The organism is Microbacterium sp. CFBP9034 (genome assembly GCF_034045255.1).
Taxonomy (GTDB): Bacteria; Actinomycetota; Actinomycetes; order Actinomycetales; family Microbacteriaceae; genus Microbacterium.
In genome coordinates this window covers 1,738,084-1,793,412 of sequence record NZ_JAXCWC010000001.1, presented here as the reverse complement: position 1 = coordinate 1,793,412, position 55,329 = coordinate 1,738,084, and the positions used below count along the sequence as shown (strand labels likewise).

Annotated in this window: 55 protein-coding genes and 2 tRNA genes (2 of these 57 cut by a window edge); 15 read left to right on the top strand and 42 right to left on the bottom strand. The window is 70.5% G+C overall.

Annotation, left to right across the window (positions count from 1 at the left end; genetic code table 11):
* From murA to SOM19_RS08150, 4 genes are all read right to left on the bottom strand, one after another.
* Nucleotides 1–728, bottom strand: the 5' portion of a protein-coding gene (gene murA / locus SOM19_RS08165) for a UDP-N-acetylglucosamine 1-carboxyvinyltransferase (RefSeq protein ID WP_320486037.1). Its footprint begins 643 nt before the window's first position; 728 of the gene's 1,371 nt are visible here — the first part of the coding sequence; the start codon lies at nt 726–728; its stop codon lies off the left edge, out of view.
* A 75-nt stretch (nt 729–803) separates the two neighbouring features.
* Nucleotides 804–1,400: a 3-isopropylmalate dehydratase small subunit gene (gene leuD / locus SOM19_RS08160; protein WP_320486036.1), complete on the bottom strand. Its 597-nt coding sequence runs from the start codon at nt 1,398–1,400 to the stop codon at nt 804–806.
* Nucleotide 1,401: 1 nt separating this feature from the next.
* A complete protein-coding gene (gene leuC, locus SOM19_RS08155) occupies nt 1,402–2,880 on the bottom strand; it encodes a 3-isopropylmalate dehydratase large subunit (RefSeq protein WP_320486035.1) in 1,479 nt (492 codons plus the stop codon).
* A gap of 195 nt (nt 2,881–3,075) precedes the next feature.
* Nucleotides 3,076–4,149: a TerC family protein gene (locus SOM19_RS08150; protein ID WP_320486034.1), complete on the bottom strand. Its 1,074-nt coding sequence runs from the start codon at nt 4,147–4,149 to the stop codon at nt 3,076–3,078.
* 282 nt (nt 4,150–4,431) lie between these two features.
* On the opposite strand from SOM19_RS08150, the gene SOM19_RS08145 reads away from it, so the two are divergent.
* From SOM19_RS08145 to SOM19_RS08135, 3 genes are read left to right on the top strand one after another with little or no spacing between them, the layout of a single operon-like run.
* The gene (locus SOM19_RS08145; RefSeq protein ID WP_320486033.1) at nt 4,432–4,989 is read left to right on the top strand and encodes an RNA polymerase sigma factor; all 558 of its coding nucleotides are present in this window, start codon (nt 4,432–4,434) and stop codon (nt 4,987–4,989) included.
* Nucleotides 4,986–6,131 carry a DUF4349 domain-containing protein gene (locus tag SOM19_RS08140; protein WP_320486032.1) on the top strand — a complete coding sequence of 382 codons (1,146 nt, stop codon included), beginning with the start codon at nt 4,986–4,988 and terminating at the stop codon, nt 6,129–6,131. The genes SOM19_RS08145 and SOM19_RS08140 overlap by 4 nt, the downstream gene beginning before the upstream one ends.
* A 37-nt stretch (nt 6,132–6,168) precedes the next feature.
* Nucleotides 6,169–6,639, top strand: coding sequence for a CinA family protein (locus SOM19_RS08135; RefSeq protein WP_320486031.1), 471 nt, complete (start codon nt 6,169–6,171; stop codon nt 6,637–6,639).
* A 28-nt stretch (nt 6,640–6,667) separates the two neighbouring features.
* Here the strand turns inward: SOM19_RS08135 and SOM19_RS08130 are convergent, their stop codons facing one another.
* The 3 genes from SOM19_RS08130 to SOM19_RS08120 form a co-directional block, all read right to left on the bottom strand.
* On the bottom strand, nt 6,668–8,194 hold the full coding sequence (locus SOM19_RS08130) for an FAD-dependent oxidoreductase (protein WP_320486030.1): 1,527 nt from the start codon (nt 8,192–8,194) through the stop codon (nt 6,668–6,670).
* Nucleotides 8,195–8,204: 10 nt separating this feature from the next.
* Nucleotides 8,205–9,173 (bottom strand): TIGR03557 family F420-dependent LLM class oxidoreductase, encoded by a 969-nt coding sequence (locus SOM19_RS08125; RefSeq protein ID WP_320486029.1) that lies wholly within the window; start codon nt 9,171–9,173, stop codon nt 8,205–8,207.
* A gap of 312 nt (nt 9,174–9,485) precedes the next feature.
* Nucleotides 9,486–9,561 (bottom strand) — tRNA-Glu (locus SOM19_RS08120).
* 107 nt (nt 9,562–9,668) lie between these two features.
* Here SOM19_RS08120 and SOM19_RS08115 point away from each other — a divergent pair.
* Nucleotides 9,669–10,307, top strand: a complete 639-nt coding sequence (locus SOM19_RS08115; RefSeq protein WP_320486028.1) for an MBL fold metallo-hydrolase — start codon at nt 9,669–9,671, stop codon at nt 10,305–10,307.
* Nucleotides 10,308–10,389: 82 nt separating this feature from the next.
* Here the strand turns inward: SOM19_RS08115 and SOM19_RS08110 are convergent, their stop codons facing one another.
* The 4 genes from SOM19_RS08110 to SOM19_RS08095 are packed head-to-tail and all read right to left on the bottom strand — an operon-like array spanning nt 10,390 to nt 14,506.
* Nucleotides 10,390–10,659, bottom strand: a complete 270-nt coding sequence (locus SOM19_RS08110; RefSeq protein ID WP_320486027.1) for an HPr family phosphocarrier protein — start codon at nt 10,657–10,659, stop codon at nt 10,390–10,392.
* A 32-nt stretch (nt 10,660–10,691) separates the two neighbouring features.
* A complete protein-coding gene (locus SOM19_RS08105) occupies nt 10,692–12,746 on the bottom strand; it encodes a PTS fructose transporter subunit IIABC (RefSeq protein WP_320486026.1) in 2,055 nt (684 codons plus the stop codon).
* 30 nt (nt 12,747–12,776) lie between these two features.
* Nucleotides 12,777–13,730: a 1-phosphofructokinase gene (gene pfkB / locus SOM19_RS08100; RefSeq protein WP_320486025.1), complete on the bottom strand. Its 954-nt coding sequence runs from the start codon at nt 13,728–13,730 to the stop codon at nt 12,777–12,779.
* Nucleotides 13,727–14,506 (bottom strand): DeoR/GlpR family DNA-binding transcription regulator, encoded by a 780-nt coding sequence (locus SOM19_RS08095; protein WP_320486024.1) that lies wholly within the window; start codon nt 14,504–14,506, stop codon nt 13,727–13,729. Before SOM19_RS08095 ends, pfkB begins: the two co-directional genes overlap by 4 nt.
* 88 nt (nt 14,507–14,594) lie before the next feature.
* Between SOM19_RS08095 and SOM19_RS08090 the strand changes: the two genes are divergently transcribed.
* Entirely contained in the window at nt 14,595–15,524 is a 930-nt protein-coding gene (locus SOM19_RS08090; RefSeq protein ID WP_320486023.1) for a phosphotransferase, read from the top strand.
* Here SOM19_RS08090 and SOM19_RS08085 read toward each other — a convergent pair.
* From SOM19_RS08085 to SOM19_RS08065, 5 genes are all read right to left on the bottom strand, one after another.
* Nucleotides 15,464–16,312, bottom strand: a complete 849-nt coding sequence (locus SOM19_RS08085) for a hypothetical protein (protein ID WP_320486022.1) — start codon at nt 16,310–16,312, stop codon at nt 15,464–15,466. The genes SOM19_RS08090 and SOM19_RS08085 overlap by 61 nt on opposite strands.
* Before the next feature lie 98 nt (nt 16,313–16,410).
* Entirely contained in the window at nt 16,411–17,247 is an 837-nt protein-coding gene (locus tag SOM19_RS08080; protein ID WP_320486021.1) for a hypothetical protein, read from the bottom strand.
* A gap of 75 nt (nt 17,248–17,322) precedes the next feature.
* Nucleotides 17,323–17,397: transfer RNA gene (locus SOM19_RS08075), tRNA-Gln, on the bottom strand.
* Nucleotides 17,398–17,495: 98 nt separating this feature from the next.
* A complete protein-coding gene (gltX, locus tag SOM19_RS08070) occupies nt 17,496–19,013 on the bottom strand; it encodes a glutamate--tRNA ligase (RefSeq protein WP_320486020.1) in 1,518 nt (505 codons plus the stop codon).
* Between the two features lie 11 nt (nt 19,014–19,024).
* A complete protein-coding gene (locus SOM19_RS08065; protein WP_320486019.1) occupies nt 19,025–19,993 on the bottom strand; it encodes a LysR family transcriptional regulator in 969 nt (322 codons plus the stop codon).
* A gap of 105 nt (nt 19,994–20,098) precedes the next feature.
* Here SOM19_RS08065 and SOM19_RS08060 point away from each other — a divergent pair, with 105 nt between their 5' ends.
* Nucleotides 20,099–21,163 (top strand): aminotransferase class V-fold PLP-dependent enzyme, encoded by a 1,065-nt coding sequence (locus SOM19_RS08060; RefSeq protein WP_320486018.1) that lies wholly within the window; start codon nt 20,099–20,101, stop codon nt 21,161–21,163.
* Between the two features lie 9 nt (nt 21,164–21,172).
* Here the strand turns inward: SOM19_RS08060 and SOM19_RS08055 are convergent, their stop codons facing one another.
* From SOM19_RS08055 to SOM19_RS08030, 6 genes are all read right to left on the bottom strand, one after another.
* Nucleotides 21,173–21,970 carry a class I SAM-dependent methyltransferase gene (locus SOM19_RS08055; protein WP_320486017.1) on the bottom strand — a complete coding sequence of 266 codons (798 nt, stop codon included), beginning with the start codon at nt 21,968–21,970 and terminating at the stop codon, nt 21,173–21,175.
* Nucleotides 21,963–23,261 (bottom strand): MFS transporter, encoded by a 1,299-nt coding sequence (locus tag SOM19_RS08050; RefSeq protein WP_320486016.1) that lies wholly within the window; start codon nt 23,259–23,261, stop codon nt 21,963–21,965. The genes SOM19_RS08055 and SOM19_RS08050 overlap by 8 nt, the downstream gene beginning before the upstream one ends.
* A 3-nt stretch (nt 23,262–23,264) precedes the next feature.
* Nucleotides 23,265–24,032, bottom strand: a complete 768-nt coding sequence (locus SOM19_RS08045; protein WP_320486015.1) for a fumarylacetoacetate hydrolase family protein — start codon at nt 24,030–24,032, stop codon at nt 23,265–23,267.
* A 40-nt stretch (nt 24,033–24,072) separates the two neighbouring features.
* Nucleotides 24,073–25,179: a branched-chain amino acid aminotransferase gene (locus SOM19_RS08040; RefSeq protein WP_320486014.1), complete on the bottom strand. Its 1,107-nt coding sequence runs from the start codon at nt 25,177–25,179 to the stop codon at nt 24,073–24,075.
* A 79-nt stretch (nt 25,180–25,258) separates the two neighbouring features.
* Entirely contained in the window at nt 25,259–26,326 is a 1,068-nt protein-coding gene (locus tag SOM19_RS08035; RefSeq protein WP_320486013.1) for a 3-isopropylmalate dehydrogenase, read from the bottom strand.
* Nucleotides 26,327–26,363: 37 nt separating this feature from the next.
* Nucleotides 26,364–27,908, bottom strand: coding sequence for an MFS transporter (locus SOM19_RS08030; RefSeq protein WP_320486012.1), 1,545 nt, complete (start codon nt 27,906–27,908; stop codon nt 26,364–26,366).
* 75 nt (nt 27,909–27,983) lie between these two features.
* On the opposite strand from SOM19_RS08030, the gene SOM19_RS08025 reads away from it, so the two are divergent.
* Nucleotides 27,984–28,529, top strand: coding sequence for a TetR/AcrR family transcriptional regulator (locus tag SOM19_RS08025; protein ID WP_320486011.1), 546 nt, complete (start codon nt 27,984–27,986; stop codon nt 28,527–28,529).
* Nucleotides 28,530–28,538: 9 nt separating this feature from the next.
* On the opposite strand, the gene SOM19_RS08020 is transcribed toward SOM19_RS08025, so the two are convergent.
* The 4 genes from SOM19_RS08020 to SOM19_RS08005 all read right to left on the bottom strand — a co-directional run bounded on the left by SOM19_RS08020 (nt 28,539) and on the right by SOM19_RS08005 (nt 31,658).
* A complete protein-coding gene (locus tag SOM19_RS08020) occupies nt 28,539–29,000 on the bottom strand; it encodes a DUF2867 domain-containing protein (RefSeq protein WP_320486010.1) in 462 nt (153 codons plus the stop codon).
* Nucleotides 29,001–29,010: 10 nt separating this feature from the next.
* Complete coding sequence (gene serA / locus SOM19_RS08015; protein ID WP_320486009.1) at nt 29,011–30,615, bottom strand: phosphoglycerate dehydrogenase; 1,605 nt, start codon at nt 30,613–30,615, stop codon at nt 29,011–29,013.
* A gap of 138 nt (nt 30,616–30,753) precedes the next feature.
* Nucleotides 30,754–31,119, bottom strand: a complete 366-nt coding sequence (locus SOM19_RS08010) for a bacitracin resistance protein (protein ID WP_320486008.1) — start codon at nt 31,117–31,119, stop codon at nt 30,754–30,756.
* Nucleotides 31,116–31,658: a DNA polymerase III subunit gamma/tau gene (locus SOM19_RS08005; protein ID WP_320486007.1), complete on the bottom strand. Its 543-nt coding sequence runs from the start codon at nt 31,656–31,658 to the stop codon at nt 31,116–31,118. Before SOM19_RS08005 ends, SOM19_RS08010 begins: the two co-directional genes overlap by 4 nt.
* Nucleotides 31,659–31,791: 133 nt before the next feature.
* On the opposite strand from SOM19_RS08005, the gene SOM19_RS08000 reads away from it, so the two are divergent.
* Nucleotides 31,792–32,394 carry a hypothetical protein gene (locus tag SOM19_RS08000; protein ID WP_320486006.1) on the top strand — a complete coding sequence of 201 codons (603 nt, stop codon included), beginning with the start codon at nt 31,792–31,794 and terminating at the stop codon, nt 32,392–32,394.
* On the opposite strand, the gene SOM19_RS07995 is transcribed toward SOM19_RS08000, so the two are convergent.
* Nucleotides 32,378–32,512, bottom strand: a complete 135-nt coding sequence (locus SOM19_RS07995; protein ID WP_320486005.1) for a hypothetical protein — start codon at nt 32,510–32,512, stop codon at nt 32,378–32,380. The genes SOM19_RS08000 and SOM19_RS07995 overlap by 17 nt on opposite strands.
* Here SOM19_RS07995 and SOM19_RS07990 point away from each other — a divergent pair.
* From SOM19_RS07990 to SOM19_RS07975, 4 genes are read left to right on the top strand one after another with little or no spacing between them, the layout of a single operon-like run.
* A complete protein-coding gene (locus SOM19_RS07990; protein WP_320486004.1) occupies nt 32,511–33,275 on the top strand; it encodes a hypothetical protein in 765 nt (254 codons plus the stop codon). The two genes, SOM19_RS07995 and SOM19_RS07990, sit on opposite strands and share 2 nt — an antisense overlap.
* A 40-nt stretch (nt 33,276–33,315) precedes the next feature.
* Nucleotides 33,316–33,870 (top strand): hypothetical protein, encoded by a 555-nt coding sequence (locus SOM19_RS07985; RefSeq protein ID WP_320486003.1) that lies wholly within the window; start codon nt 33,316–33,318, stop codon nt 33,868–33,870.
* Nucleotides 33,871–33,900: 30 nt separating this feature from the next.
* Complete coding sequence (locus SOM19_RS07980; RefSeq protein WP_320486002.1) at nt 33,901–34,428, top strand: signal peptidase I; 528 nt, start codon at nt 33,901–33,903, stop codon at nt 34,426–34,428.
* A complete protein-coding gene (locus SOM19_RS07975) occupies nt 34,425–35,033 on the top strand; it encodes a hypothetical protein (RefSeq protein ID WP_320486001.1) in 609 nt (202 codons plus the stop codon). The genes SOM19_RS07980 and SOM19_RS07975 overlap by 4 nt, the downstream gene beginning before the upstream one ends.
* Nucleotides 35,034–35,071: 38 nt before the next feature.
* On the opposite strand, the gene SOM19_RS07970 is transcribed toward SOM19_RS07975, so the two are convergent.
* A complete protein-coding gene (locus SOM19_RS07970; RefSeq protein ID WP_320486000.1) occupies nt 35,072–35,464 on the bottom strand; it encodes a hypothetical protein in 393 nt (130 codons plus the stop codon).
* Between the two features lie 164 nt (nt 35,465–35,628).
* Here SOM19_RS07970 and SOM19_RS07965 point away from each other — a divergent pair, with 164 nt between their 5' ends.
* Nucleotides 35,629–39,825 (top strand): nSTAND1 domain-containing NTPase, encoded by a 4,197-nt coding sequence (locus SOM19_RS07965; protein ID WP_320485999.1) that lies wholly within the window; start codon nt 35,629–35,631, stop codon nt 39,823–39,825.
* A gap of 149 nt (nt 39,826–39,974) precedes the next feature.
* Here the strand turns inward: SOM19_RS07965 and ilvC are convergent, their stop codons facing one another.
* The 6 genes from ilvC to SOM19_RS07935 form a co-directional block, all read right to left on the bottom strand.
* Nucleotides 39,975–41,000, bottom strand: a complete 1,026-nt coding sequence (ilvC, locus tag SOM19_RS07960; RefSeq protein ID WP_320485998.1) for a ketol-acid reductoisomerase — start codon at nt 40,998–41,000, stop codon at nt 39,975–39,977.
* Nucleotides 41,001–41,071: 71 nt separating this feature from the next.
* Nucleotides 41,072–41,581, bottom strand: coding sequence for an acetolactate synthase small subunit (ilvN, locus tag SOM19_RS07955; RefSeq protein WP_320485997.1), 510 nt, complete (start codon nt 41,579–41,581; stop codon nt 41,072–41,074).
* A gap of 3 nt (nt 41,582–41,584) precedes the next feature.
* A complete protein-coding gene (locus SOM19_RS07950; protein WP_320485996.1) occupies nt 41,585–43,387 on the bottom strand; it encodes an acetolactate synthase large subunit in 1,803 nt (600 codons plus the stop codon).
* Nucleotides 43,388–43,431: 44 nt separating this feature from the next.
* On the bottom strand, nt 43,432–45,138 hold the full coding sequence (gene ilvD / locus SOM19_RS07945) for a dihydroxy-acid dehydratase (protein WP_320485995.1): 1,707 nt from the start codon (nt 45,136–45,138) through the stop codon (nt 43,432–43,434).
* Nucleotides 45,139–45,147: 9 nt separating this feature from the next.
* Nucleotides 45,148–45,942: a trehalose-phosphatase gene (gene otsB / locus SOM19_RS07940; RefSeq protein WP_320485994.1), complete on the bottom strand. Its 795-nt coding sequence runs from the start codon at nt 45,940–45,942 to the stop codon at nt 45,148–45,150.
* The gene (locus SOM19_RS07935; protein WP_320485993.1) at nt 45,939–47,372 is read right to left on the bottom strand and encodes an alpha,alpha-trehalose-phosphate synthase (UDP-forming); all 1,434 of its coding nucleotides are present in this window, start codon (nt 47,370–47,372) and stop codon (nt 45,939–45,941) included. The genes otsB and SOM19_RS07935 overlap by 4 nt, the downstream gene beginning before the upstream one ends.
* Nucleotides 47,373–47,508: 136 nt before the next feature.
* On the opposite strand from SOM19_RS07935, the gene SOM19_RS07930 reads away from it, so the two are divergent.
* Nucleotides 47,509–47,763 carry a hypothetical protein gene (locus SOM19_RS07930; protein ID WP_320485992.1) on the top strand — a complete coding sequence of 85 codons (255 nt, stop codon included), beginning with the start codon at nt 47,509–47,511 and terminating at the stop codon, nt 47,761–47,763.
* A 6-nt stretch (nt 47,764–47,769) separates the two neighbouring features.
* Here SOM19_RS07930 and SOM19_RS07925 read toward each other — a convergent pair whose 3' ends face one another.
* Genes SOM19_RS07925 through SOM19_RS07910 form a run of 4 tightly spaced genes read right to left on the bottom strand, consistent with a single transcriptional unit; the run spans nt 47,770 to nt 50,885 of the window.
* Nucleotides 47,770–48,210 (bottom strand): GNAT family N-acetyltransferase, encoded by a 441-nt coding sequence (locus SOM19_RS07925; RefSeq protein WP_320485991.1) that lies wholly within the window; start codon nt 48,208–48,210, stop codon nt 47,770–47,772.
* 38 nt (nt 48,211–48,248) lie between these two features.
* Nucleotides 48,249–49,433, bottom strand: coding sequence for an acetyl-CoA C-acetyltransferase (locus tag SOM19_RS07920; protein ID WP_320485990.1), 1,185 nt, complete (start codon nt 49,431–49,433; stop codon nt 48,249–48,251).
* Nucleotides 49,430–50,083, bottom strand: coding sequence for a CoA transferase subunit B (locus SOM19_RS07915; protein WP_320485989.1), 654 nt, complete (start codon nt 50,081–50,083; stop codon nt 49,430–49,432). The genes SOM19_RS07920 and SOM19_RS07915 overlap by 4 nt, the downstream gene beginning before the upstream one ends.
* A gap of 1 nt (nt 50,084) precedes the next feature.
* Nucleotides 50,085–50,885, bottom strand: a complete 801-nt coding sequence (locus tag SOM19_RS07910; RefSeq protein ID WP_320485988.1) for a CoA transferase subunit A — start codon at nt 50,883–50,885, stop codon at nt 50,085–50,087.
* A 103-nt stretch (nt 50,886–50,988) separates the two neighbouring features.
* On the opposite strand from SOM19_RS07910, the gene SOM19_RS07905 reads away from it, so the two are divergent.
* The gene (locus SOM19_RS07905) at nt 50,989–51,783 is read left to right on the top strand and encodes an IclR family transcriptional regulator (RefSeq protein WP_320485987.1); all 795 of its coding nucleotides are present in this window, start codon (nt 50,989–50,991) and stop codon (nt 51,781–51,783) included.
* A 234-nt stretch (nt 51,784–52,017) separates the two neighbouring features.
* Here the strand turns inward: SOM19_RS07905 and SOM19_RS07900 are convergent, their stop codons facing one another.
* The 4 genes in view from SOM19_RS07900 to SOM19_RS07885 are tightly spaced (each overlapping or abutting the next) and all read right to left on the bottom strand, a layout consistent with a single transcriptional unit that may run on beyond the window.
* Complete coding sequence (locus SOM19_RS07900) at nt 52,018–52,938, bottom strand: alpha/beta hydrolase (protein WP_320485986.1); 921 nt, start codon at nt 52,936–52,938, stop codon at nt 52,018–52,020.
* On the bottom strand, nt 52,923–53,675 hold the full coding sequence (locus SOM19_RS07895; protein WP_320485985.1) for a 3-hydroxybutyrate dehydrogenase: 753 nt from the start codon (nt 53,673–53,675) through the stop codon (nt 52,923–52,925). The genes SOM19_RS07900 and SOM19_RS07895 overlap by 16 nt, the downstream gene beginning before the upstream one ends.
* Nucleotides 53,675–54,358, bottom strand: coding sequence for a TetR/AcrR family transcriptional regulator (locus SOM19_RS07890; protein WP_320485984.1), 684 nt, complete (start codon nt 54,356–54,358; stop codon nt 53,675–53,677). Before SOM19_RS07890 ends, SOM19_RS07895 begins: the two co-directional genes overlap by 1 nt.
* Nucleotides 54,355–55,329, bottom strand: partial view of a class I adenylate-forming enzyme family protein gene (locus SOM19_RS07885; RefSeq protein WP_320485983.1) — the 3' portion only. Its footprint extends 615 nt past the window's final position; only the last 975 of its 1,590 coding nucleotides appear in the window; its start codon lies off the right edge, out of view; its stop codon occupies nt 54,355–54,357. The genes SOM19_RS07890 and SOM19_RS07885 overlap by 4 nt, the downstream gene beginning before the upstream one ends.

Here is a 55,329-nt window from a genome sequence, read left to right as displayed (position 1 = left end):
TCGACGCCCTCGATGAGGATCACTCGGTTGGGCTCGTACGAGATGATCGCGCCCATCTTCTGCAGAACGGCGATGAGATCCATGATCTCGGGCTCGATGGCCGCGTTGCGCAGCTCCGTGACGCCCTTCGCCTTCACCGCGGTCAGCAGCACCTGCTCGGTGGCTCCGACGCTCGGGTACGGCAGCTCGATCGAGGCGCCGTGCAGGCCGTTGGGGGCGGTGATGCGGATGCCCTCGTAGCTCTTGTCGACGACGGCACCGAACGCACGCAGCGCGTCCATGTGGAAGTTGATCGGCCGGTCGCCGATGCGGCAGCCGCCGAGATCGGGGATGAGCGCCTCGCCGAGCAGGTGCAGCAGCGGCCCGCAGAACAGGATCGGGATGCGCGATGCCCCCGCGTGCGCGTCGATCTCCTCGAAGTGGGCCGACACGGCGCCGCTCGGATCGAGGTGGAGCGTGCCCTCCTCCTCGCCGTCGACCACGCGGACGCCGTGGACTTCCAGCAGCGAGCGCACGACCTGGACGTCGCTGATGTCGGGGACATCGCGCAGGATGCTCGTGGTCTCGCCCAGCAGCGCCGCCACCATCGCCTTGGTCACGAGGTTCTTCGCGCCCTTGACCTCGACGCGGCCGGTGAGCGGACGGCCTCCGCGGATCGCGAGGACTTCGCCCACCGGTTCCTTCTCTCGTGCCTTGGCGCTCGGCGTATCGCTGAGAACGGACTTCATCCGGTGGACCTCACTTGTGTGTTCGAGGGCAGGCAGGGGGCGGATCAGGCGCCGGGGTAAGGCGCATGTCCAGGCTTACGGAATAGGGAGCGTCCGCGGCCGCCATGCCTCACGGCGAGCCTCGAACTGCGCGATCTTGTCTTCGTTGCGCAGCGTGAGCCCGATGTCGTCGAGCCCTTCGAGAAGCCGCCACCTAGTGTAATCATCGATCTCGAAAGGGACCCGAAGGTCACCGATGGTCGCGAGTCGCGCGTCGAGGTCCACGGTCATCCGGATGCCGGGCTCGGCCTCGATGGCGGCCCAGATCGCCTCGAGATCGGCGTCGGAGATGACGCCGGTGACGAGGCCCTGCTTGCCGGAGTTGCCGCGGAAGATGTCGGCGAACTTGGGGCTCAGAACGACCTTGAATCCGAAGTCGCGCAGCGCCCACACCGCGTGCTCGCGGCTCGAGCCGGTGCCGAAGTCGGGGCCGGCGACGAGGACGCTCGCCCCGGCGTAGCGGGGCTGGTTGAGGACGAACCCGGGGTCCTGGCGCCAGTTCGCGAACAGCGCGTCCTCGAAGCCAGTCTTGGTGACGCGCTTGAGGTAGACGGCGGGGATGATCTGGTCGGTGTCGACCGCGGAGCGCTTCAGCGGGGCGGCGATGCCGGTGTGGGTCGTGAACTTGTCCATGTCAGGCCTCCGCTCCTGCCGTGGCGGGGGCATCGACGGCGATCGGCTCCAGGTCGGAGGGGCTGGACAGCGTGCCCCGGACGGCGGTGGCCGCGGCGACGAGCGGCGACACCAGGTGCGTGCGACCGCCCTTGCCCTGGCGGCCTTCGAAGTTGCGGTTGCTCGTCGAGGCGCACCGCTCCCCCGGCGCCAGTTGGTCAGGATTCATGCCCAGGCACATCGAGCAGCCGGCGAAGCGCCATTCCGCGCCGAACGCGAGGAAGACCTGGTCGAGCCCTTCGGCCTCGGCCTCGAGCCGAACGCGTGCGGACCCGGGGACCACCATGACCCGCACGCCCTCGGCCTTGGTGCGGCCTTGGATGACTGACGCGAAGGCGCGCAGGTCCTCGATGCGGCTGTTGGTGCACGAGCCCATGAACACCGCATCGACGGGAACCGCCTTCAGCGGTGTGCCGGCCTCGAGGTCCATGTACTCCAGCGCCCGCTCGGCGGCGGCGCGCTCATTCGGGTCGGTGAAGTCGGCGGGGCTCGGAACGACGTCCGACAGGGAGACGCCCTGGCCGGGGTTCGTTCCCCACGTCACGAAGGGCTCGAGCTCCGCGGCATCCAGGAACACCTCGGCGTCGTAGACGGCGCCCTCATCGCTCGGGAGCGTGCGCCAGTAGGCGACGGCGTCGTCCCAGTCCTGGCCCCGAGGCGCGTGGTCGCGGCCCTTGACGTAGGCGAACGTCGTCTCGTCGGGGGCGACCATGCCGGCGCGCGCACCGGCCTCGATCGACATGTTGCACATCGTCATGCGGCCCTCCATCGAGAGGGCCCGGACGGCGCTGCCGCGGAACTCGAGCACGTAGCCCTGTCCGCCGTTGGCGCCGAGCTTCGCGATGATGGCGAGCACGATGTCCTTGGCGGTCACACCGGGCTTCAGCTCACCCTCGACCGTGATCGCCATCGTCTTGAACGGCTTGAGCGGCAGCGTCTGCGTCGCGAGCACGTGCTCGACCTCGCTCGTGCCGATCCCGAAGGCCATGGCGCCGAATGCGCCGTGCGTGCTGGTGTGGCTGTCGCCGCACACGACCGTGATGCCGGGCATCGTGAGCCCCAGCTGCGGGCCGACGACGTGGACGATCCCCTGCTCCTTGTCGCCCAGCGAATGCAGGCGCACCCCGAACTCCTCGGCGTTGCGGCGCAGCGTCATGATCTGCGTGCGGCTGGTGAGGTCGGCGATCGGCTTGTCGATGTCGAGCGTCGGCGTGTTGTGGTCCTCGGTCGCGATCGTCAGGTCGAGACGGCGGACGGGGCGTCCCTCGGCGCGGAGGCCGTCGAAGGCCTGCGGGCTCGTGACCTCGTGCACGAGGTGCAGGTCGATGTAGATCAGATCGGGCTGGCCGTCCTCGCCCTTGACGACGAGGTGGTCGTCCCACAGCTTCTCCGCGAGAGTGCGCGGACGATCGGGGATGCCGGATGCGTCGGGAATGCTCATTGCTCTGTTCTCCTCGGAAGGGGGATCAAGCCCGCGACGAAACTCCGCGACGAGAGAGGCCTGGGAACTAGGACTCGTCGCGGCCGCTAAGGAGAAGTCGAGCGATCCGCACGGGCCTAGATTACCACCGGGTCCACGACCACCGGGCCCGCACGACGTCTCATGACGTCGTGACGGGCCCGGCCGAGGGTGCGATCAGTGGCCGCTGGGGCGCGAGGGCCCGTCCACCGTGGGCGGCGTGCCCTTCTCGTCCGCGACGACGGCGGCCGCGGCATCCGCAGTCTCCGCCTTCTTCTCGCGGGAGGAGGCGATGAGGCTCGCGATGGTGGCGACGGCCATGGCGACGATGATGACGCCGAGCGACATCCACGTCGAGATCTCCGGAGCCCACTCGATGGGCTCGCCGCCGTTGATGAAGGGCAGCTCGTTGACGTGCATCGCGTGGAACACCAGCTTGAATCCGATGAACGCGAGGATGAACGCGATGCCGTAGTGCAGGTAGCGGAGGCGGTCCAGCAGGTCGCCCAGCAGGAAGTACAGCTGGCGCAGACCCATGAGGGCGAAGATGTTCGCGGTGAAGACGATGAACGGGCTCTGCGTGATGCCGAAGATCGCCGGGATCGAGTCGATCGCGAAGAGCAGGTCGGTCACGCCGATCGCGACGAAGACGATGATCATCGGCGTCCACATCTTCTTCCCGTCCACGACGGTGCGGATCTTGGCGCCGTCGTAGTGGTCGCTGATGTCGATCGTGCGACGCAGGAGCCGGACGATGAAGTTCTCGCGCTTGACGTCCTCGTCGTGGTCGCCGCCCGGGAAGGCCTGCCGCCACGCGGTGAAGACGAGGAATGCCCCGAAGATGTAGAACACCCAGCTGAACTGCTCGATGATCGCGGCGCCGGCCAGGATGAACAGCCCGCGCAGGATGAGGGCGATGATGATGCCCACCATCAGGACTTCCTGCTGGTAGCGGCGGGGCACGGCGAACTGGCTCATGATCAGCACGAACACGAACAGGTTGTCGATCGACAGGCTGTACTCGGTGAGCCAGCCGGCGACGAACTGCCCCGCGAACTCCGGGCCGGCGATGATCCACATGATGCCGGCGAAGATCAGTGCGAGCGTGACGTAGAACACCACCCAGAGCGTCGACTCACGGGTGGAGGGGATGTGCGGGCGCTTGAGGATCAGCAGCAGATCGCCGAGCAGGATGAGGGTCAGGATGACCAGTGATCCGATTTCGAACCACAGCGGGAGGACCAGGTCCATGGAGGGCCTTTCGAAGGGGCGTTCAGAGGGTCGGTGGGAACCGAAAGTCTCTCCCCGCGGACCTGTCGGCCGCGGCGCGCACCCGGGGTCGCTCTGTCGGGACCCGTGATGACGGATGCGCGCTGTCGGGATACTCCCTCTCGCCCGACCAGGATACAGGCTGGCCGAACCGCATCTGCCGCCGCGAGACGAACGGCCCCCGGGCGACACTGAGAGGGTGAGAGACAATGGTGCTCCGCGACGACGCCTCCACCGGCGCCGGCGCAGGGCTGAAGGACGGGAATGTCACCACACATCGAGCGGGACGACGCCGCGCTCGTGGCGCAGGCCGCGAGCGGCAGCGAGCACGCGTTCCGTGAGCTCTACCGCGCGTACGTGCGTCCCGTCTACTGGATCGCGCACGGACTGGTCGGGAATGCGGCCGACGCGGAGGACGTGACGCAGGAGACCTTCCTGGTCGCGTGGCGCAAGCTCCCGGGCTTCGAGCTCGCGGGCGACTCGCTTCTCCCGTGGCTCGCCACCGTGTGCCGCTTCCAGGCGGCGAACCGCATCCGGAGGCAGAAGCGCGACCGCGAGCACACCGCTGCGGCCGCCGACGACGCCCTCCCGGCCGCGGTGGATGTCGAGCAGCAGGTGATCGACGGCGAACTGGCCGAGCGGATCCTGCAGGAGGTCGCGGGCCTGAGCGCCCTCGACCGCGACATCTTCCGGCTGTGCACGGCGCAGGGCTACGGCTATCAGGCCGCCGCCGACGAACTCGGCGTGGCGCACGGCGTGGTCAGAAATCGTCTCTCCCGCATCCGCACGCGACTGCGGACCGTTGTGAAGGAGAGCACATGAGCACCGAAGAGCGCATCGACGGGGCGGTCCCGACGCCGCTTCCGGAGCTCGCCCCCGAGCGCATCGACGAGATCGAGACCGCGCTGTTCGCCGACATCGCCAAGGACCGGCACACGAGGAGCGCACGCCGCGGCCGGTGGTGGATCGGCGGCGCCGCGGCGGCCGCGGTGATCGTGGTCGCTGCCGTGATCGCCCCGAGCGTGGGAACGATCGTCGGCGGCGCAGGCGGATCGAGCGACTCCGCCGTGGCGCCCGACGGACCCGCGGTGGCTCCGGAGAGCGACGGCGACCTCGGCGAGACCTTCACCGGTGCGGACGAGAGCGCCGGGCGCGGCGAGAGCGATGCCGGCGCGGCGGAGCTGACCGACGACGCCACCCGCGACATCATCACGAGCGCCTCCGCCACCCTCGAGGTCGACGACGTCCCCGTCGCGGCCGAGACCATCGCCGCGGCCGCGGAGGCGCGCGACGGGTACGTCGAGTCGATGAGCATCGGCCGGTCGGGTGAGGCGATCCCCGTCGACCCCGACACCGGCATCGCCTACGACTCGATGACCTACCCGTACACGCCCGACGGCGCGTGGATCACGGTCCGGGTGCCCGCCGATGAGCTCACCGGCATGGTGCGCGAGCTGTCGGCGCTGGGCCAGGTCACCGCGTCGTCGGTGAACCGCCAGGACGTCACCGAGCAGACCGTGGATCTGCGCGCGCGCATCGAGACGGCCGAGGCATCCGTCGACCGCCTCACGGAGCTGATGGGAGAGGCGACGAGCGTCGCCGACCTGATCGCCGCGGAGTCGGCGCTCGCCGAGCGCCAGGCCACTCTCGAGGCGTACCAGGCGCAGCTCGAGTCGCTCGAGACGATGGTGGCGATGTCGAGCCTCACCGTCACGCTCGTGCCGGAGACGGTCACCGTCGAGGCCGATCCCGCAGGGTTCGCCGATGGCTGGAACGCCGGCTGGAACGGGCTCGTCGCGACGCTCAACGGCATCGTGGTCGCGCTCGGGTTCCTCATTCCGTGGATCCTCGTGGCGGGGCTCGCCGCGCTCGTCGTGTGGGGCATCGTCCGGTTCGTGCGGCGTCGACGTGCCGCGAGGCGAGCGGATGCCGCGGCTCGGGCATCGGTCGACACTCCGGAGTGAGTCCCGCGTCGCGTGCGGCTGTCGCGAGAATAGGGCGATGACGGACCTGAGTCAGCAGCTGTCGGAGGCGGCTCGCCGCCGGGGGCTGCGCATCGCGGTGGCGGAGTCCCTGACGTGCGGCCTGGTGGCCGCCGGAGCCGGCAAGGGCGGGCAGGCGGAAGAGTGGTTCGGCGGCGGAGTCGTCGCGTACCAGTCGCGCACGAAGGAGTCGGTGCTCGGCGTCGACGCGGGCATCGACCCGACGTCGGCACGGTGCGCCGAGCAGCTCGCGCGCGGAGTCCGAACGCTGCTCGACGCGGACGTCGCCCTCTCGACGACGGGCGTGGGCGGTCCCGATGCCGAGGAAGGCCATCCTCCGGGCACGGTGTTCCTGGGCTGGGCCACGGCCGAGCGCACCGGTCACCGCGAGCTCGCCCTCGAGGGCGACCCCGAGCAGATCCTGGCGCAGACCGTCGACGCCGCGCTGGGCCTGCTCATCGAGGTCGTCGAGGGCGGCGTCGAGGCCTGACGGGGGGAGGCTGCTCCCCCCGACCCGTTCAGCCGTCCCTCGAGTCGCGATGCCGCTCGAGGGCATCCACGGCCGGGCCTTCGAGCACCTCACCCGTCGGAGTGAAGCGCGAGCCGTGCAGCGGGCAGTCCCAGGTGCACTCGGCGTCGTTCCACGTCAGGATGCCGCCCAGATGCGTGCAGACGCCCGACACGCGCCGGGTCGCGCCGCCCACCGTCGACTCGGCCACGGGCGACATGCCGCGACGGCGCACGTGCCCCGCGCCCTCGGCGGGCGGATCGTCGTCGGAGAGAGCCGACACGCCGACCTTCACCCAGTCCGCCACGAGGTGACCGCCGACAGCCGCGTTCACCTCCACGGCCTCGCCCACGTCGCTGAGGCCGGCGCGATGCGCGGTGAGCTTCTCCCCCCACGGCACGGGCCGCTCGAGCACCAGTCCGGCGAGCTGGAGCGCCGCTGCCACGCCGTTCGTCATGCCCCACTTGTTGTAGCCCGTGGCAGCCAGGATGCGGCCGCCGCCGCGGGGCAGCCGCCCGGCGTACGGCAGACGGCTGACACTGCGGTAGTCCTGCGCGGCCCACCACGTGCGCCGGCGGGCGCTCGGCCAGTGGGTGCGGGTCCAGTCGTCGAGCTCGGCGAGCAGCGAGGACGTCGGGTTCACCCGCCCCGGCGGGTGCGCGCCTCCGCCCACCACGAGCACGCGCGTCCCGACCGGCGAGGACTCCACACGCAGGGAGCGCGAGGGGTCGTCCACCGAGAGGAACATCCCGTGAGGAACGCGGGTGTCCGGCGGCAGCTCGTACGCCCCGACGAACGAGCGGGACGGTGCCAGCTTGGCGAAGAAGAGTCCGCGGTCGAGGATCGGCGATCCGGTGGCGAGCACGAGCGTCCCGCACCGCACCGGACCTTCGGCGGTCTGGACGACGACACCGCGGTCCGCCACCTCGGCGCCGGTGACGCGGCATCCGGTCACGATCCTCACGCCGCGTGCGCGAAGGCGAGCCGCGAGATACCCCAGCGCGATCATCGGCTGCAGCTGCTGCTGATCGCCGAGGCGCAGGGCGGCCGACACGTCGAAGGGCAGCCCCAGTGACGCGAGGCTCGCTTCGTGAACGGTCTCCACCTCGAGACCTGCGGCCGCGAGGGCATCGCGCTCGCGCTCGACCGTCCGGGCGCCGTCGGCGGTCACCGCGTACGTGATCGCGTCCTTCGTCTCGAACGCGCCGGTGACTCCCTCGAGCTGTTCGCGCAGCCACGCCTGCCCGGCACGGTTCGCCTCGAGGTAGGCGCGCAGCACCTCGTCCCCCGCGTGCGAGCGGATGCCCGAGAAGACGTCCCCCTGCAGCAGGCTGAGCTTGCCGGTGGTGTTCCCCGTGGTCACCGCCCCGACCGACCGCGCCTCGATCACGGTGACCCGCACATCGGCGTCGGTGAGCATCGAGGCGAGCGCCAGCCCCGTCAGCCCGGCGCCGACGATCAGCACGTCGGTCCCGCGCGGCGGCGACTCGTCGTCGTCCGGAATCGTCGGCGCGGTCTGTCTCCAGAGCGATTCCATCGGTTTCTCCTCAGCCCAGTGCGCGTACGCGCTCGAGCAGCGGGCCCGCGATCTCGTCCACGAAGCGCTGCTGCTGCTCGTCGCCGATCTGCACCAGCGCGACATCGGTGAAGCCGGCCTCGAGGAAGGGCAGGACGCTCTCGGCGAGCTTGTCGAGGTCGGGACCGCACGCGATCGCGTCGGCGACGTCCTCGCGCCGCACGAAGCTGCTCGCTGCCGCGAAGCCCGCGGGTGTCGGCAGCTCCGCATTCACGGCCCAGCCGCCTCCGAACCAGCGGAACTGATCGTGCGCGCGGTCGATCGCGGCATCCTCGTCCGGGTCCCACGAGATCGGCACCTGGCCGATCTTGCGCGACTCCCCGCGGTGAGCGGCATCCCACGCGGTCACGAGCCCCGGCTCCGGCGTGACGGCGATGAGGTGGTCGCCCAGAGGCGCGAACCGCTCGATCGACTCCTCCCCCGACACCGCGACGCCGAGCGGCACGCCGCCGTCGGGGGCGTCCCAGATCCGGGCGGAGTCGACGCGGAAGTACTCGCCGTCGTAGGTCACGAGCTCGCCGGTGTGCAGCTCGCGGATGATCTCAATCGCCTCGACCAGCATGCTCTGCCGAGAGTCGACGCTCGGCCAGCCCTGGCCCACGACGTGCTCGTTGAGGCTCTCGCCCGAGCCGAGACCCAGCACGAAGCGGCCTTCGGAGAGGACCTGCATCGTGGCGGCCTTCTGCGCGACGACGGCGGGGTGGTACCTGATCGTCGGGCACGTGACGTAGGTCATGAGCTCGAGCCGCGTCGTGGCCTGCGCCACAGCTCCGAGGACCGTCCAGGCGTAGGGCGAGTGCCCCTGGCTCACCAGCCAGGGCGAGAAGTGGTCGCTCGACACCGCGAAGTCGAACCCGGCCTCCTCGGCCGCCTGGGCGTAGCGGACCAGCTCACGCGGGCCGCTCTGCTCGGTCATGAGGGTGTATCCGAACCGCACCATCGGTCTCGCTCTCGTCGGGCGAGTCCGCTGCGGATGCTCGCGTCTTCCTCGAGGGTGCGCTCCCCCGGCGCGACGCGCGACGGGGTTGACAGTGGGAGACGGGCATCGCTACACGAGAGCGGCTGCCCAGCCTGCGACCACGGGAAGCGGGCAAAAAGGAAGCCCCGACCGTTACCACACAGCCGGGGCGAGACGAGTGAGAGCTCGCCTATCCCTCTCAGTGTACCGCACCGGACGGGCCGGCGATGACGACGCGGTCGAAACATCGCCGGAGAAACAGAAAATCCCCCGGTGACCGAGGGATTTTCTTGTTGGTGACCCCAGCGGGATTCGAACCCGCGTTACCGCCGTGAGAGGGCGGCGTACTAGGCCGCTATACGATGGGGCCGATCACGCAACCGTTCGATTATGCCATGTCCTAGGACCCCTCTCCAAATCGAGCGGGGAACCCGCGAATCGCTTGCCGGGCGCACGGCGTCGGAGTTGACTCGCACCATGCACGTGACCAAATTCGAGCACGCCACCCTGACCATCATCGAAGCCGGCAAGACGATCGTGATCGATCCCGGGTCGTTCACCGCACCGCTCACCGGCCTGACGGATGTCGTCGCGATCGTCATCACCCACGAGCACCCCGACCACTGGACGCCCGACCAGCTCGATCGCGTGCTCAAGATCTATCCCGGTATCCCCATCTACGGGCCGGAGGGCGTGGCGAAGGCCGCCGCCGGCTATGAGGTCACCACCGTCAACCCCGGCGACACGGTCGAGATCGAGCCCTTCACGCTGCGATTCTTCGGCGGGCGCCACGCGGTCATCCACGAGTCGATCCCCGTCATCGACAACGTCGGGGTTCTCGTCAACGACCGGTTCTACTACCCGGGCGACTCGTACGCGATCCCCGAGGGAGCGGAGGTGCACCTGCTGGCCGCGCCCGTCGGAGCCCCCTGGCTCAAGATCGGCGAGGCGATGGACTTCGTGCTGGCGGTCGCTCCTCGGCAGGCCTTCGGGACGCACGATATGACGCTCTCGGTGGCCGGGAAGGACATGGGCCGGGCACGGCTCCGCTGGGCCGTGGAGCAGGGCGGCGGCGAGTTCCTGGTGCTCGACCCGGGCGAGGCGACCGACCTCTGAGGAAGCGCGCCGGACTGACAGACGACGGATGCCGCGCGGCTTCGGTCCGCGGCATCCGTCGTCTCGTCGCTCGGGAGAGCGTCTATTCGGCGTCGAGATCCGTCTCGAGCAGCGTGACCAGTTCGTCGAGCGCCTGCTCGGATCCGTCCCCCTCGGCCTTGAGTGTCACGACGGTACCATGCGAGGCGCCGAGGCCCATCAGAGACAGGATGCTGCCGGCGTTGAGGTCGGGGCCGCCGTCCACCGCGATCGTCACGGGGATCTTCTTCTCCTGGACGGCCTGCACGAACAGCTTCGCGGGACGCGCGTGCAGCCCTGAGCTGCTCGCGATGGTGGCCTGACGTTCTGCCATTTCTCTCTCCTTGTTGTTCGGTTGTGAGGTCGTTACGCGGCGACGGCTTCGAAGGGCGCCTCGGCCTGTGTGAGCTCCTTGCGGCCCACCCACTTCTTGAGGGCGATCACCAGGAGCGCGGTCACGACCGTACCCGCCGCGAGCGCCACGAGGAACCCCCAGATCGGCTGGATCGCGAACAGGACGAAGAGTCCGCCGTGGGGGGCGAGCGACTGGACGCCGAACGCCATGGCCAGACCGCCGGTGATCGCACCGCCCACCATCGACGCCGGGATCACGCGCAGCGGGTCTGCCGCCGCGAACGGGATCGCGCCCTCGCTGATGAAGGCCGCCCCGAGCAGCCACGCCGCCTTGCCGTTCTCGCGCTCGACCGGCGGGAACAGGTCGCGGGCCATGACCGTGGAGGCGAGGGCCATGGCGAGCGGCGGCACCATGCCGGCGCACATGACCGCGGCCATGATGAGGTACGGCGTGGGGTTCTCGGCCGAACCCGCGGCCAGGCCCGCGACCGCGAAGGCGTACGCGACCTTGTTGACGGGACCGCCCAGGTCGAAGCACATCATGATGCCGAGGATCACGCCCACCACGACGACTCCCGCGGTACCCGCGAGATCGTTCAGCCAGACGTTCAGCCACTCCATCAACGTCGCGATGGGGCGGCCGAGGAAGAGGATCATCAACCCCGACGCGACGATCGAGGCCAGGATCGGGATGATGACGACCGGCATCAGGCCCCGCAGCCAGCGCGGCACATCCATGCGCGCGAACCACCACGCGACCACGCCGGCGAGCAGACCGCCGATGATGCCGCCGATGAAGCCCGCGTTCATGATCACGGCGACCGCGCCCGCGACGAAGCCCGGTGCGATCCCAGGACGGTCGGCGATGGCGAAGGCGATGTAACCGGCGAGCGCCGAGACGAGGAAGCCCATCGACGTCACGCCGATCACATACAGCACGGAGCCCAGATAGAGCCCGAGTCCGCCGGGAGGGAGGTCCCAGAGGGAGTTGTCGATGATGATGTCGAACGCCTGGTTGTCTGCGTTGACATCGACGCCGCCGAGGAACGGCAGGAAGCTCAGGGCGATCAGCAGACCGCCGCCGGCCACGAACGGGATCATGTAGCTCACACCTGTGAGCAGGATCCGCTGGATGCGCGCGCCCATCGAGATGTTCGACGCGGCGGCGGTAGCGGTCGACGAGGTCGCCGTGCCCGTGACGCGCGCCGCGTTCGGGTCGTTGGCTGCTGCCACGGCCTCGCTGACCAGCGCCGCCGGGTGCTCGATGCCGCGCTTGACCCCCGACCGGACGACGGGCTTGCCGGAGAACCGGTGGATCTCGCGCACGTCCACGTCGGTGGCGAAGATGACGGCGTCGGCGTTGTCGATGACCTCCTGCGGGATCGCCTTGTAGCCGCTCGAACCCTGCGGTTCGACGACGAGGTCGATGCCCGACTTCTTGCCCTGCGCCGTCAGCGCGTCGGCCGCCATGAAGGTGTGGGCGATGCCCGTGGCGCACGAGGTCACCGCGACGATCCGCGCGGGGCGCCCGTCGACGAGCAGGTCCTCCCCTGCGGTGACAAGAGCGGCTGCGGGTGCTGCGGCGCGAGCGGGAGCGGGAGCGGCGGAGGCATCCCCCTCCCCGATCGCGTTGCGGACGATCGTGACGACCTCGTCGTTCGAGCGTGCGGCGCGCAGGCCGCTCGTGAAGTCGTCCTGCATGAGGCTGCGCGCGAGCTTCGAGAGCACCGCGAGGTGCGCCTCGGCCGCGCCCTCGGGAGCGGCGATGAGGAACACCAGGTCGGCGGGTCCGTCATCGGCGCCGAACGCCACGCCGGGGCTCAGGCGCGCGAACGCCAACGAGGGCTGGGTCACGGCTGCGCTCTTGGCGTGCGGGATCGCGATGCCGCCCGGCAGGCCGGTCTCGTCCTTCTGCTCGCGCGCCCAGGCATCGGCGAACAGCGCCTCCGCGTCGGTCGCGCGACCCTGCGCGACCACGCGTGCGGCGAGCGCGCGGATGACGGCGGCCTTGTCGGCGCCGAGACCGACGTCGAGACTGACGAGGTCTGGGGTGATGGTCTGGGACACGATGACCTCCAAAGGTCGGTTGTGGCTGGGTCAGGCGGTGGGGACGAGGCGGGTGACGACGACGTCGCCCGAGGGAAGGTCGGCGGGCGCGGGCGCCTGCGTGCCGGGAAGGGATGCCGCGGCGGCGCCGTAGCGGATGGCCCGGCGCAGCCGCTCCTCCGGACCGGCGCCGTCGGCATCGGCGAGCACGTAGCCCGCGAGCGAGCTGTCACCGGCCCCGACCGTGCTGGCGACGCGGATCCTCGGCGAAGCGGCGGTCCAGGCTCCGTCGGCCGAGACGAGCACCGCCCCGTGGGCTCCGAGCGTCACGAGGGCGGCGCCCACGCGTGAGGGCACGAGCTCGCGAGCGACGGCGACCACGGCGGCGGCGAGGTCGCCACCCGGAAGCGCCGTGCCGGTGAGCCCGGTCAGCTCTTCGTCGTTGGGCTTGATGAGGTCCGGCGCGCCGCGGTCGACGACCGCCGTGAGGGCCGCCCCGGATGTGTCGACGGCGATCCGCGGAGCGTCCGGCCCGTGAGCGGCCCGGACGGCCGCGATGACGTCGACGTAGAAGTCGGCCGCGACGCCGGGAGGAAGCGAGCCGGCGAGCACCAGCCAGCGCGCGCCGGCGCAGGCCTCGACCACCGTGCGGACGACGGCCGCGGCATCCGCAGGCGTGAGCGTGGCGCCCGGCAGGTTGAGCTTGGTCGTCACTCCAGCGGGATCGGTGATCGTGATGTTCGCGCGGACATGTCCGCGCACCGGGACGCGCCGGGTCTCGATGAGCGCTGCCCGCAGTGCCCCGTCGAACGGGTCGTCGGACGCGAGCGGAAGGACCGCCACGGTCTCGACGCCCGCCGCCGAGATCACGCGGGCGACGTTGATCCCCTTCCCCCCGGCGTCTTCCCGCGAGCTGGCGGCCGATTGCACGTCGCCGGGGCGCAGGGCTTCGTCGAGGATGATCGTCCGATCGAGGGACGGGTTGGCCGTGAGCGTCACGATCATGCGATCCACACCTCCACGCCGGCGTCCGAGAGCGCGGCGGACAGTTCAGGGTCGGGCGCGGCATCCGTCACCAGCACGTCGACCTCGGCGAGCGGCGCGAAGCCGACGAGCAGTTCGCGCCCGAGCTTCTCCGCGTCGGCCACCACGACCACGCGCCGCGCCGAACGCACGATCGCGCGCTTGACCGCCGCCTCATCGGGGTCGGGCGTGCTCAGGCCGAAGCCGGCGGAGACGCCGTTGGTGCCGATGAAGGCGACATCGGGCCTCATGCTCTCGATTGCGCGCACCGTGTCGGCCCCGACGGCAGCGGCGGTGAGACCGCGCACACGCCCGCCGATGAGGGTGAGCGCGGCGTTCGGGGTCGCGGCCAGAGCACTCGCGAGCGTGAGCGCGTGCGTGACGACCTCGATGGAGCCCGCGGAGACGAGCGGCGCCAGGTGGGTGGCGACGGCGGCGGTGGTGGTGCCGGCGTCGAGGAAAACGGATCCCCGGAAGCCGTCGGCGACTGCTGCCACGGCGCGGCGGCCGATGGCGGACTTGGCCGCGCTGTGACGCTGCAGCCGTTCGACGAGCGGAGGCTCGGTGGTGCTGGCGCGGTCTGCTGCCACGGCTCCTCCGTGAACGCGGCGCAGCGCCCCCGAGGACTCCAGCTGGGCGAGGTCTCGACGCACGGTCTCGGTGGTCACGTCGAAGCGGTCTGCGAGTTCGACGACGCTCACGCGTCCGTCGACCGCGAGCGTGAGCTCTATCTGCTCCTGGCGCTCCGTTGCGTACACGGCTGACCCTCCGTTGGATTCCCACAGGCTACAACACAAATCAACATAAAACAATAGTCGGTGATCCGTACCCGGCTAGGGTCGAACGATGCCCGACAAACCTCCCGCCGAAGTGAGCATCGACGAGGCGCTCGTGCGGCACCTCGTCGTCGTACAGGCCGGGCACGCGGTGCCGGATGCCGCAACCCTTTCGCTCACCCGGGTCACCGCGGGCTGGGACAGCGACATCTGGCGACTGGGCCAGGACGTCGCCGTGCGCCTCCCCCGACGTGCCCTCGCGGCGCCGCTCATCCTCAACGAGCACCGGTCACTCCCGCTGATCGGGCCGCACATCGAGGCCACCGGCGTGAGGGTTCCCCTTCCCCTCGTCCTGGGCGTGCCGGCAGAGGGATTTCCCTGGCACTGGTCGGTCGTCCCCTGGATCGACGGCGCGCGCGGAATGGACGTGCCGCGCACTGATCGCCATGTCTGGGCGGCACCTCTCGCCGCGGCGCTGGCCGCGATGCACGTCGGCGCCGGCCCGGGATTCCCGGTCAATCCCGTGCGAGGCCACGCGCTCGAGACGCGGACCACGGCGTTCGAGGACCGACTGCGCACCCTGCTCGCCGCGACGCTCGTCAGCCCCTCGGACGCGGCGGCGCTGGCGGCGCGCTGGGACGCCGGAATCGCCGCATCGCCGTGGGCCGGGCCGCCCGTCTGGATCCACGGCGACCTTCACCCGGGCAACCTGGTCGCCGGACGGCAGACGCTCGCGGGCATCATCGACTTCGGCGATGTGACGGCGGGCGACCCGGCTTACGACCTCGCCGTCGCCTGGCTCGCGTTCGACGCCACCGGACGCGAGCGCTTCGTCTCAGCGACCCGCCGCCGCTACGACGCCGCCACGTGGCTGCGCGCACACGCCTGGGCTGCGGCCGTCGCCGTGATGCTGCTCGCTCACAGCGACGACGACCCGGACTATGCCGCCCTCGGCAGGGAATCGGTGCGCGAGGTGGTCGGCCCCAAGCTCTCCGGCTGACTGCCCGCCGTGCTCAGCCAGACCTCCACGGAGCCCGGTCGTCCGATGAAGCGGATGACGCTCCCCTCGGTCAGCGGCTCCTCCAGCTCGAACGGCAGTCCGTCGTAGACGGTGAAGTCGAGCACCGGGTCCAGCGCGCCGCTTGCGCAGGTGGCGGACAGGAGATCGCCCCGGTAGGACACCAGCACGCAACGCGAATCGTCGCTTGCGCGCGCCGTCCACACGTCGATCCGCTCGAACGGCTCGTGGGGCACGACGGTGCCCGGGTCGACGCCCCAATAGTTCAGGTTCTCGACGAAGCCGTCGCCGCGGACGCCGGCGCCGGGCGAGACGTCGAGCGTGCGATCCGGTCCCTGCGCCGCATTGAGGGGGAACGCCGCGCCGATCCCGATGCCGGCCACCAGGCCTACCACGCCGACCCCGGCAGCGATGGTCCAGGTCGGGATACGCCGCCACCATGGCCTCCCGGCCCCAAGGGGTGCGAATGAGTCGGTCGCGGATGCAGCGCCGCCGGCGGGCGAGGGGTCGTCGTCCGAGCGAGCCGCCCCTTCCGGCGCCGCGGATGCCTCTCCCGCGGCGATGGGTGGGGGCGCCGCGGCGACTCGCGGGCGAGCGGCCGGTGCCGCGGAGACGGGCTCGTCCTCGCGGGTGCGGGCGAGGTCCTCGAGTTCGCGCAGACGGGCCTGCGCCTCGGGGTCGCGCTGGATGTCGGCATCCGGGCCGTACGCGCGCCGCCGCAGGTCGGCGAGCTCCCTCGACGGGTCGGGCGACAGCGGCGGCGCGTCCATACGGCCCATTATCCGCCCTCGTTCAGCTCCAGCGGGCCGGGTCGTGCGCCGTGATCCGCTCGAGGAGGCGTTCCGCGACCGGGTCTGCCGTCGCCGAGTCACGTCTCCGGCGGCTGAGCGTCCTGCACGGTGACTTCGACGACGTCTCCCTGCAGCTCGAAGCGCACGACGCTCCCGATCTGGCTGTCCTCGCCGAACGGGCGCGGGCCGCCGAGCTCCACGACGAAGTCGACGACCGGCGGCAGGCCCCCCGGCAGGCACCGGCCGTCGGCCCACTCCTCGCCCCAGACCACGACGAGACACGTCTCGCCGTCGGCATTCGGGCCTGAGCGAACCTCGAACCCCTGGAACGGCCGATGCAGGACCATGTCGCCGTCGATGCCCAGCCAGTCGAAGAGGCCCGCGACCCAGTCCGCCGTCAGCGCCGGCGCCGTCTCGCCCGTGAGCTCCAGGGTGTCGTCCGGTCGGTCCGCGAGAACGGGGGGAAGGACGAGTCCGATCACGAGGCCGGCGACGGCGGCGACGGCGATGGGCAGCCACCGCGGGATCCGCCGGCGGCTCGGGGCGGACGATGTCGGAGCCGGCTCGCGACTGTCCCCCGTCACGGTGTCGGGCGGGCCCGGAGCGCGGGTGCCCGCGTCGGGAGGGCGCGAAGCGGTGGTGCTCGGAGCCGTGGGGTGCGTCGCCGGACGGGATCGGCTCGGAGGGTCGTCGTCGGCGGAGGAACCAGGCGTCAGGGTCGCGGCGAAGGGAAGAGGTCCGGCGGCCGCCGCCTGGTCGGCCGGAGAGGATGCCGCCCGGACGAGCGACTCCAGCTCCTCGAGCCGCCGCTGGGCATTCGCGTCGCCGTCGATGTCGGCGTCTGGACCGTACGCCCGGCGACGCAATCCAGCCAGTTCGCGCGCGAGCGCATCGGGGAGCGTCGGCGCGTCCATGAAGCCATTATCGGGGCGGACGGCCGAGTGACGCCGGGCAAACGAAAAACCCCCGCTCAGCGGGGGTTTTCTCGTTGGCTGGGGTACCTGGACTCGAACCAAGAACAACGGTACCAGAAACCGCCGTGTTGCCAATTACACCATACCCCAAGGCGTTCGACCGGAGTCGTGCCGAGGAGTAAGTCTACGTGACGGGAGCGGCCAGACCAAACTGAGGAGCTGGCCGCATCGGCCGTCGGCGTCTTCGCCTACTCCGCGCGGAACGACCCGAGCGCCGCGAGCCGGCGGATCGATTCCGCCTTGCCGAGCAGCTCCATCGACTCGAAGAGCGGCGGTGAGATCCGGCGTCCGCTCACGGCGACGCGCAGCGGTCCATATGCGACGCGGGGCTTGAGCCCGAGTTCGGTGATGAGCGCGGCGGTGAGCGCCTCCTGCACGGCGGCGGCCGTGAACTCGCCGTCCGGAATCCGCTCCAGAGCACCGACGGATGCCTCGAGCACGGCCGCGGTGTTCTCGGGCAGTGTCGCCAGAGCGTCGTCCGCATAGGAGACCTCGTCGGTGAACAGGAAGCCCAGGAGCCCCGGCGCGTCGCCGAGGAGCTGCATCCGCTCCTGCACGAGAGGAGCGGCGGCGGCGATGATCGCCTGCTGGTCGGCGGTGGGCGGCTGCGCCACCAGTCCCGCCGACGCGAGGTAGGGCACCAGGCGCGCCGCGAAGTCGGCCGGCTCCAGCATCCGCACGTGGTCCCCGTTGATGGACTCTGCCTTCTTCTGGTCGAATCGCGCCGGGTTGGGATTGACGTCCACGATGTCGAACTCGGCGACGAGCTCGTCGAGCGAGAACACGTCGCGGTCGGGTCCGATCGACCAGCCGAGCAGCGAGAGGTAGTTCAGCAGGCCTTCATGGATGAAGCCCTTCTCCCGCTGCAGGAAGAGGTCGGCCTTCGGGTCGCGCTTGGACAGCTTCTTGTTGCCGACCTCGCCGAGGACGAGCGGCATGTGCGCGAAACGCGGGATGAACGTGGTCACGCCGGCCTCGACGAGCGCCCGGTAGAGCGCCAGCTGACGGGCCGTGGACGGCATGAGGTCCTCGCCCCGGATGACGTGCGTGATGCCCATGAGCGCATCGTCCACCGGGTTCACGAACGGGTACAGCGGCACGCCGCCCGCGCGTACGAGCACGAAGTCGGGGAAGGATCCCGCGGGGAAGGTGACCTCGCCGCGGATGAGGTCGACGTACGTGAGGTCCTCGTCGGGCACCCGCAGGCGCCACGCCGGCTCACGGCCGTCCGCCCGGAACGCCGCCCTCTGCTCGTCGGTCAGGTCGCGGTCGAAGTTGTCGTAGCCCAGCTGCTTCGCGCGGCCGTTGGCCTCGTTGCGCGCGTCGATCTCCTCGGCGGTCGAGTAGCTCTCGTACACGGCACCGGCGGCGACGAGCTTGTCGAGCACCTCGCGATACAGGTCGTGTCGCTGGGACTGGCGGTACGGCGCGTGGGGTCCGCCCACCTCGACGCCCTCGTCCCAGTCGATCTCCAGCCAGCGGAGCGCATCGAGCAGCTGCTGGTAGCTCTCCTCGCTGTCGCGCGCGGCGTCGGTGTCTTCGATGCGGAAGACGAGCCTCCCGCCGTTGTGGCGGGCGTAGGCCCAGTTGAAGAGCACGGTGCGGATCAGCCCGACGTGCGGAAGACCCGTCGGCGAGGGGCAGAAGCGCACGCGCACATCGGCGCCGGTCGCTGTGGTGGTGCGGGGATCGGGTGAGGAAGACATCGCCGACCAGTCTAGTTGCGGGATGCCGCGCCCCCACGGGCCTCGGGGCCCACCGTGCCGAGCAGCCGCACGATGGCCTCGAGGGTCGCCCTGATCGCGGGGACGCGGTCGGCGCCGTGGGCGGTGACGACGTGGATGGTGCGAGCCTCGGTGGACGGGAGGGGCACGGTCACGACGCCGGCGAGCTGCGGGAAGGATGCCACGGCCATACGCGGCAGCGTCGCCACGCCGATGCCCTGGGCGACGAGTCCTTCGACGGCCACGAAGTTGTCGGTCTCGAACGCGATGTGCGGCTCGAAGCCCGCACGCGCACACAGTTCAAGCAGATGCCCGCGGCAGCGGGGGCACCCGGCGATCCACTTCTCCCCGGCCAGCGACGCCATGTCGACGCCGTCCTCGGTGACGGCGGGATGATCGACCGGGAGCACAGCGAGCAGGTCGTCCGTGCCGACGGCATGGACCGAGAGGCCCTGCGCGCTGGACCCGTGGGGGTCTTCCCGATCGCCCGGGTAGCTGAAGGTCAGCGCGATGTCGGCGTTGCCCTCGCGGACGGCCTCCACCGCCTCGGGCGGCTCGGCCTCGAGATAGGTCACCGTGACGCCGGCGTGGTGGGCCTCGAGGTCGGCCAGGAGCCGAGGGACGATCGTCGGCGAGGCCGACGGGAAGCCGACGAGACGCACGCGTCCGGCGCGGAGACCGCGGAGCTCTGCCAGCTCACCGGCGGCGGCATCCAGCGCCGTGGTCACGGTGGGCGCGTGACGGGCGAGGATGCGCCCCGCCTCGGTCAGCCGGACGCTGCGGCCCACCCGCTCGACGAGGGGCACCTCGAGCTTGCGCTCGAGTCGCTTGAGCTGCTGGCTGACGGCCGGCTGGCTGTAGCCGAGAGCCGCTGCCGCGCCGGTGATCGATCCCTCGTCGGCGATGGCCTTCACGACCCGCAGGGCCTGCGCGTCGATGTCGATGTCGTCGAAGGAGGGCACGCACACAGGGTAGGGCCAGTCCGACACCGACGCATAACCTTTCGTCATGATTCGCATGCGAAACCTCCTGTAGACGAATAGAAGGCGTGTCGCGAAGCTGGGAGCATGCTCGCCACGCACTCCCCCGTCTTCGCTGCCGCCCGTGCAGAGTTCGACGGCGGTCGCGGGTACCTCGCCGCGTGCACCGTCGGTCTGCCGACGCGCGCCGGTCGAGCGGCCGTGGTGGCCGATCTGGATGCCGCGGCCCTCGGCCGCCCCGACCTGATCGCGTACTCCGCCGCTGTCGAGCGCTCCCGCGCCCACTTCGCCGCCCTCGTCGGGGTCGGCGCCGATCGGGTGGCCATCGGCTCGCAGACCTCCGTGGCCGCGGCACTGGTCGCGGCCTCCCTTCCGGAGGGCGCGGACGTGCTCATCGCGGAGGGCGACTTCTCCTCCATCGTGCTCCCGTTCGTCCACTCCGGCCGCGGTCTGAATGTCCGCACTGCGCCGCTCGAGCGGCTGGCCGACGAGATCCGGCCCGCAACCGCGCTCGTCGTGTTCTCGATCGTCCAGTCGGCCACCGGCGTGGTCGCCGATGCCGACGCGATCCTCGCCTCCGCCGAGACGCACGGCACGCGGACGCTGTGCGATGCGACCCAGGCGGTCGGCTGGATGCGGGTGGAGGCATCCCGCTTCGATGCGGTCATCTGCCACACCTACAAGTGGCTGTGCGCGCCCCGAGGCGTCTCGTTCCTGACGGTGTCGTCGCGGCTCGAGCGCGACATGCCGGCCCTTTTCGCGGGCTGGTACGCCGGAGCGGACCCGTGGGTCTCGTGCTACGGCGGCGGCGTCGAGCTCGCGCCGGACGCCTCCCGCTTCGACGTGTCGCCGGCCTGGCAGGCGTTCGTCGGCGCGGAGCCCGCCCTCGCGCTGTTCGCGTCACTTCCCCCTGACGAGCTGCACGCGCACAGCACGCGCCTCGCCGGGGCGTTCCGAGAGCGGCTCGGCATCGAGCTGCCCGAGCGGCAGAGCGCGATCGTCACCTGGGAGGACCCGGACGGAGTGGACCTGGTCCGGCTCACCACATCGGGGGTCGTCGCCTCCGGGCGAGCCGGCCGTGCCCGCGTCGCGTTCCATCTGTTCAACGACGACGAGGACGTCGAGGCGGCGCTGACCGCCCTCGGACGTTAGACGAAGCCGCTAGTCCGCGCGCACACCGACCGCGAGCACCGCGGTGTGGGGGAACCGCAGGAGCCCGTCGTCGTCGATGCGCAGCCGCGTCTCCTCGAGGTAGGCCCGGTGCAGCGCGGTGCGGGAATCGTCCTCCAGCGACTGATGGATGCCGCCGATCGTCGCCACACCCCCGGCGACGCCGATCCACAGGTCGGCGGGAGAGATGACGAAGGTCCACGACACCGCGGTCGCACGGATCTTCGCGAGCCCGACGGCGCCGAGCAGCGCGGCGAGGCCGTCGGGGGTGCGGAGAATGTCAGGCTCGGTGGACTGGGAGTCGGCGGGATAGGCGGCGGCCCCCGAACGCGCGAGAGAGGCCTCCCACAGCGGGCGCAAAGGGCTGGGCCCCCAGGGCCACACAGTGATGGCGACAGCGCCGCCGGGTGCGGCGACGCGGGCCAGTTCCCCGGCCGACTTGAGCGGATCGGCGACATGGTTGAGAACGAAGCTCGCGGCGACGGCGTCGAACGAGCCGTCGCGGAACGGCAGGGCGGGCAGTGCCGCCACGGTCAAAGGCAGGGACGGATGCCGCCGCCGGGCGGCGTCCACCATCGACGCCTCGGCATCCACCCCCTGGGCCGTGTAGCCGCGGCGCGCGGCGGCCGCCGCGACCGTGCCCGCGCCGGTGCCGACATCGAGGAAGCGCCCGGCGGCCGGGACGCCCCGGGCGGCCTCGATCGCGTCCAGCAGCGGCTCGGCCGCGCCCTCGCACAGGCGCGCGAACGACTGCGCGTAGGGCTCGCCGGTGCCGGACCAGTCAGCCATGCGCGGCAGCAGAGACCCGCTGGGGGCCGCGGGCGAGCGGCGCCAGCGCCACGGTCGCGACGACCGCGATCCCGACGACGAGCGCGAGCCCGCCGTAGCCGATCCAGGCCAGCACGAGCCCGGCGAGAATCGCCCCCGTCGCCCCCACGAGGCTCATGATCAGGTCGCTGCGGCCCTGACGGCGCGTGCGCATCGCCTCCGACGAGGCCTCGGTGAGCAGCGTCGATCCCGACACGGTGGTCGCGCTCCAGCCGAGGCCGAGCAGCACGAGCGCAACAGTCACCCACGTCGTCGACTCCTGCCCGAACGACGCCGTCACCAGCGCCGCTGCGAGCAGGCCCTGGCCGATCATGATCGTGGGGATGCGGCCGAGCCGGTCCGCGAGGATGCCGAAGACCGGCGACAGCGCGAACATCCCGGCGATGTGCAGGCTGATCGTCAGCCCGATGATCGAGAGCGACGCGCCGTGGTGGAGCAGATGCACGGGCGTCATCGCCATGACGGACACCATCACGCCGTGCGCCGCGGCCACCGCGAAGATCGCGTACCGGGCGACCCGGGGATCGTCGGGCTTCGCGATGGCCGTGGCCGATGCCCGGGCGGCCGCGACCACGCGCTGCGCGAGCAGCAGCGGGTCGGGGCGCAGCGCCAGAAGGTACAGCAGGATGCCGAGCACCTGCGCCACGACCGTGATCAGGTAGGGACCGGTCAGCGGGGGCATGCCCACGGCCTGGCCCAGGACCTCTCCTGGTCCGGTCAGATTCGGCCCCAGCACCGCGCCGACGGTCGTCGCCCACACGACGATCGAGAGGTCTCGTCCGCGCGTCGCGTCGGTGGCGAGGTCGGCGGCGGCGAAGCGTGTCTGGAGGTTCGCCGCCTGCCCGGCGCCCACGAGTCCGAAGGCCACGAGCAGCAGCGGGAACGACGAGACTCCGACCGCGAGCACGACCAGGACCACGCCGAGGAGGGCGACGGTCATGCCCATCGCGAGGGAGGGCCGGCGGCCACGGCGGCGCGCGAACGTCGCGAGCGGCACGGCGACGGCAGCGGTGCCCAGAGTGATGGCGGCCGCGGCAAGGCCGGAGAAGGCCTCGTCGCCCGAGATCTCGGCGGCGAGCACCGCGCCGAGCGACACGGTGGCTCCGAATGCCAGGCCGCCGAGCACCTGGCCGAGCGAGAGCACCCACACCGTGCGCCGCTGCACCCTCGCGAGCTCGGGCGGAGCGAGGACCGCGGCATCCGCTCCGCCGTCGGCGCTGACCGCCGGCTCGTGTGGGATCGGCGCGGACATCGGCTACGCGGCGCGGGCGGTGTTGCGCAGGATGCCGAGCCCCGTGATCTCGACCTCGACGGTGTCGCCGGCGACGACCTGGCCGACCCCGGCCGGCGTGCCTGTCAGGACGACATCGCCCGGGAGAAGCGTGAACGCGGCGGAGGCGTAGGCGATGACGTCGGCCAGCGAGAAGATCATGTCGCTGATCGGACCGTTCTGCCGGACCTCGCCGTTCAGGCGCGTGGTGATGACCGCGGAGCCGTTCGGGTCGAAGTCGGTCTCGATGGCGGGGCCCAGCGGGCACGACGTGTCGAAGCCCTTCGCCCGGGCCCACTGCCCGTCGGACTTCTGCCAGTCGCGCGCGGTGAGGTCGTTGGCGATCGTGTAGCCGAACACGTAGTCCAGCGCGTTCTCGGCCGGGACGTTCTTCGCGATGCGCCCGATGACGGCGGCGAGCTCGCCCTCGAAGCTGATGAAGTCGGAGCCGGTCGGGAGGACCACCGCATCGCCCGGGCCGATCACCGACGTGTTCGGCTTGAAGAAGAGCATCGGCGCGGTCGGCACGTCGTTGCCGAGCTCCGCGGCGTGATCGCGGTAATTGCGGCCGACGCACACGACCTTCGACCTCGGGATGACCGGGGCCAGCAGGGCGACATCGCCGAGCGGGACGCGCTCACCCGTCGTGTCGAACCCGGCGAACATCGGATCGCCGTCGAGGACGACGAGCTCGCCCTCGTCGACGATTCCGAACCTGATGGCGTCGTTGTGGCTGAACCGCGCGATCTTCACCGTGACAGCCTAGCCTCGGCATCCCCCACCGCGAGGGGCTTCAGCCGTCGAGGCGGACCAGCCAGCCGTGCTTGTCTTCACGGCGGCCGTACTGGATGTCGGTGAGCTCCTCGCGCAGCGAGAGTGCGAGCTCGCCGATGGGCTGCTCGTCGACGAAGTCCTTGCCCTTGAGGAGGCCGATCGGCGTGACGACGGCGGCGGTGCCGCACGCGAACACCTCCACGATGTCGCCGGATGCCACGCCGCTGCGCCACTCGTCGAACGAGACCGCGCGGCGCTCGACGGTGTGCCCGCGGTCCTCGGCGAGCTGCAGGATCGAGTCGCGCGTGATGCCTTCCAGGATCGACGGCGACTGCGGGGTGACGATCGTGCCGTTCTTGTAGACGAACACCACGTTCATGCCGCCGAGCTCCTCGACGTTGCGGTCCTGGTCGAGGAACACGACCTGGTCGCAGTCGTTCTCGTACGCCTGGGACTGCGGCAGGAGCGAGGCGGCGTAGTTGCCGCCGGTCTTCGCCGCGCCCGTGCCGCCCTTGCCCGCCCGGGCATAGTCCTCGCTCAGCCAGATCGACACCGGCTGGACGCCGCCCTTGAAGTACGCACCCGCCGGCGAGGCGATCACGTAGTAGCCGACCTTCTGCGCCGGGCGCACGCCGAGGAACGCCTCCTTGGCGAACATGAAGGGTCGCAGGTACAGGCTCTGGTCCTGGCCGGAGGGCACCCAGGCGCCGTCGATCGCGACCAGTTCGCGCAGCGACTGGATGAAGTACGAAACCGGAAGCTCGGGGAGGGCCAGGCGCCGCGCGGAGCGCTGCAGACGACGGCCGTTCTGATCGGGGCGGAAGGTGTGGATCGAGCCGTCCGCGTGACGGTAGGCCTTGATGCCCTCGAAGATCTCCTGGCCGTAGTGGAGCACGGCGGCCGCCGGGTCGAGCGACAGCGGGCCGTACGGCTGCACGCGAGGACGGTGCCAGCCGCCGCGGGCGGACCAGCAGATGTCGACCATGTGATCGGTGAAGGAGGTGCCGAAACCGGGGTTGGCGAGGATCTCGTCGCGCTGCGCGGCGGACTTCGCGTTGAGGTTGCGGTTGACGGTGAACTCGAGCGGGGTGAGTCCGGTGTCGGTGTCGGTGTCGGTGAGCGTCATGACGGGCCTGTGCTTTCGTGCGGAGCGTTCCGCTGCATGGTGACGGTGCAGTCCTGCCGGAGGGCTTGGCGGTTCCAGGTTACGCCTGGAGCCGCGCGGCGATGGCGTCGCCGATCTGCGCCGTGGTGCGGGATGCCGAACCCCGGTCCGCGATGTCCGCCTCGACCGCGCGGGTGACGGCTTCGGATTCCGTCCCGAGCCCGAGGTGATCGAGCAGCAGGGCGGTGGAGAGGATCGCGGCCGTGGGGTCGGCCTTCTGCTGACCCGCGATGTCGGGCGCCGAACCGTGGACGGGCTCGAACATCGAGGGGAACGCGCCGTCGGGGTTGATGTTGCCCGAAGCGGCGAGGCCGATGCCACCGGTGACGGCGCCGGCCAGGTCCGTGAGGATGTCGCCGAAGAGGTTGTCGGTGACGATCACATCGAAGCGACCGGGGTTCGTGACCAGGAAGATGGTGGCCGCGTCGACGTGCAGGTAGTCTACGGCGACTCCGGGGTGCTCGGCCGACACCGCGTCGACGATGCGCTTCCAGATGCCGCCGGCATGCACGAGCACGTTGGTCTTGTGCACGAGCGTGACGCGCTTCGACCGGCGCTCGGCCAGCTCGAACGCGTAGCGCACCACCCGCTCGACGCCGAACGCGGTGTTCACGGACGTCTCGTTGGCCACCTCGTGCGGCGTGCCGCGGCGGATCGAGCCGCCGTTGCCCACGTACGGTCCCTCGGTGCCCTCGCGCACGACCACGAAGTCGATGTCGCCGGGTGCTGCGAGCGGTCCGGGAACCCCCGGGTACAGCTTCGACGGACGCAGATTGACGTAGTGGTCGAGCTCGAACCGCAGCTTCAGCAGCAGACCGCGCTCGATGTTGGCGTCCTTCAGGCGCGCATCGCCGGGGACTCCCCCGACGGCGCCGAGCAGGATCGCATCGTGCGCCTTGATCGCATCGAGATCGGCGTCGGTCAGCGTCTCGCCGGTCTCGAGGAACCGGGTGGCGCCCAGCGAGAAGCGGGTCTTCTCGAAGCGGATGCCGCTCCCCGCGGTGGCGGCGTCGAGCACCTTCTCCGCCTCGGCGATCACCTCGGGACCGATGCCGTCACCCGGGATGACGGCGAGCTTCACGACACCTGAGTCCTGCACGCGCGGCATTGCTCTCCTCGACTGGCGTCCGGCGGGACCCCCGGGCTCAGTGCTCGGGCGCGGACGCGGTTCTCTCCAGGGTAGTGGCCGCGATCACCGCGGCCACGACGATGAGTCCCGCGCCGATGAGCGCCGTGATGCCGACCCCGGCGTCGAACGCGTGGGCCGCGGCATCCCGCAGCTGATCCGCCATGGCAGGATCGAGGCCGTCCGCCGCGGCGACGGCACCGGCGAGCGTCTCGCGGGAGGCCTCGGCGGCGCCCGCCGGCAGTCCGGCCGGCAAGACCAGGCTGCCGCGGTACAGCGCTGTCAGCAGCCCGCCGAGGATCGCCGTGCCCAGCACCGCGCCCAGCTCGTACGCGGTCTCCGACACCGCGCTCGCGGCGCCCGCCTTCTCCGGAGGAGCGCTCGAGAGGATGAGCTCGTTCGAGACCGTCTCGGCCATGCCGATGCCGATGCCGAGCGCGACGAACGCGCCGACGAGCATCCCGACGTGCCCGTCCTGGGCGGTCAGCGCGATCGTGACGTAGCCGAGCACCGACATCGCCAGCGCCGTGGGAACGATGACGCGCGGCGAGAAGCGCTTGGCGAGCGGCACGACGAGGAGGCCGGCGGCGATCATCGCCGCCAGTCCGGGAACGAGCGCGAGACCTGCCTGCATCGGCGTGAGGCCGACGATGAGCTGCAGGTGCTGCGCGACGAAGAACAGGAACCCGACGAGCGCGATCACGCTCAGCAGGTTCACGAGGATCGCGCCGCTGAAGGATCCCCGGCGGAAGAGGGCCATGTCGAGCATGGGGGTCTCCAGGCGCAGCTGGCGCCTCACGAAGAGCGCGGCGAACAGCACGCCCGTACCGAAGAGCACCGGCGCCGGGCTCGCGAGCCCGTGCACGGCGAGCTCCTTGATCGCGTAGACGATCGGCACCAGCGCGGCGAGCGACAGCAGGATGCTGAGCCCGTCGATGCGGCCGGGGTTCGGGTCGCGGCTCTCCGGCACCAGCAGCGGCACGAGGATCAGCAGGGGCACGAGCACGGGCACGGCCATCAGGAAGACGGATCCCCACGAGAAGTGCTCGAGGAGGATGCCGCCCACGACCGGTCCGAGCGCGGCGCCGGCGGAGAAGCCTGCGGCCCAGATCGCGATGGCGAGGCGTCGCTGGTCGCGGTTGGTGAACACGGTCCGCAGCAGCGAGAGCGTGGACGGCATCAGCATGGCGCCGAACACGCCCATTCCCGCCCGGGCCGCGATGAGCAGCGCCGCCGTGGGCGCGAACGCGGCGAGAGCGGAGACGATGCCGAAGCCGGTGGCGCCGATGAGCAGCATCCGTCGCCGTCCGAAGCGGTCGCCGAGCACGCCCATCGTGACGAGCAGGCTGGCGAGCACCAGTGGATACGCGTCGATGATCCAGAGCTGCTGAGCGCTCGTCGGCTCGAGGTCGAGCGCGATGGCGGGCAGCGCGAAGCTCAGCACGGTGTTGTCGACCGACACCAGCAGCACCGGCAGCATGAGCACCACGAGCGCCAGCCACCCACGCCAGCCGACGCGCTCATCCTCGTGGGAGAGCGTGCGCGGGAGTGTTGCGGTGGTCATGTCGTCCTCAGTTTCTATACCGTCCAGCCGGTATACTATCAGGATGCCACGACGCGCGTCGATAGCATCGACCACATGAGCCGTCCTCCCCTCGCCCGCGAGAAGGTGCTCGACGCGTTCGAGACGATCCTGATCGACGAGGGCGAGCGGGGCGCGACGATGGAGGCCACCGCCCGCGCCGCCGGCGTGTCCAAGGGCGGGCTGCTTTACCACTTCGGGTCGAAGGACGCGCTCGAGACCGCGGTCCTCGATCGCCTCCGCACGCTCGTCGAGGAGGACGTCGCCGCGATGGCCGCCTCGGCCGACGGACCCATCGACTACTTCCTGCGTACCTCGGTGATGGAGAACGACCCCATCGACCGAGCCATCCTCGCGGCGTCGCGTCTCGCACAGGGCGGAAGCGCCCCCGCCCGCGAGGCGCTCCGCGGCATCAGGGATCAGTGGGCCGGCGTGCTGCGCGCACATACGAAGGACGCGACCGCGCTCGACCTGGTGATGCTCGTGAGCGATGGCCTCTACTTCAACAACGCCCTCGAGGGCGGATCGATCCCCGGCCCGGTCCCCCGCGGCGCCGCGATGGACGCGCTGATCGCGATGGTCGAGCGCGCCGCCAAGGACTGAGCGGATGCCTCAGCCCCGGGCTGCGAGCACGCGACGCGCCCGGCGCAGCATCGAGTGCACGACCAGCGGATGAGCGAGGGACACCGGCGTGAAGTAGACCCGTCCACGCCAGTCGTTGAACGTGACGACGGTGGTGACCCGGACGACGGCGGCCTCGGCATCCACCCCCACTCCGCAGCGGAAAGTGAGGTGCGCATCGACGTACTCGATCAGTGCTTCGTCGCCCTCCACGCGACGGACGTCGAAGACGCCCTTCGGTGCCCCCTCGAGCCCGAGGAGCGGCGCGAGCGCGATGCGGACGCCCATCGCCGCCTTGACCCAGAGCGGCGCTGTGCGGGGCGAGAAGAGCGTCTCGGCCCAGATGCGGGGATCGTCCGTCGTGCGCGGCGGCTTGGACGCGAGGATCACGTCGCCGTAGTCGAACCGTCCGACGTCCTCGAACGCCAGGCTGCGGAACGTCGGCGGGGTCATCGCGGAGCCGTCAGGACTCGGTGATCTCGATCTGACGGAAGAGGTCGGCCTGGATCGCCGACCGCACTTCGTCGAGCAGGTCGTCGGCCACCGGCGAGTCGACCGTGAGCACCGACAGCGCCTGGCCGCCGGCCTCGCGACGCGCGATCTGCATGCCGGCGATGTTGATGCCCGCTTCGCCGAACTTCTGGCCGTAGACCGCGACGATGCCGGGGCGGTCGGTGTAGACCATCACGACATGGTGCTTCTCGATCGGGAGCTCGATCGCGTAGTCGTTGATGCCGACCAGCTTCTCGATCTGCTTCGTGCCGGTCAGCGTGCCCGACACGGACAGCTGGGATCCGTCCGACAGCGCCCCGCGGAGCGTGATGAGGTTGCGGTACTCGGGGCTGTCGTCGTCGACGAGCAGGCGCACCTCGACGCCGCGCTGCTCGGCGAGCAGCGGTGCGTTGACGTACGACACGGTCTCGCTCACGATGTTCGTGAAGACGCCCTTGAGCGCGGCGAGCTTGAGCACGCTGACGTCGTAGGCGTTCAGCTCGCCGTGCACCTCGACGTCGAGGCTGGTCAGCGGCGAATGCGCCAGCGCGGCGAAGATCTGGCCGAGCTTCTCGACCAGCGGGATGCCGGGGCGCACGTACGGGTCGATGACGCCGCCCGCGACGTTCACGGCGTCGGGGACGAGGTCGCCGCCGAGCGCCAGGCGCACCGAGTTCGCGACCGACACCCCGGCCTTCTCCTGCGCCTCTTCGGTCGAGGCGCCGAGGTGCGGCGTCACGACGACGTTCGGCAGCTCGAGCAGGGCGCGGGCCGTGCCGCTCTCCTCGGGGGGCTCGCTCGTGAACACGTCGAGTCCGGCGCCGGCGATCTCACCCGTCGTCAGGGCGGTGTGCAGGGCTGCCTCGTCGATCAGCCCGCCGCGGGCGACGTTCACCACGAACGCCGTCGGCTTCATGATCTTGAACTGGTCGGCGCCGATCATCCCGGTCGTCTCGGGCGTCTTCGGCATGTGGATCGTCACGAAGTCGCTCTGCTGCAGCAGCTCGTCGAGGCTCAGCAGCTGCACGCCGAGCTGCTGTGCACGGGCGCTGGTGACATAGGGGTCGTACGCGACGACGCGCATGTCGAAGCCCTGCAGCCGCGCCGCGATGAGCGCGCCGATCCGGCCGAGCCCGATGATGCCGACGGTCTTCTCGAACAGCTCGGTGCCCGTGTAGGAGCTCCGCTTCCACTGGCCGTCCGAGAGGGAGGCGTGGGCGGCGGGGATGCGGCGGGCGAGGCTCAAGATGTGGCCCACGGTCAGCTCGGCGGCCGAGATGATGTTCGACGTCGGCGCGTTGACGACCATGACCCCGGCGGTGGTCGCCGTCTTGATGTCGACGTTGTCGAGGCCCACGCCGGCACGCGCGACGACCTTGAGGACGGGAGCCGCCTCGATGGCCTCGGCGTCGATCTTCGTCGCAGACCGGATCAGCACGGCGTGCGCGTCGGCGAGGGCCGAGAGCAGCGCGGCACGGTCGGTCCCGTCGACGTTGCGCACATCGAAATCGGGGCCGAGGGCGTCGATCGTGGCGGGTGAGAGTTCTTCGGCGATGAGCACGACGGGCTTCGACACGAAAGCGGATCCTTTGGAGCGTGGGCGCGCGCACAGACGCGGCAAACGGGTGGATGGTGCGCCGCACGCCATCGGGGCGCAATCATCTGCCACTCTATCCGCTCGTCCCCGAAGACCCGCTTCGTGTGACGGAGCGGGTCAGCCGAGCAGTGAGGCGCCGTAGACCACCGCGTAGGCGATCACGTTGAGCCAGAACACCGACGTGAGGCACAGCCCCGTGAAGAGGACGAGGGCGAACTGCCAGGCCGGCCGGCGCCAGCCCACCGCGAACGCGACGCCGAACGCGATCAGCGGGAAGACGACCGCGAGCAGCAGCACGAACCATCCGTAGCCGTTCAGCCCGAGCGGTCCGGTCGCCTGCTCGACAAGGAAGTCGACCGCGTTCCAGAGCGCGTACGCGTAGAACAGGCCGAAGAGGACCGAGATGACGACGACCACCCAGGTGGGAGTGCGTCGCGGTTCGGCAGGAGAGGATGCCGCGGCCGGCGTCGTCGCATCGCTCATCGTCCGATCGCCCCCACCATGATGAACGGCCACGGGATGAGCAGCAGCACGCCCGCGATCAGCCACGTGAACCGCACCCAGGGGCGCGAGCCTGCCGTCAGGACGTACACGCTTCCGAACCACACGAGCGGTGCGACCACCGCCAGCCACAGGCTCACCTGGTAGGCGACCGGCGCGACGAGGAACTGCGCCGCGCCCTGCAGCCGAAGGCCGCCGATCAGCCAGCCGACGGCGTAGAGGACGGAGAACCCGCCGATGACGCCGAGGGCGATGAGCGACGCGTTGCCCAGGGGCAGGTCGACGGGCAGGTCGTCGACATCGGACTTCTCCGCGGGCGCCTCGAACGAGGAGACCTCGGCCCGGTCCGGGGCCGTCTCGACCGCGTCGCTCCCTTTGCCGACGGCATTCCAGCCCTCGGGGAGAGCCGCGCTCTCGGTCGTCGAGGAGGTCGCTGCTGACTCGTCGGCGTTCCCCACCTCGAGGGTGGGGTCGTCGTCGCCGTCCCACGTCAGGGCGTCGTCGTCGCGTCCGGCTGTCACGTGATCAGCGTAGCGGGGCGGTCGGCGGCGGGCGCGTGCCGCGCCTGCGCGGTCCGCTTCTCACCGCTCGCCGACCCTGGCCCCCGCCCTCGCGGTGTGCCAGGATGCGAACAACGAGGCGCTGGGAGGGTTCATGGCCCGGGTTCGCAGGCGACCGACGAGAACGGGGAGCCGACTCACCGCCCTCGTCGCCGCCGGTGCGCTCGCCCTCGGTGTCTCCGTGGGAGTGACCAGCGCCGGCTGGGTGGACGACGTGTCGCTGAGCGCCGCCGCCGCCGGAGGCACCTTCGACATCCAGGGCCGGTTCGCCGCGGGTGCGGAGTGGCAGGACATCGGTCTGCCCGGAGATCCCGACACGTTCGACGACGGATTCGAGATCGTGATTCCACCGGTCGTGGACGCGCTTCCGGCGCACAGCTACGTCGGCGACGTGTTCCTCTGCAACGCGGGCGACATGGATGGACGCATCAGCTTCGCCACGCTGGAGGAGGTTACGACCGACCGCGACGGCCAGCCGCTTCCGGACCGCCGCCTCATCGAGCCCGGATCCATCGAAGTGGACAACATCGACATCGGGACGATCATCCCGGCCAACTCCTGCGAACCGTCCTCGGTGGCAGACCCGGCGAACGACGTGCCGGGCGTCATCCACTTCACAACGAACGCCGATTTCACCGGTCAATACGGATCGACCAGCCGGATCGTCATCAAGATCTGGGTCACCTCGGTGCCGTGATGGGCGACCCGAGGAGGAGGATCGTCATCGCGTTGATCGCGATGGTGCTGGGGGTGGGACTCGGCGCGAGCGTCGCGCCGACAACGAGCGCATGGCTCGACCAGGGGGGCTCGGCCATGTCGGTCACCGCGATCCAGCAGGCTCCGCCGGAGCCTGTCGAGCCCGTATACCCGGGACCTGACACCATCTTCGTCGGGCCCCCGACGTGGTCCGGCCCCAATTACGTCGGCAATCCCGAGCCGAAGATCGTGTGCTTCACGGTCGAGATCCTCACGACCTCGGAGGAGAAGGTCCCGTGGACCGTCGTCATCGAGACCGATCAGCCCCCCTTCAACAACGTGCCCCCTTTCGAGGGGTTCCAGGGCGGGCTGTACGCCGGGGACGCCACCTACACCTTCGCTAAGGCCCCCGATTACGCGACGACGGGCCGATATCTGGTCACACCCGACTACTCGTTCCAGTGGGCCTCCGCCACGGAGAGCTACACCGTCAGGGCGTGTGCCATAGAGGTCCCCGAGGCCGCATGGCAGCCTGCGGGGCCCGAGACCTACACGCAACGGCCGGTCATCTTCGTGCCCAACGGCGGCATGCCGTGTGTGGCCGTGACCGTGGACGGCCATCAGCCCTTCTACGTCGGGTTCACCGTGTCATTCAATTGGAAGACCTTCCTCGACGCACAGCTCACCGCGGGCACCATCACGCAGACCGAATACTCCCAATGGATCACGTACACCCACTGGGATGGCGGTCCGCCCGGGTACCCCAACCTGGCTACGGGTGCGACCGGCGCGGATTATCTCGTCACGCTGCAGGGGTATGCCGCGGCCGGACGGAACGTCGCGAATTTCGAACCCGTGACGATCGCGTCATGCGCCTACTGAGTCGATCCGGACAGAGCAGTACACAACACAAGGAGGAACCATGGACAAGCAGTCAGGTCGAAACCGATCCACCCTGCGGCTCGTGCTCGCAGGAATAGCCGTCGTGGGGATCGGCGCGGCGATCACCACTGCCGCCTGGACCGACGACGTGTTCTTCGGCGCGACAGCGACCGCCAGCAGCTTCGATCTGCAGGGGCGCGCCGTGCTGACGCCCGCCGACGAGTGGCAGGACCTGGGCCTGCCGGGCGAGACGACTGCCGCGGCTCCGATCGTGCTCGATCCGGCTGCGTTGGCGGCGCTCTCGCCCGGCGAGACGATCGACGTGCCCTTCGAGCTGTGCAATGCCGGAACAGCGCCCGGTACCGTCTCCGCCGTCACCACGCCCGTGCTCACCGGCCCCCTCGCGACGGCGGCAGGCGCGAGCATCACTCTGACGGTGACGTCACCGTCGGTGGGGACGGTGCTCCCGTCCGACGCGAGCTGCGCCTCGCCGGTCTCCGGCACACTCCAGGTGGTCACGACGGCCGCCTTCCCGCCAGAGGCGCAGGGAACGAGCGGATCGATCGCCTTCACCGTCACCGGAACCTCGGACTGAGGTCGGAACGCCTGGCCGGGAGTTCACGCGATGAGAGTCCTCCGCTGGATGGGCGGCGCCCTACTCTGGGGCGTCGCGATCCTCGGCGTGCTCTCGGGCGCCGTCTTCCTGGCCCACCTCGCGGGATGGGTGCAACCGCTCGTCGTCGTCTCCGGGTCCATGCAACCCGACATCCGGCAGGGCGACCTGCTGATCGCGGTGCCCGTCGCGGCAGCCGACGTGGACATCGGAGAGGTCGCCACGCTGCCGAGCACTGTCACGGGCACGCTCGTCACCCACCGCGTCATCGCCGTCAGCCGCGACGACTCCGCGTATGTCATCGAGATGGCCGGCGACGCCAACAGGGCGAACGACCCCGAGCCGTATCGCGTGGATGCCGAAGCGACGGTCCTGCAGCCGCTGCTGACGATCCCCGCGGCGGGCGACGTCGTGCTGGTCCTGGCACGACCGGCCGTCGCGATCCCGCTCGCCGTCGCCGTGCTCGCTCTGATCGCACTGTCGCTGGTGCCGGCGACTTCTGCCGCGCGGGATCCGGCCAGCGTGGAGGAGCCGGCATGAATCGCCCCCGCAGGTGGTGGACGTGCACGCTCGCCGGGCTCGTCGCGGGCTCTGTCGCTCTCGGCGTCGGGCTAGCGCTCGTCCCGGTCGTCTCCGCGCGCGCCGCCCCGACCCCCGAGTTCACACTCGAGTTCCTCGGCCTCACGCCCGGGGTGCCTCACACGGACACCGGCACCTACATCCTGGAGCGCGACGCCCATCTCGTGGATTTCGATTGGCTGGAGCTGTCCGGAGTGCTCGCGGACGAAGGAGTCACGATCGACATCGACGTGTGCGACGCCGCAGGGCGGTGCATCGATCCCACCGCCCTCGCCGACCCGGTTCGGTTCGCGGGCGGTGTCCACACCGTCTCGGTCACGGTCGAGCTCGCTGCCGCGCCCGACAACGGCGAAGTGGGGGCGATCTCGGGGCGCCTGTCCTTCCTTGCGGAGGACGGGCTCGCCGTGACCGGAGGCGACGCGGCTCCATGGCTGGCGGCGGGCGCCGCCGCTCTCGCGGTGACGGCTCTCGGTCTGGCCCTCACCCGACCGGGCCATGGACCCGGCGAGCGGCGACAGCGGCCCGGCCGAAACTCTCCGGGCTGGGGAGAGCGCGACCGGGCCTGAGCAGGCGACCGATGGGGCGGTGTCCCCCGGCAACCGGCTCACCGGCGGAGTTCGACGCAGATGACGTGCCAGCCGCCTCCGGGGTGCTCCACCACTCGGTAGGAGACGCAGCCCGACAGGAATCCGCGGGAGGCGTCGCGTTCGCGGTCGAGCTGCTCCGCGACGCGGTCTGCCGGCACGCCGGCGTAGCGAGCCGCGATCGTCGATTCACGCAGGCTGAGAGCCCTTTCGATCTGATCCGCGGTCGCGTGTGGTGCGACGCCGGCCGGCCGCGCCTCGGCCTGCCGGACCGGCGGGGCAGCGGGATTGTCCCAGACGGCCGGGGTCTGGCATCCCGCAAGGCCCACCGCGACGACGCCGACGACGATCAGCGCGCTGAGTCGACCGACGCGGTGGCCGCGTGTGAATCGGTCGGAGGTGTTGATGTTCATGAGGTGACTCCTCGTGTCGATACGTTCGGGACCGGTCAGGTGGCCGGCTCGATTCCACGTTCGGACCCGGCCATACCCGTCGGCTCATCGCGCGATATCCGCCGGATATCCGTCGCACGCACAGGCCATTGACGGCGGGTATCCGATGCGCCCACACTTCCCCCATGGTCGTCAGGGTGCTGGGGCCGCTGGAAACGGGGAGTGGACCGCTCAGCCCGCGTGAGCGGGCGATCCTCTCCGCCCTCATCGTGAGACTGGGCGTCGCACTGAGTCCCTCTCAGCTGGCTGAGGTGTGGTGGCCCGAAACGCCTCCCTCCACGTGGGAGCAGCAGATTCGCAACTCCATCGCCCGCATCCGCGGACGGCTCGGGCCGGCCAGCGTGCAGACGGTCGTCGGACCGAAGTACCGGCTCTCGCTGGAGCCCGACCAGATCGACGCCGGCCAGTTCGAACGGCTCGTGTCCAGCGCGCGCGGACATGTGATCCGCGAGGAGCACGATCGTGCGATCGACGCCTACCGCCGTGCCCTCGGCCTCTGGCGCGGTGCACCCCTGCCCGATGTCGGGGAGTGGGAACCGGGCGTCGTCGAGGCGATGCGACTGGGCGAGATCCGGACCAGCGCTGAAGAGGAGCTCCTCGACGCACGCCTCGCGACCGGTGAGGGTCGCGCGGTCATCGCCGATGCCGAGAGGCTGCTGCGCGAGGATCCTCTCCGCGAGACCCGCTGGGCGATCCTGGCGCTCGCGAACTACCGGGCCGAGCGCCAAGCCGAGGCCCTCTCCGTACTCCGGTCGGCGCGGGAACGACTCGCGGACGAACTCGGCATCGAGCCCGGGCCCCGGCTGACAGCACTCGAACTGGCGATGCTCCGGCGGGACCCGTCACTGGACGCACCGGCGGCGGTGCCCGTGGATGCCGCGTGCCCTTACCCGGGCCTTCGGGCGTTCGGACCCGAGAACGCCGACCTCTTCTTCGGGCGCGAGAGCGACATCGAGCTGGTTCTCGAACGGCTCGCACCGCGGACGATCGTCGCCATCGCGGGTGCGTCCGGCACGGGCAAGTCCTCTCTGCTGCGTGCGGGCGTCCTCCCCCGGCTGAGCGGTCGCGGTGTCATCATCGAGGTCATCCGTCCCGCCGGGGACGGAGTGATCGGGCTCCGGCGCGCGGCGACGCGGACATCGGTCCTCGCCGTCGACCAGGCGGAGGAGCTGCTCTCGGCCTCGGCGGAAGACATCCGTCAGTTCTGCGAGGAGGCACGCTCGTTCCTCGACGACGGCGGCACCGTCCTCCTCACCGTCCGATCCGACGCTCTCGACAGGATGCGCGCGCTTCCGGGCATCGGCGAAGAGATCGGCCGCGGCATCTATCTGCTCGGTCCTCTCAGCGACGAGGCGTTCCGCAGCGCCATCACGGAGCCTGCGCGCCGTGCCGGACTGCGCCTGGAGGCCGGCCTCGTCGAGCTCGCCGTCCGTGACGGAGGCGACCGCTCCTCGACGCTTCCGCACCTCTCCCACGCGATGCAGTCCACCTGGATGCGCCGGGAGGGCGCCACGCTGACGGTCGACGGGTATCGGGAGTCCGGCGGGATCGCGGGCGCCATCGCGGTGTCGGCGGAGGACGCCTTCCACCGGCTGTCCGCGGAAGACCAGTCCGTCTGCCGTTCGCTGCTGCTGCGCCTCGTCGAGCGGGGCCTGGACGGCGTCTCCGCACGCCGCCAGGCTGCCCTGGCGCCTCTGCTCTCCGACCCCGACAGGCGACGTGTCATCGAAGCGCTCGCCGATGCGCGGCTCCTCGCGCTCGACGGGGACCGGGTGACGGTCGCCCATGAGGCGATCGCCACAGCCTGGCCGCGCCTTCACGCCTGGCTCGAGGAGGACATCGACGGCGCCCGGACACTCCGCGCCGTGGAGTCGGCATCGGCGGCCTGGGAGGCGGGCGGCAGATCGGATGACGATCTGCTTCGAGGCGCGCGACTTCACAGCGCCCTGGAGTGGCGCGAGGACTCCGACCCCGACCTCACACCGTCCGAGGACGAGTTCCTCGCCTCCTCGCGGACCCATGAGGACATCGAGTTGCGCGAGATGACCGCCCGGGCAGCGCACGAGCGCAGCCGCAACAGGATTCTTCGCATCGCGCTGTCCGGTGCGGCGATCCTTCTCATCGCCGCCCTGGTCGCCGGCGGCATCGCGGTCGTGCAGGGCCGGGAATCGGCGACGTCAGCCGAGAACGCCCGGATCGAGGCGCTCGTCGCCACGTCTCTCGCGCTGCGCGCCACCGACCGCGAGGCGGGTGCGCTGCTCGCAGCAGAGACCTATCGCCGCTGGCCCGATGACGGCCGGGTGCGCGCCGCACTCATGGGAACGATGACGAGCGCCGGCGGGCTGCTCGACACGCACCACACCGGCGGCGGGAGATTCGCCGCGATGGCCATGATTCCCGGCACCGGCACGGCACTGCGCGTCACCGACGTCGATCACGAGGAGCCTGGCGCCCCGGAACAGGGGGACGTCACCGACGTGGACATCGATGTCGTCGACGTGGCGACCGGAGCCGTCGCACGGTCATTCGATGTGGGCCTGCCCGCCGTGGCGCCCCAGTGGTACCGGAACGTCGAGGTCAGTCGCGACGGGGGCGTCGCGGTCATCCAGAGCGCTCAGCTCGTCGACGCTGCGGACCCGGAGTCGTGCTGCTGGAATCACGTCGCATTTCTCGACCTCGGAACCGGCGACCTGCTGCCGGGGAGCCAGGTTCTCCGCATGCGGACGAGCACCGTGATCGATCTCGGCGACCGGGGCGACGTCGCCTATCTCGTGCACCCGACCACCGGCGACCTGATCGCCGTCGATGTGCGCAGCGGCGCGGTGCGAGCCTCCCGCCCCGAGGCTTTCGCCGATCACACCGGCGAGAGCGGCCTGTACAGCAGCGTCGCCGTGCTCGACGAAGAGCGGGTCGCCACCGGCATCGGCGACCGGATCGCCGTCTTCGATCGCTCGGCACTCACGCGCGTGGCGGAGCTGCCCCTCGAAATCGACGCCGCCAGCGGGACGCTGGCCAGGGACGGATCCGGCGGCATCGTGGCCAGCGGCAATGACGCGGTCGTGCGGGTCGACGTGGATGAGGGGAAGGTGCTGTGGACGCACCTGACCAGTCCAGGCGCGCGCTGCGTCATGCTGACGGTCACGCGAGCAGGGACGGTTGCCTGCTCGAGCCCCGGCGGCATCACCGAGCTCGACCTCGGCACGGGCGTGCCCACGGGACGGCAGCTCGCCGTACAACTCGACACGATCACCGATGTGGAGGTGATCGACGACCGCACACTTCTGGTCTCGTCCACGACGAACGCGCTCTGGATGCGATGGCGGCTCGACGCCAGCGGACCCGTCACGAGACTGGTCGCCGACGGCAGGCACGTGATCGAGGGGCCTGACTCCGATGGCGACCTCATCGTGACGATCCCGAGCGAGGGGGGCGAGTTCCGGCTGTGGGATGTCGTCGGCGACCGGGCCGTCGGGGCGCCCGCACCGGGCATGACACTGCTCGGGGGCGATGTCGTCGAGGTCTACAACGGCGACGATCGTGTCTGGCTGCGCCGGTTGGACACCGGCGAGGAGTATCCGTATCGCATCCCGGGTCTCACGGACGAGTTCGGGCTTGCGAGCGGCGGATGGGGGCCGCTGGCCTTCGTGGCGTTCGACGGCATGGCCCGCGCCTTCGATCCGCGGACGGGTCGGCCCGTCGGTGCGCCGATGGTCTTCGGCACCGGGGCCGACTACATGCAGTCCGCCTCGGAGACGCCGGACTCCACGCGTGCGGCGCTCACCTGGTGGGACGGGGCGGAGGCACGCACCGAGACCGCCGTCTTCGACATCCAGACGGGACAGATGCTCGTGCGGGGCCTGTTCGGTCTCGATCAGAGTCAGGTCGTCGGCTCGGGCGAGCTGATCACCGTCTCGGACGAAGCGGTCCAGCGCGTCGATCTCGCAACCCTCGAGGCGCGCACGAGTCTCAGCCGCGCCACCGGCGGCAGCCAGTCGATCGTCACCAGCCTGGATGGAAAGACGATGCTCACCGTGGGATGGAACAACGAGCTGCGGCTCTACGACCTGACGAGCAACGTGGTGCTCGGCGATCCGATCGACGCGGATGTCGCCGACATGCGCGGCGGCTACCTCACCGCCGACGGGCTCAGCCTGATCGCCAACGTCGCCCCCGACGGAGTCGCCGTCTGGAACCTCGATCCCCTGGATCAGGCCAGGGCCGCGTGCGGGCTCGCCGGTCGCGAGCTCACCGACTACGAGTGGGCGACCTACTTCCCCGGCGAGGAGCGCCTCGACACCTGCGCGCTCCTGACCGCGGAGTGACGACCGCGCCCGTCACCGCGTGGCCGCCGTCGGCGGGCGGCACGAAAAGCGCACCAGGTCAGGAAAGCGGCCCGGCCGCTGCTCTCCGGGTTGGGGAGAGCGCGGCCGGGCCTGAGCCGTTCCTGTGGGTACGACTGGTCTGGGAGGCGTCAGCGCGCGGCGTTGCCCTCGACGTAGTCCTCGTCCTGCTGCTTCCACGCGAACAGGCCGCGGAGGTCCTTGCCGACCTCCTCGATGGGGTGGGCGGCGCCCTTGGCGCGCAGCTCGAGGAACTCGGGGGCGCCGTTGTCCTGGTCGGCGATGAAGCGCTCGGCGAACGCACCGGACTGGATGTCGGCGAGCACCGCCTGCATGTTCTCCTTCACGTGCGGGTCGATGACGCGCGGACCCGAGACGTAGTCGCCGTACTCGGCCGTGTCGGAGACCGACCAGCGCTGCTTGGCGATGCCGCCCTCCCACATGAGGTCGACGATGAGCTTGAGCTCGTGCAGCACCTCGAAGTAGGCGATCTGCGGCTGGTAGCCCGCCTCGGTCAGGGTCTCGAAGCCGTACTGGACGAGCTGCGAGACACCGCCGCACAGCACCGCCTGCTCACCGAAGAGGTCGGTCTCGGTCTCCTCGGTGAAGGTCGTCTTGATGACGCCGGCGCGCGTGCCGCCGATGGCCTTGGCGTACGACTTGGCGAGGTCCCACGCCGTGCCCGAGGCATCCTGCTCCACCGCGATGATGTCGGGGATGCCGCGGCCCGCGACATACTCGCGGCGCACCGTGTGGCCGGGAGCCTTCGGGGCGACGAGGATGACGTCGACGCCCTCGGGAGCCTGGATGTAGCCGAAGCGGATGTTGAAGCCGTGTGCGAAGGCCAGGGTCTTGCCGGGGACCAGCTTGTCCTTGATGCTCTCGGTGAAGATCGACCGCTGGTGCTGGTCGGGCGCCAGGATCATGATGACGTCGGCCCACTCGGCCGCGTCGGCCACGCTCTTGACATCGAAGCCCTCGTCCTGGGCCTTCTCCGTCGACTTCGAGCCCTCCTTGAGGGCGATGACGACCTGGACGCCGGAGTCGCGCAGGTTCTGCGCGTGGGCGTGGCCCTGCGAGCCGTAGCCGACGATCGCGACCTTCTTGCCCTGGATGAGCGACAGGTCGGCGTCGTCGTCGTAGAAGAGTTCGGCCATGGGGTGTTTCTCCTTGTGTGTTTCCGGTCGTTGAGCGAGCGAAGCGAGACGAAACGCTCGTATGGTCTGTGTCAGCCGCGGAGGACGCGCTCGGTGATGCTCTTGCCGCCGCGACCGAGGGCGAGCAGGCCCGACTGGGCGAGCTCCTTGATGCCGAACGGCTCGAGGGCGCGCAGGAAGGCTTCGACCTTGCCCTTGTCGCCGGTCACTTCGACGACCAGCGCATCGGTGGAGTAGTCCACGATCGAGCCGCGGAAGAGGTTCACGACCTCGAGCACGTTGGACCGCGTCTGATTGTCGGCCCGCACCTTGACGAGCATGTGCTCGCGCTGGACGGATGCCGCAGGGTCGAGCTCCACGATCTTGATGACGTTGATCAGCTTGTTGAGCTGCTTCGTCACCTGCTCGAGCGGAAGCTCGTCGACGTCGACCACGACGGTGATGCGCGAGAGGCCGGGGATCTCGGTGACGCCCACCGCGAGCGACTCGATGTTGAAGCCGCGTCGGGCGAAGAGCCCGGCGACACGGGTCAGCAGACCCGGCTTGTCCTCGACGAGGAGGCTCAGCACGTGCGTGGTCATGGCTCAGTCCTCCTGGTCGAATGCGGGTGCATGGTCACGGGCGTACTGGACATAGCTGTTGCTGACGCCCTGCGGCACCATCGGCCACACCATCGCGTCGGCGCTCACGACGAAGTCGATGACGACCGGCCGGTCGTTCGTCTCGAGGGCGGTCTTGATGGCGGCATCCACGTCCTCCTCCTTCTCGACGCGGATCGCGAGGCAGCCGTACGCCTCGGCGAGCTTCACGAAGTCGGGGATGCGGACGGTGCCGTGCCCGGTGTTGAGACTCGTGTGCGAGTAGCGGCCGTCGTAGAACAGCGTCTGCCACTGGCGCACCATGCCGAGCGAGGAGTTGTTGATGATCGCGACCTTGATCGGGATGTTGTTGATCGCGCAGGTGGCGAGCTCCTGATTGGTCATCTGGAAGCAGCCGTCACCGTCGATCGCCCACACGTGACGGTCCGGCTCGGCGACCTTGGCGCCCATCGCCGCGGGGACCGAGTAGCCCATCGTGCCGGCGCCGCCGGAGTTCAGCCACGAGTTGGGCCGCTCGTACTTGATGAACTGCGCCGCCCACATCTGGTGCTGGCCCACGCCCGCGGCGTAGACGCCCTCGGGTCCGGTGAGCGCGCCGATGCGCTGGATCACGTACTGCGGCGACATCAGTCCGTCGGTCGGCTGGGTGTAGCCCAGCGGGAACTCGTCCCGGAGGCCGTCCAGGAACGACCACCACTCGGCGATGTCGGGCTCGGTCGTCTGCGAGGCGGCTCGGAACGCGACCTCGAGGTCGACGAGGACGTCCTTGAGGTCGCCGACGATGGGGACCTCCGCGGCGCGGATCTTGCCGATCTCGGCGGGGTCGATGTCGACGTGCACGACCTGCGCGTGGGGGGCGAACAGCGCCGCCTTGCCGGTCACGCGGTCGTCGAACCGCGCGCCCAGCGAGACGAGCAGATCGGCCTCCTGCAGCGCGAGGACCGCCGGCACGGTGCCGTGCATGCCCGGCATCCCGAGGTGCAGCTGGTGCGAGTCGGGGAAGGCTCCGCGTGCCATCAGGGTGGTCACGACCGGAGCGCCGGTCGCCTCGGCGAGGGAGAGCAGCTCGGGCGACGCCTGCGCGCGGATCACTCCACCGCCGACGTACAGCACCGGCTTCTTCGCCTCGGCGATCAGCTGGGCCGCGGCCTGGATCTGCTTGCCGTGCGCCTTGGTCACCGGCCGGTAGCCGGGAAGGTCGATCTTCGGCGGCCACACGAACGGCGCCTCGGCCTGCTGCGCGTCCTTGGTGATGTCGACGAGGACCGGGCCGGGACGCCCGGTGCCGGCGATCTCGAACGCGGCGGCGATCGCGCCGGGGATCTCGGCCGGGTCCTTCACCAGGAAGGAGTGCTTGGTGATCGGCATCGTGATGCCGACGATGTCGGCCTCCTGGAAGGCGTCCGTCCCCATGAGGTTCGAGAAGACCTGCCCCGTGATGCAGACGATCGGCACCGAGTCCATGTAGGCGTCGGCGATCGCCGTGACGAGGTTCGTCGCGCCGGGGCCCGACGTCGCGATGGCGACGCCGATCTTGTTCGACGCGGCGGCGTAGCCCTCGGCGGCATGCCCGGCGCCCTGCTCGTGGCGCACGAGGATGTGCCGGAGCTCGCTCGAGTCCATGAGCGGGTCGTACACCGGGAGGATGGCGCCGCCCGGGAGCCCGAAGACGTCGGTGACGCCCAGGAGCTCGAGGGAGCGGACGACCGCCTGTGCGCCCGTGAGCACGGGCGCGGTGGCGGTGCGAGCGGGTGGCCGTGGAACGGCCGCTGCGGTTTCGGCGGGCATGGTGATGATCCTCGATCAGTCGGAGCGGATGTCGGAAGCCAGGGTCAGCCTGTGGTCGCGCCTTCAGCGGCGGAGCGCACGAGACGGGAGTACTTGGCCAGGACGCCACGGGTATAGCGCGGGGGAAGCGGCTCCCAGCCAGAGCGGCGGGAGTCGAGCTCTGCATCGTCGACGAGTAGGTCGAGAGTGCGAGCCGCGATATCGACCCGTATCAGATCACCATCGCGCACGAAGGCGATCGGACCGGAGTCCACCGCTTCGGGTGCTATGTGGCCGATGCACAGGCCGGTTGTGCCGCCTGAGAATCTGCCGTCCGTCAAGAGTAGTACATCTTTTCCGAGCCCAGCGCCCTTGATGGCGGCCGTGATCGCGAGCATCTCGCGCATGCCGGGGCCGCCCTTCGGACCCTCGTAGCGGATGACGACGACGTCGCCCGCCGAGATCTCCCCCGCCTCGAGCGCATCCATCGCGGCGCGCTCGCGCTCGAACACGCGGGCGGGTCCTTCGAAGACCGCGGCGTCGAAGCCGGCGGTTTTGACGACGGCTCCCTCGGGCGCCATCGATCCGTGGAGGATCGTGATGCCGCCGGTCGCGTGGATCGGGTTGTCGAACGTGTGGATCACCGTGCCGTCGAGCGGCTGGGGGTCGAGGTCGGCGAGGTTCTCGGCCAGCGTCTTGCCGGTGACGGTCAGCGCGTCGCCGTGCAGGAGGCCCTCGTCGAGCATCGCCTTCATGATGACCGGGATGCCGCCGTGGCGGTCGACGTCGTTCATGACGTACTTGCCGAACGGCTTCATATCGGCGACGTGAGGCACCTTGTCGCCGATGCGGTTGAAGTCGTGCAGCGTGAGGTCGATGTCCGCCTCGCGCGCGATCGCGAGCAGGTGGAGCACCACGTTCGTCGAGCCGCCGAGCGCCATCGCCAGAGCGATCGCGTTCTCGAACGCCTCCTTGGTCAGGATGTCGCGGGTCGTGATGCCCAGGCGCAGGAGGTTGATGACGGCTTCGCCCGAGCGGTGCGCGTAGTAGTCGCGACGGCGGTCGGCCGCGGGCGGCGCGGCGGAGCCCGGCAGGCTCAGTCCGAGCGCCTCCGCGACGGAGGCCATCGTGTTGGCCGTGTACATGCCGCCGCAGGCTCCCTCGCCGGGCGCGATGGCGCACTCGATGCGCTTGAGGTCGGCCTCGCTCATCTTGCCCGCGAGGCACGCGCCGACAGCCTCGAACGAGTCGATGATCGTGACGTCCTTCTCGGTGCCGTCCGAGAGCTTCACCCAGCCCGGCGCGATCGATCCGGCGTAGAGGAACACGCTCGACAGATCGAGGCGGGCGGACGCCATCAGCATGCCGGGGATCGACTTGTCGCAGCCGGCGAGCAGGACGGTGCCGTCGAGTCGCTCGGCCATCACGACGGTCTCCACCGAGTCGGCGATGACCTCGCGCGAGACGAGCGAGAAGTGCATGCCCTCGTGGCCCATCGAGATGCCGTCCGAGACGGAGATCGTGCCGAACTGCAGCGGATAGCCGCCGCCGGCGTGCACGCCCTCCTTGGCGCCCTGCGCGAGCCGGTCGAGGCTCAGGTTGCACGGCGTGATCTCGTTCCAGCTCGATGCGATGCCGATCTGAGGCTTGTCCCAGTCCGCATCCCCCATCCCGACGGCGCGGAGCATGCCTCGGGAAGTCGTCGCTTCGATGCCGTCGGTCACCACGCGGCTGCGCGGCTTGATGTCGATGGAGTTGTCAGGCTGGGGCATTCTGCGAGTCTATTCCCGCGTCGCAGCCCGCTCGCCCGCGATGACGGAGAGGACGGCGGCCAGGGCCGCGATGTCGGGCACGCACAGCGAAGCGGCCGTCGGCCGGCTGCCCACGTGCACGCCGAGGTCGTCCGGACCGAGGCTCTCGAGGGCGTCCTCGTCGGTGACGTCGTCGCCGGCGAACAGGACGGCCGAGGCATCCGTCCGCGCCCGCAGCTCGGCGATCGCGGAGTCCTTACCCTCATGGCGGAAGGCATACTCGACGATGTTGTGGCCCGTGCGACGACGCCAGTGCGGCGCCTCAGCCGCGACGAGGGCGTCGACAAGGCGGTTGGCCTCGTTCGCATCGGCGGGAGTCGACTTGCGCGTGTGCACGCCGAAGCCGAAGCGCTTGGGCTCGATCCAGACGCCGGCGAGGTCTGCGGTCGCCGCCTCGGCGTGAGAGCGGAGGCTGTCGCGCAGCTCGTCGTCGCCGGGCTCGTCGTCGTGGCTGACCACGCCCTCTCCCGGCACCCAGAACTCCGCGCCGTGCGAGCCCGCCAGCAGGAGCGGCGAATCGTCGAGGTGCTCGGCGATGATGCGCAGATCACTGAGGCTGCGACCGGACACCAGCGCGACGACCGTGTCAGGGGCTGCGACGAGAGCGTCGAGGGCCTCCCGCGCGACCGGCAGCATGCGGGCGTCCATCGGCTCGTCCTCGAGGGGCGCCAGCGTGCCGTCGAAGTCCAAGGCGACGAGCAGGCGAGCGGATGCCGCGACCCCCGCGATCGCGGACCGGGCGTCGGCCGGGATCGCGGCCGTCATGCGTCGATCCGGATCGCGCGGTTCGCCGTGCCGGCAGCCGCCAGCGCGGCGAGGAACGACTTCGACCACTGCGCGACGTCGTTCTCGATCACCTTGCGGCGCATCGCCCTCATCCTTCGTCCCTGCTCGGCTGCCGGCATGGTCACTGCGCGCACGATGGCGTCCTTCAATCCGTCGATGTCGTGGGGGTTGATGCGCACCGCGCTGGAGAGCTCGTCCGAGGCGCCCGCGAACTCGCTGAGCAGCAGCACTCCGCGGTTGTCGCCACGGGCGGCGACGTACTCCTTGGCGACGAGGTTCATGCCGTCGCGAAGGGCCGTGACGAGCATGACGTCGGCCGCGAGGAAGAGCGCCACCATCTCCTCGCGAGGGTACGCCTGGTGCAGATAGCGGATCGCGGTGTGCCCCGTGGTGTCGAAGTCGCCGTTCACGCGCCCGACCATGAGCTCGATCTCGTCGCGCAGCTGCACGTACGCCTCGACGCGCTCGCGGCTCGGGCTCGCGACCTGCACGAGGGTGACGTCCTCGACGGACAGCCGGCCGTCGGAGAGCAGCTCGCCGAAGGCCTTGAGCCGGTGCCGGATGCCCTTCGTGTAGTCGAGGCGGTCGACGCCCAGCAGGATCTTCCGGGGGTTGCCGAGCTCCTCCCGGATCTCGGCCGCGCGTGCGCGGATCTCCGGACGGCGGGCGAGCTCGACGTACGACGCGGTGTCGATGGAGATGGGGAATGCCTTGGCCAGCGCGTTGCGCGTGGTGCCGTCCGGGTTCGGCACTGCGATGCCCGACGCCTTCGTCGTGTAGCGCAGCTGGCGGCGCACGGCACGGGCGAAGTTCCCGGCATCCGCGGCCCGCTGGAACCCGATGACGTCGGCACCCAGGAGGCCCTCGAGCACTTGACGTCGCCACGGCAGCTGCGAGTACAGACCGTATGCCGGGAAGGGAATGTGGTGGAAGTAGCCGATCGTGAGATCGGGTCGTGCCTCTCGCAGCATCCGGGGAACGAGCTGGAGCTGATAGTCCTGCACCCAGACAGTGGCTCCCGGCGCAGCGGCGGCCGCGGCGGCCTCGGCGAAGCGCCTGTTGACCCGGACGTACGCCTCCCACCAGACGCGGCGGTAGCGGGGAGCGGCGATCACGTCGTGGTAGAGCGGCCAGAACGTGTCGTTGGACATGCCCTCGTAGTAGAGCTCGATCTCTTCCGCGCTCAGGGCGACGGGCACGAGGTGAGTGCCCTCGAACTCGAACGGCTCCACCTCGATGTCGGCCTGTCCGGGCCATCCGACCCAGGCTCCGTCCGCTCGGCGCATCACCGGCTCGAGAGCCGTGACGAGTCCTCCGGGCGAGCGTCGCCAGGTGTGCTCGCCCGAGCCGTCGACCACACGGTCGACGGGAAGACGGTTGGCGACGACGACGAGCTCAGCCTGGGTCACGCGGGCTCCTGACGGTGTCGGGGACGAGGCATCCCCAGGCTACCGTCCACCTCGCGGGCCTTCACGCCGGTTGACGGATGGTGCCATCCCTGTCAAGGGGCGGCGGCCGGCGATCGTGCGCGCTAGCGTGGGTGCCATGCGCAAGTACCTCTTCGGCACCGGTGTCCTCACGGCGATCACGGGGGGACTCACCCTGCTCCGAGGGATGCGCGAGGACGCCCCGTTCACCTGGCGTGCGGCGCTCGGCTGGTTGAGCTGGGGCATCACGCTGGCCCTCGCGATCGGCGCCATCGTCGATGTGCGCCGTGCCTCGCACGGTGAGACCGTCGCGCAGGACTCCCCCGTCCACGGCCGTGAGAAGAAGCTCCTCAAGCGTCGCGTGGAGCGCTGAGCGCGACTACAGCTCGATCTCGTACTGGACGAAGCCGGTCGAGGTCGCGACCTTGTCGTAGAGGGTCCGCGCGGTCGCGTTGTCGTCGGCGGTGAGCCAGTACACCTTGGTGGCACCGAACCGGTGCGCCCAATCCCGCACGTGCTCGATGAGCCCCCGTCCGGTACCGCTCCCCCGGGCGCCCGGATCGACGAACAGGTCCTCGAGGTAGCAGTACACGCCGGTCGTCCACGTGGCCGGGTGGGTCAGCCAGTGCACCAGCCCGACGGCCCGGCCGTCGGAATCCCGCGCGATCGCCCCGTGCAGATGCTCATCGGCGAGGATGCGCGCGAACGTCGATTCGGTGACGTCAGCCGGCACCTCGGACTCGTAGAAGGTGATATAGGCCTGCCAGAGGGCGTCCCAGGCGGGCCTGTCCTCAGCCGTGATGCGCGAGATGGTGGTCACGCCGCGATGTTACCGCCCAGCACTCGTCGCCCCGCCGCTCAGCGCGTCAGGATGAGCGCGTCGCCCTGACCGCCGCCGCCGCACAGCGCGACGACTGCCTTGCCGGAGCCGCGGCGCACGAGCTCGTGCACGGCGTGGACGACGAGCCGGTTGCCCGAGGCTCCGATGGGGTGCCCGATGGCGATGCCGCCGCCGTGCGGGTTGACCACGTCGTCGGGCAGGCCCAGCTCGGCCTGCGACCGGGCGACCACGGCGCCGAAGGCCTCGTTGATCTCGACGAGGTCGAGGTCGGCGGCGGCGATCCCCTGCTTGGCGAGCGCCTTCTCGATCGCCCGCGCAGGCTGCGAGTGCAGCGAATTGTCGGGTCCGGCGACCTGCCCGGACGCGCCCACGACGGCGAGCACGTCCCAGCCGTTCTCGTCGGCGTGCGCACGGCTCGTCAGCACGACCGCCGACGCGCCGTCGGAGATCTGGGAGGAGTTGCCCGCGGTGATCGAGCCGCCCTCGGCGAACGCGGCACGCAGTCGCGACAGCGTCTCGACCGTCGTCTCTGGGCGAATGCCCTCGTCTTGGGAGACCACGAGGGGATCACCCTTGCGCTGCGGGATCTCGACCGGCACGATCTCGGCGTCGAACAGCCCCGCGACCTGGGCTGCGGCGGCACGCTGGTGCGAGCGGGCCGCGACGGCGTCCTGTGCCTCGCGGGTGACCTCGAGGCGCTCGTTGTGACGCTCGGTCGAGGCGCCCATGCTCTCGCGGTCGTAGGCATCGGTGAGGCCGTCGAACGCCATGTGGTCGAGCACCTCGATCGATCCGTACGCCCATCCGTCGCGCGATCCCATCATCAGGTGCGGCGACCTGGTCATCGACTCCATGCCGGCTGCGACCACGACAGTGGCGTCGCCGACGGCGATCATGCGTGCGCCGTCGATGATGGCGGTGAGACCCGACAGGCACACCTTGTTGACCGAACCCGAGTGCACGTCCCACGGGATGCCCGCGCCCACGGCCGCCTGGCGCGCGGGGTTCTGGCCGGCTCCCGCCGCGAGCACCTGGCCGACGAGCACGGCGTCGACGGCGTCCGCCGGGATGCCGCCCTTCTCGAGCGCACCGCGGATGGCGGCGCTGCCCAGCTGGACGGCGGTGAGCGGTGCCAGCTGACCCTTCAGCCGGCCCTGCGGCGTACGCGCAGCGGCAACGATGACGACGTCGTCGTGGTTCATGCTTCCACCTTAAGTTCGTCGGAGACCATGAGCTCCGGCTCCGTCGCCGCGACGACCTCGTCGACCGTCACACCGGGTGCCAGTTCGACCAGGACGAGTCCGGCATCCGTCACGTCGATCACCGCGAGATCGGTGATGATGCGGTCGACGACGCCTCTGCCGGTGAGGGGCAGGGAGCACTCGTGGACGATCTTCGCCGAGCCGTCCTTCGCGACGTGCTCCATCAGCACGATCACCTTGGCCGCCCCGTGCACCAGGTCCATCGCACCGCCGGGGCCCTTCACCATCTTTCCGGGGATCATCCAGTTGGCGAGGTCTCCGGAGGCCGACACCTGCATGGCGCCCAGGATGGCGGCATCGATCTTGCCGCCGCGGATCATGCCGAAGCTCGCCGCCGAGTCGAAGAACGCGGCGCCCGCGAGGGTCGTCACGGTCTCCTTGCCGGCGTTGATGAGGTCCGGGTCGACGTGGTCCTCGGTCGGGTACGGCCCGACGCCGAGGATCCCGTTCTCCGACTGCAGCACCACCGTCGTGCCCTCCGGCACGAAGTTGGGAACGAGCGTCGGGAGGCCGATGCCGAGGTTGACGTACGCCCCGTCGGACAGCTCCTGGGCGGCGCGGGCCGCCATCTCGTTGCGGGTGAGTGCCATGTCAGGCTCCTTCCGGCATCTCGCGCGACGCCGCCTGCTCGACGGAGACGGTGCGACGCTCGATGCGCTTCTCGATGCCGGTTCCGACCTCGACGATCCGGTGGACGTAGATGCCCGGCAGGTGCACGGCATCGGGGTCGAGCTCGCCCGGCTCGACCAGCTCCTCGACCTGGGCGATGCACACGCGCCCCGCCATGGCCGCGAGCGGGTTGAAGTTGCGGGCCGACTTGTTGAAGACGAGGTTGCCGTGCCGATCGCCGCGAAGCGCGTGGACCAGGGCGAAGTCGGTCGCGATCGCCTCTTCCAGCACGTACTCGCGCGGGGCGCCCGACAGCTCGAAGGTGCGGACATCCTTCACCGGCGATGCCACGGCGATTCCGCCGGCGCCGTCGTACCTGCGGGGCAGCCCGCCCTCGGCGACCTGGGTTCCGACGCCCGTCTGGGTGTAGAACGCCGCGATGCCCGACCCGCCGGCGCGCAGCTTCTCAGCCAGCGTGCCCTGTGGCGTCAGTTCGAGTTCGAGCTCGCCCGAGAGGAACTGCCGCTCGAACTCCTTGTTCTCACCGACGTACGACGAGGTCATCTTGCGGATGCGCTTCGCGTTCAGCAGGATGCCGAGCCCCCAGTCGTCGACGCCGCAGTTGTTGCTGACGATGCTGAGGTCGGTCGTGCCCTGCGCGAGCAGCGCCTCGATGAGGGCGATGGGATTGCCCGAGAGCCCGAACCCGCCCACGGCGAGCGATGCGCCGTCCGGGATGTCGGCGACCGCCTCTGCGGCGGACCCCCACGTCTTGTCGATCACGTCCCACTCCTTCGTTGCCGGATGAACCCATCCTCCGCCGGAACGAGCGGCCGCGCACGACCGCGCTTGCCATGTGGAGGAGACCACGCGTAGTGTCCACATCGTGGACGGCACCCCCTCAAACAGCCGAACCGTGCCCGGTGCGCAGTCGATCGCGCGAGCGGCTCAGCTGCTGCGTCTGGTCACCTCGGGCGGCGCGGACGGCATGACAGTGGCCGACCTCGCCCGGCGCGCCGAGCTCACCCGCCCCACCACGCACCGCCTGCTCACGGCGCTGCGCCAGGAGGGGCTCGTCGACCAGGACGACCGGAGCGGGAGGTGGATGCCGGGACCCGAGCTGTACCTGATGGGGACGGTCGCGGCATCCCGCTACGACGTCACCGGGATCGCGCGCGACATCGTGCGTTCGCTCGCGGTGCGCACCGAGGAGAGTGCGTTTCTCTCGGTGCGCCGCGGCGACGAGACCGTGTGCCTGCTGCGCGAGGAGGGCAGCTTCCCCATCCGGTCGTTCGTGCTCTCGGAGGGGGTGCGGTTCCCGCTCGGCGTGGCCTCGGCCGGGCTCGCGATCCTGGCGTTCCTGCCGCCCCACGATGTGGACGCGTACCTCGAACGGCATCCCGAGCTGCCGCGGGCGTGGGGAGCCTCGCACGGCGAGGCGCGGCTGCGGTCCCGGCTGCGCGATACGCACGAGCGCGGGTACGCCGTCAACCCCGGACTGATCGTCGAGGGCAGCTGGGGACTCGGCGCCGCCGTCTTCACGCGCGAGGGCCACCCGCAGTGGGCGCTCAGCCTGACGGGCGTGGAGTTCCGCTTCGGCCCCGATCGGCTGCCCGAGCTCGGCCGCATGCTCCTCGCGCACGCGCACCAGCTGACGACGCGCATCGCCGCCGGGCGCTGAGCGAGCCCTGCCTGCGCCCCCTCGCCCCGCCTCGCACCCTGACTCGCCAGAACACGCCGGGCTCCCGCCACGACCATCGGTGTGTCTTGGCGACTCGGGGTCTGGGCACCCCACACACCGCTGCCCCCCGCGCCGCACCGCACGCTGACTCGCCACGACACGCCGCAACACGGCGCGATCACCGGCGTGTCTTGGCGACTCGGGGTCTGGGCACAGAGCCGGGCGCGCCCGGGCTCAGCGGATGCCCGCGCCGAGCTCCTCGCGCACGACGGCGGCGACGGCATCCGCACCGGCCCCGGACATCACGATCGTGTAGTGGTTGAACCCCTCGACCCGCTCATGCTGCACGCCCGGGTTCTCGGCCAGGACGCGCGCGAGATGTGCGGGCGCGTACAGGCCGGGCGCCTCGTTCTGCAGGCCGCGCGGCACGGTGATCATGCGGGCCGGATGCCGCAGCCCCGCCAGCGCGTCGGCCACGGCGGTGCCGGTGTTCATGTCGAGCGTGTCGTCGGCCGTCGTCTCGTAGCTCGTGGCCGGACGCAGCGCGCCGTCGCCGTCGTCGACGAGGTCGTAGGCGAGGTATCGCTCGAGCTCGGGCGTCCACTCGCCCTGGAAGGCCGGATGCCGCCGCCAGAAGTCGAGGTACTCCCCCGCGTCGGCGAACCGCATCGACAGGCGCGCGGCCGTGGGACCGAGGATCCCGGCGACGAGAGCGTCGGTGTCGATGCCGGCCGGCACGTCGAGCGGGAGTCCGCCGTCGACGAGCACCAGCCGCGAGACGCGCTCCGGGTGCAGGTGCGCGAACACGACCGCCACGAAGGCGCCCATGGAGTGGCCGACCACGACCGTCCGATCCACACCGAGGGCGTCGAGTGCGGCGGCCAGGTCATCGGCGTGCGCGCGAAGGCCGGCCGGTCCCTCGAGTCGGTTGCTCGCCCCGCGTCCGCGCAGGTCCGGAGCGATGGCGCGCACGCCGGGGAGCCGGTCGACGACGAAGGGCCACGCGAGATGCGACGCCGTGACGCCGTGGATGAGCAGCACATCGGGCGCGTCGGGCTCGGCAGGGTCGGGATCCCAGACGCCCACCCTCAGGTCGCCGCCCGAGACGGGGACGCCGATGGTGCGGTAGCGGTGCCCCGTCATCGCGCCGTCCATCCGCCGTCCATCGTGTACGAGGCGCCCGTCACCATGCCGGACTTGTCGGAGACCAGCCAGCCCGCGAGCGACGCCACCTCATCGGCCTCCACGAGACGCTTCACGGCGGTCTCGGTGAGCATGATCTTCTCGATGACTTCGCTCTCGGGGATGCCGTGCACCTTGGCCTGGTCCACGATCTGCTTCTCGACGAGGGGCGTGCGCACGTAGGCGGGGTTGATGCAGTTGCTCGTCACGCCATGCGCTGCGCCTTCGAGCGCCGTCACCTTGGACAGCCCTTCCAGGCCGTGCTTGGCCGCGACGTAGGCGGATTTGAAGGCGCTCGCCCGCAGGCCGTGGGCGCTGGAGATGTTGAGGACGCGGCCCCAGCCCTTCTCGTACATCCCCGGCAGGGCCGCCCGGATGAGCAGGAACGGCGACTCGAGCATCAGCCGCAGGAGCAGCCGGAACGTGTCGGGGTCGTACTCGGGGATCGGGCCGACTCGCTGGATCCCGGCGTTGTTGACGAGGATGTCGACGTCGAGGGTCAGATCGTCGAGCGCTGCCGTGTCGGACAGGTCGACGACCCAGGCCTCACCGCCCACGCGGGCCGCGGCGGCGGTCGCGGCATCCGCGTTCAGATCGGCGATGATGACGTGCGCACCCCGCGCGGCGAACTCCTCGGCGCAGGCGAGCCCGATGCCGCTGGCCCCGCCGGTGACGAGGGCGCGCCTGCCCGCCAGGTCGTGCTCGGCCATCACTGCGATCCTTCCTGCTGCGCCCGAGGTGCGAGCGCGTTGTCGATGATCTGTGTCATCCCGGCGAACACCACCGGGTCGAGCTGGGCCGGCGGGCGTCCGTCGGCGTCGCGCTCCCACAGCAGGAAGCGCATGCCGATGAGCTCGCCCATGCCCATGAGTGCCCACGCCGTCGTCTCGGGATCGAGGGCCGGATCGACGTCTCCGGCGACCTGCGCGGCGCGGAGCCCCGCCTCGTAGCCCTCGACGATGCGCGTGTAGTGAAGGCGCAGCACGTCGGGCGAGACGAACTCGGCCTCGCGCACGACCCGGTAGAGGGCCGGGTGCTCGGCGGTGAAGCGGAAGAACCCCGCGAACCCGGCGCGCTCGGCGTCGAGCCGGGAGGTCGCACCCGCCATCGCCTCGGACATGGAGTGCCGCACGCGCCGGTTGAGGTCGATGACGAGTGCCTCGAAGATCGACTGCTTGCTGTCGAAGTAGAGGTAGAACGTGCCCAGGCCGATGCCGGCGCGCTCGGTGATCTTCACGATGGATGCCTCGTGGTAGCCCTGTTCGGCGAACACCAGCTCGGCTCCCTCGAGCAGGCGTCGGCGCGTCGCCTCGCCGCGCTTGGTGAGGGGCCGGCCGGTCGCCGGTGACACCAGTTCGGGCTCGTCGTCGACCAGGTCGTGGGGAATCGTCATCGCCCTACCTCTTCCGTCTCGTGATCGTGCGTGCCCGTCCGCTCACGCTCCATCAGCCGGATCGCCCGTTCGCGCAGTCGCGACCGGGCGAGCTTCTCGATCGTCGAGCGCGGCAGCGCGTCGACGAACTCCACGTGCACGGGCACCTTGAAGGCGGCGAGGTTGCGTCGCGCGTGCGCGAGCACCTCGTCGGTCGAGAGCGCCGTCCCCGGAACCGGCACGACGAACGCTACGCCCCGCTCACCCCACACCGCGTCGGGCACGCCCACGACGGCGGCCGCATCGATGAGGGGATGCAGGCTGAGCGCGAGCTCGACCTCCGCCGGGGCGACGTTCTCGCCGCCCGAGATGAAGATGTCCTTGATGCGGTCCACGACGCGGAGCAGCCCCGACGCATCGCGGTGCACGAGATCTCCGGTGCGCAGCCACTCGCCGCTCATGGCCCGGGCCGTCGCCTCGTCGTCGTCGAGGTAGCCGGCGAAGATGCTCGGCCCTCGCACCCAGAGCTCGCCGGACGCCTCGCCCTCGAGCGTCAGCCCGGTGCCGGGGTCGACGACGCGCACGGAGACGTGCGGATACGGCCGCCCGACGGCGCCCGGCGCCGACGCCGACTCCTCGGCGGGCAGGTGCAGCACGTTCGGCGCGGCCTCGGTCAGCCCATACCCCTGGGTCAGCGCGACGCCGCGGGCGGTCCAGGCGTCCTGAAGCCATTCGGGCATCGTGGCCCCGCCAACGAGCGCGAGCCGGAGGGACGAGACATCGGTCCGGTCCCACTCGCGATCGGCGGCGAGCATCGCGTACTGCGTCGGCACGCCCATCATCGCTGTGACGCCGCGATCCGCGATCAGCTGCAGCACGCGAGCCGGATGGAACGAGCGCTCGAGCACGACCGTGGCGCCCGACCACCACGCCAGCAGCGGCTGGCAGTTCCAGGCCGCGACGTGGAACTGCGGCAGCATCGCCAGCACGAC

Bases quoted from the DNA above. Each gene is read 5' to 3' on its own strand.
- leuD (WP_320486036.1), bottom strand. From the start codon at position 1,400: ATGGACAAGTTCACGACCCACACCGGCATCGCCGCCCCGCTGAAGCGC.
- leuC (WP_320486035.1), bottom strand. From the start codon at position 2,880: ATGAGCATTCCCGACGCATCCGGCATCCCCGATCGTCCGCGCACTCTC.
- SOM19_RS08150 (WP_320486034.1), bottom strand. From the start codon at position 4,149: ATGGACCTGGTCCTCCCGCTGTGGTTCGAAATCGGATCACTGGTCATC.
- SOM19_RS08145 (WP_320486033.1), top strand. From the start codon at position 4,432: ATGTCACCACACATCGAGCGGGACGACGCCGCGCTCGTGGCGCAGGCC.
- SOM19_RS08140 (WP_320486032.1), top strand. From the start codon at position 4,986: ATGAGCACCGAAGAGCGCATCGACGGGGCGGTCCCGACGCCGCTTCCG.
- SOM19_RS08135 (WP_320486031.1), top strand. From the start codon at position 6,169: ATGACGGACCTGAGTCAGCAGCTGTCGGAGGCGGCTCGCCGCCGGGGG.
- SOM19_RS08130 (WP_320486030.1), bottom strand. From the start codon at position 8,194: ATGGAATCGCTCTGGAGACAGACCGCGCCGACGATTCCGGACGACGAC.
- SOM19_RS08125 (WP_320486029.1), bottom strand. From the start codon at position 9,173: ATGGTGCGGTTCGGATACACCCTCATGACCGAGCAGAGCGGCCCGCGT.
- SOM19_RS08115 (WP_320486028.1), top strand. From the start codon at position 9,669: ATGCACGTGACCAAATTCGAGCACGCCACCCTGACCATCATCGAAGCC.
- SOM19_RS08110 (WP_320486027.1), bottom strand. From the start codon at position 10,659: ATGGCAGAACGTCAGGCCACCATCGCGAGCAGCTCAGGGCTGCACGCG.
- pfkB (WP_320486025.1), bottom strand. From the start codon at position 13,730: ATGATCGTGACGCTCACGGCCAACCCGTCCCTCGATCGGACGATCATC.
- SOM19_RS08090 (WP_320486023.1), top strand. From the start codon at position 14,595: ATGCCCGACAAACCTCCCGCCGAAGTGAGCATCGACGAGGCGCTCGTG.
- SOM19_RS08085 (WP_320486022.1), bottom strand. From the start codon at position 16,312: ATGGACGCGCCGCCGCTGTCGCCCGACCCGTCGAGGGAGCTCGCCGAC.
- SOM19_RS08080 (WP_320486021.1), bottom strand. From the start codon at position 17,247: ATGGACGCGCCGACGCTCCCCGATGCGCTCGCGCGCGAACTGGCTGGA.
- gltX (WP_320486020.1), bottom strand. From the start codon at position 19,013: ATGTCTTCCTCACCCGATCCCCGCACCACCACAGCGACCGGCGCCGAT.
- SOM19_RS08060 (WP_320486018.1), top strand. From the start codon at position 20,099: ATGCTCGCCACGCACTCCCCCGTCTTCGCTGCCGCCCGTGCAGAGTTC.
- SOM19_RS08055 (WP_320486017.1), bottom strand. From the start codon at position 21,970: ATGGCTGACTGGTCCGGCACCGGCGAGCCCTACGCGCAGTCGTTCGCG.
- SOM19_RS08050 (WP_320486016.1), bottom strand. From the start codon at position 23,261: ATGTCCGCGCCGATCCCACACGAGCCGGCGGTCAGCGCCGACGGCGGA.
- SOM19_RS08040 (WP_320486014.1), bottom strand. From the start codon at position 25,179: ATGACGCTCACCGACACCGACACCGACACCGGACTCACCCCGCTCGAG.
- SOM19_RS08035 (WP_320486013.1), bottom strand. From the start codon at position 26,326: ATGCCGCGCGTGCAGGACTCAGGTGTCGTGAAGCTCGCCGTCATCCCG.
- SOM19_RS08030 (WP_320486012.1), bottom strand. From the start codon at position 27,908: ATGACCACCGCAACACTCCCGCGCACGCTCTCCCACGAGGATGAGCGC.
- SOM19_RS08025 (WP_320486011.1), top strand. From the start codon at position 27,984: ATGAGCCGTCCTCCCCTCGCCCGCGAGAAGGTGCTCGACGCGTTCGAG.
- SOM19_RS08020 (WP_320486010.1), bottom strand. From the start codon at position 29,000: ATGACCCCGCCGACGTTCCGCAGCCTGGCGTTCGAGGACGTCGGACGG.
- SOM19_RS08010 (WP_320486008.1), bottom strand. From the start codon at position 31,119: ATGAGCGATGCGACGACGCCGGCCGCGGCATCCTCTCCTGCCGAACCG.
- SOM19_RS08000 (WP_320486006.1), top strand. From the start codon at position 31,792: ATGGCCCGGGTTCGCAGGCGACCGACGAGAACGGGGAGCCGACTCACC.
- SOM19_RS07990 (WP_320486004.1), top strand. From the start codon at position 32,511: ATGTCGGTCACCGCGATCCAGCAGGCTCCGCCGGAGCCTGTCGAGCCC.
- SOM19_RS07995 (WP_320486005.1), bottom strand. From the start codon at position 32,512: ATGGCCGAGCCCCCCTGGTCGAGCCATGCGCTCGTTGTCGGCGCGACG.
- SOM19_RS07985 (WP_320486003.1), top strand. From the start codon at position 33,316: ATGGACAAGCAGTCAGGTCGAAACCGATCCACCCTGCGGCTCGTGCTC.
- SOM19_RS07980 (WP_320486002.1), top strand. From the start codon at position 33,901: ATGAGAGTCCTCCGCTGGATGGGCGGCGCCCTACTCTGGGGCGTCGCG.
- SOM19_RS07975 (WP_320486001.1), top strand. From the start codon at position 34,425: ATGAATCGCCCCCGCAGGTGGTGGACGTGCACGCTCGCCGGGCTCGTC.
- SOM19_RS07970 (WP_320486000.1), bottom strand. From the start codon at position 35,464: ATGAACATCAACACCTCCGACCGATTCACACGCGGCCACCGCGTCGGT.
- SOM19_RS07965 (WP_320485999.1), top strand. From the start codon at position 35,629: ATGGTCGTCAGGGTGCTGGGGCCGCTGGAAACGGGGAGTGGACCGCTC.
- ilvC (WP_320485998.1), bottom strand. From the start codon at position 41,000: ATGGCCGAACTCTTCTACGACGACGACGCCGACCTGTCGCTCATCCAG.
- ilvN (WP_320485997.1), bottom strand. From the start codon at position 41,581: ATGACCACGCACGTGCTGAGCCTCCTCGTCGAGGACAAGCCGGGTCTG.
- SOM19_RS07950 (WP_320485996.1), bottom strand. From the start codon at position 43,387: ATGCCCGCCGAAACCGCAGCGGCCGTTCCACGGCCACCCGCTCGCACC.
- ilvD (WP_320485995.1), bottom strand. From the start codon at position 45,138: ATGCCCCAGCCTGACAACTCCATCGACATCAAGCCGCGCAGCCGCGTG.
- otsB (WP_320485994.1), bottom strand. From the start codon at position 45,942: ATGACGGCCGCGATCCCGGCCGACGCCCGGTCCGCGATCGCGGGGGTC.
- SOM19_RS07930 (WP_320485992.1), top strand. From the start codon at position 47,509: ATGCGCAAGTACCTCTTCGGCACCGGTGTCCTCACGGCGATCACGGGG.
- SOM19_RS07920 (WP_320485990.1), bottom strand. From the start codon at position 49,433: ATGAACCACGACGACGTCGTCATCGTTGCCGCTGCGCGTACGCCGCAG.
- SOM19_RS07915 (WP_320485989.1), bottom strand. From the start codon at position 50,083: ATGGCACTCACCCGCAACGAGATGGCGGCCCGCGCCGCCCAGGAGCTG.
- SOM19_RS07900 (WP_320485986.1), bottom strand. From the start codon at position 52,938: ATGGACGGCGCGATGACGGGGCACCGCTACCGCACCATCGGCGTCCCC.
- SOM19_RS07895 (WP_320485985.1), bottom strand. From the start codon at position 53,675: ATGGCCGAGCACGACCTGGCGGGCAGGCGCGCCCTCGTCACCGGCGGG.
- SOM19_RS07890 (WP_320485984.1), bottom strand. From the start codon at position 54,358: ATGACGATTCCCCACGACCTGGTCGACGACGAGCCCGAACTGGTGTCA.